Source organism: Chroogloeocystis siderophila 5.2 s.c.1, assembly GCF_001904655.1.
Lineage (GTDB): Bacteria > Cyanobacteriota > Cyanobacteriia > Cyanobacteriales > Chroococcidiopsidaceae > Chroogloeocystis > Chroogloeocystis siderophila.
In genome coordinates this window covers 1-57671 of the sequence record NZ_MRCC01000001.1, presented here as the reverse complement: position 1 = coordinate 57671, position 57671 = coordinate 1, and the positions used below count along the sequence as shown (strand labels likewise).

Sequence of the window (57671 nt, the reverse complement as noted above, 5' to 3'; positions counted from 1 at the left end):
AAACCGCCCTGAAATTGATAATAATCATCCGAATCAAGTAAATCGTGTTCGCGGTTGTCTTGATTGTGTAAAACGATTTGCATTTGTTGTAAACGCTGTGCAAAAGCTTCAGGAACGGCACATCCTTCAGCCGAACGCGAGTAAGCATAGCTACTCCAATTAATATAAGCAAGCGCTAAATCTTCATCATCATGCCAGTTTTGTGCTTCAATTAAACCTTGGAGTCCTGCACCATATGCGCCAGGTTTCGAGCCAAAAATGCGATAACGCGATCGCACCTCAGCTTGTTCTAAAGTTAACCCTGCTGCTTGCCATAGTTGTGTTTCTTGAGCAACTTGCGCAGCTAAAGGATTTTGTTCAAGCGGTTCATCGAGTGCAGCGACAGCAGCGACAGCAGTATCAAACAAATCAATTAAATTCGCAAAAGCATCGCGGAAAAAGCCCGAAATTCGCAAAGTTACATCCACGCGCGGACGTCCTAACACCGATAGCGGTAAAACTTCCAAATCGACCACCCGCCGCGAGACACCATCCCATACAGGTTGCACTCCGAGTAATGCTAATGCTTCGGCAATATCATCACCACCAGTCCGCATTGTCGAAGTTCCCCAAATTGATAAACCCAAAGTTTTTGGATACTCGCCATTATCTTGCGTATAACGTTCAATCAACGCCTCCGCAGCTTTGCGCCCAATATCCCAAGCCGTTTCTGTAGGAATCGCACGAATATCCACTGAGTAAAAATTGCGACCTGTTGGCAACACCTCAGGACGACCGCGAGTCGGCGCACCAGCAGCACCACTCGGAACATACCGCCCATCCAAACCACGTAATAGATGCGTAATCTCTTGTTGTGTTTGTTGCAAAGAAGGTAAGAGGTGATCGCGTATCCAGTTGAGGATAGGGGTCAGGGGTTCAGGGGTGAGGGGGTGTTCTACATTTGATAGTATTTGTTCGATTAAGGTAGTGGCGTGGTGTTCTAAGACTTCAACAGCATCGCCAATTGTGTAACAGCGCTGTTGCGTTTTTGTTAAAAGTATCTCAATTTCGTTGGCAGAGAGCTTTTGGCTAAAATCTGCGGTAAGAGGATCGAAATCTAATCCCCAGTCTTGAGCAATCGCTTGCGTGAGTCCACAGTGATCGCTACTTGGCATACGGGCGATCGCCACAATCAAATCCCTGAGTTGTCTACCTTGCGGACACTGACCAAAGATATGTAAACCATCGCGAATTTGCGCTTCTTTCAGTTCACATAGATATGCATCAACATTGCTAATTGTCAATTGTTCGTTACCATCTGTTACACCCAGATCGAGGTGGAGATTTTCTTGGAGAATTAGATGGAGAATGCGATCGCGAATCAGCGTTAACCGCGTTGGATCTAAACTTTGCGCTTCATAATACTCATCAACCAACCCCTCCAATTGCTGTAAAGGTCCATACAATTGCGCGCGAGTCAACGGCGGCGTCAAATGGTCTAAAATCACAGCTTGAGCGCGACGCTTCGCCTGCGAACCCTCACCAGGATCATTGACAATAAACGGATACAAATGCGGTAAAGCCCCCAAAGCCACCTCTGGGTAACACTCCTCCGACAAAGCTACACTCTTCCCTGGTAGCCACTCCAAATTGCCATGCTTCCCCACATGAACCACTGCATCAGCACCAAAACATTCTCGCACCCAATAATAAAACGCCAAATAATCATGCGTAGGCTCCAAATCAGGAGCATGATAATTCAAAGCAGGGTCAACATCATACCCACGCCCTGGCTGAATTCCCACAAACACATTCCCCAACTCAATTCCAGGAACCGCAAAACGCCTTTCCTCTGCTTTCCTGTATCTCTTCCCCTCTGCGCCCTCTGCGTCTCTGTGGTTCGTATCCTCCCACCTCTCAGAAATCGCCCGTTGCACCCCCAAAGGCAAACGCCTAAAATACGCACAATACTCCTCCCAACTCACCTGCTGCAACACCCGACGCAATCTCCCTTCGGGATCATTCGTCACTCCACTCGTCAAGCGCTGCATCAACTCATCACTACTCTGCGGTAAATTTTCCACCCGATACCCAGCCGCTTGCAAAGCCTGCAAAAGTTCTACACAACTCGCTGGAGTATCCAACCCCACGCCATTTGCCAATCGTCCATCACGATTCGGGTAATTTGCCAAAATTAGCGCAATTTTTCTTTCGTGTGGTGATAACAAACGCAAACGTACCCAACTCGCGGCTAAATCCGCAACAAAAGCAATGCGATCGCACCGTGGTTCATAAACAACAACATCCGTTTCTAAGTCAGAATTCCAAGTTTGCACCGCTTTAAACGAAACTGCACGCGTAATAATTCGCCCATCCACCTCTGGTAGCGCCACATTCATCGCCATATCACGCGGTGAAAGCCCTTGAAATTGCGATTCCCAAACATCTACAGGGCTACTACTCAAAATCGCTTGCAATACAGGAACATCCAATTTTTCCCAAAAATCTAATTGCAGCGTTGCTTCCAATCGCGCTAGCGAGAAACTCGTCGTATTCAGTAATAGTTGAATTTGTGGTTCATCTTTTGGTTGAAAATAAGATGCTAGCTCGTCTTGTACATCGCGATCACGCAACGAAGACACAAAAATCGGCACTGGTTCTAAATTTCTTTCCTGTAACGCTTGACAAAAAGCATCAATTACACTTATGTTACCAGCCAAATAATGCGCGCGATAAAACAAAATCCCGACTTTAGGCTTTTCCCCTGATCCCCAACCTCTAACCTCTGAACTCTGATAAAAACCTACACGCGGTACAACTTGTGGCTGTGGTGGATGATAGCTTGTTTCTAAACACGTATCACAGACAAACTGTAAGCCATTGACGATATTTTCTACGCCGCCTTCGCTGAAGTAGCGCCAAATTTGGATAACAGCGGTTAAAGAAACGGTGGAATGCTCGATTAAATGCGGATCGAGAACATCATCGCCAGGAATAACAATCAGTGATGCACCTGTACGCTGTACGGTTTCCTGCACCACTTCTAAGCCGTAAGACCAGTAAGATCTCCCTCCTAGCAAGCGTAATATAATAACTTGAGCCTTTTCTAATATCTCCTCCGCATAGGTATCAATCGTGAGTTGTTGCTGTAGTTGTAATAAATTAGCAACACGCAGTGCAGGAAACCCCACTGGTAATTTAGAAATTCCGGCTGCTATGGTTTGAATATCAGTATCTGCCGCAGTCAGAAACACGATTGGAGCAGGAGATTGTTCTAGAAAAATTACGCCTTCTGATTGAGGATTCCAGCCTCCTGGTGTGCCATTAATACGATGCATAATGTTGTTTTATAAAATGCATAATATAGATTTATTAGTTGCAATAGGGGGAAAAGCGGCAGTGAAAAGCTATTTAGCCAAGATTCAATAAACATCAGAGCATGTTCCATCCTGAAGATTTGAGCTTTCGTGGCACTTTGCCCTTAGCAATTTTTGAGCAACTAAAGCAGTTGTTGCATCAAATGGCTCAAGTCGCGGAAACGGAAGCTGTGGTGCTGACACAAGACATCCTTTTATCAATTCCTGTTCCTCAGAAGAAGCAACAATTTATCGTCATCATATCTCAAGGATTTAGTGCGCTGCTGTTGGGATTTCCAGAGGAACCTGAACAATCAAACATTCAGAATTCAATCAAAATGCCAGATCCTGATGACGCCGCATACTTTTCACTACCTGCCGAATTTTTATCATTTGACGTGCAAGAGCCGCTCATCGATGTCAATTTAACGTTTGACCGCGATGCGATCGCTAATTTTCTGCAACAACTCAGCTACAATCTTCAGCACGACTTTCAAGCGTCCCAAACACTAGCGCAGTACTGTCAAAGCGTACAACCAAATGATACCAGGCTGCAAAGTTACTTTACACTTTTATTGTTATCTATCTTCAATAAAGAGAAAGCGGCTGCGCCACAAGCCGAATATCCTTCTGTATCTGTCTGTCAACCTGTAGAAGATGCACTTAAAGAGCAAATTGCGCACGAACGCTTATTGAACCAACTCACAAGTCAAATTCGTCAAAGTTTAGATTTATCAGTCATCCTTTCCACGGCAGTGAGTCACGTCCGTGATTTTCTGCAATTGGATCGCTTGATGATTTATCAGTTTGCACAAGATAGCGATCACGAATGGATTGCGACATCATCACAAGGGCTTCCTGCTAGCAATACTTGGCAAAAACATTCGGGGTGTGTTGTTTATGAAGCCCGTGCCGCCGAATCAATTCCATCAATGTTAAATTACCGCGAAGCAGGATGTTTTATTCCAACTTCGCAATGTTGGGAGAAGTATCGCAAAGGCTTTACACTCGCTGTTGATGATATTGAAAAAACTTATGTCCTTTCGCAGTGTCTTCTAGAGTTTTTGCGCGCGAGTCAAGTACGTGCAAAGCTAGCAGCACCTATTGTCTTGCAAGAAAAGCTGTGGGGGTTGCTGATCGCCCATCAATGTCATGATCGCCACTGGCGTGACAGTGAAAAAAAACTACTGCAAAGAATCGCCGAACAACTAGCGATCGCGATTAACCAAGCCGAACTAATGCAATCTTTAACACGCGAAAAACAATTGCTCGAACAACGAGTTTCACAACGTACGCAAGCCCTGCAAGATGCTTTAATCGCCGCGCAAGCCGCAAACCGTGCCAAAAGCGAATTCTTGGCGACGATGAGTCACGAATTGCGATCGCCACTGACAACTATTATTGGGTTATCTGCGACACTGTTACGTTGGTCTTTTGGTCAATTAACCGAGCGTCAGCGCCAATATCTAGACACTATTCACAACAGCGGCGAACATTTATTAGCGTTGATCAACGATATTTTGACATTATCCGAAGTGGAAGCGGGTAAGACACTATTAGAGAAAAGCGAGTTTTCTTTAAGCGCGATCGCCGAAGCGAGTATGCAATCTTTTAGAAGTATCGCAGCACGGCAAGCGGTCGATCTTTGTTTAGATTTAAGAATTGACACGTCGCGCGATCGCATCATCGCAGACTTTAAACGCGTGCAACAAATTCTCTGGAATCTTCTTAGCAATGCGGTAAAATTTACTCCAGCCGGCGGACGAGTGATTTTACGTGCTTGGCTAGAGCACAACATCGCTGTCTTGCAAGTTGAAGATACAGGAATTGGCATTCCAACAGATCAGCTACCACTACTATTTGAGAAATTCCAACAGCTAGATACGCCATACCGCCGTCAGTACGAAGGAACAGGGCTAGGTCTAGCCCTCACTAAACATCTAGTAGAACTTCACCAAGGACGTATCGAAGTCGAATCAGTTGTCGGTCATGGTTCAATTTTTACAGTTTGGTTGCCAAGAGTCGAGGAGTGATGGGCAAGGCAGTACCTTGCCTGTCCTTATTATTTGATAATCAATATTTCTATGGCTGATAATAATAGTGTAATTGCAAAATTTAAGCAAGGTTTAATTGTTTCGTGTCAAGCGCCAGTTGACTCGCCATTACACGAGCCGACAGTGATTGCAGCAATCGCACAAGCAGCGGAAAATCAAGGAGCCGTAGGCGTTAGAATTGATACCCCTGCACACGTTAGTGCAGTCAGACAGCGCTGTACAGTACCCATTATTGGGCTGTGGAAACAACAAATTCCCAGCTATGACGTGTATATTACACCGCAGTTTCACCATGCAGCGGCGATCGCGCAAGCCGGAGCCGATATTATCGCCATTGATGCAACTCAACGCCAACGCCCCGAAGGAGAAACGCTGACTTCTTTAATTCAACAAATTCATCACCAACTCGGCAAACCAGTGATGGCAGATGTCGATACAATTGAAGCAGCGATCACGGCGGTTGCTGCGGGTGCAGATATTGTTGGAACGACGCTCTACGGCTACACGCAAGAAACTGCGCACCTATCTCCACCTGGTTTGGAACTGTTAACGCAAATGGTAAAAAAACTTGTAGTTCCAGTAATTTGTGAAGGCGGTATTTCATCGCCCCAAATGGCACGTCAAGCACTCGATCTCGGAGCCTACGCCGTTGTTGTCGGTACAGCGATTACCGGAATTGATTATTTGGTAAAAGCATATCGGTCGGCGATTAGTTAGGGGCTAGTGGCTAGTAATGAGTTTTGAGTTTATAGAATTTTCTTAACTCCTCTGCTTCCTCTGTACCTCTGCACCCCTGCTCTTATTTCATCCTTTGCGTTTCAAAATCACCATGTTTTCCCCAATCACTGGGCTACGTGCGAGTAAATTGCCTTGGGGATCGATAACTTCTAAATAGATAAAATCGAGTTCCTTGGCTCGCTCAAACATTTGCGCAGTTAATTTATTTTGTTGTGATGGTTCTAGGTTGTACCAATCAGTTTTTAACGTCACCGTGAGACTATTCGCCGGAAAATTGGCTTGCAATGATTCAATAATCTCGTCACCATAGCGATCGCTCACTTGGGCAACTTGCTTTTCAATTGCTGCAATCAAACTCTGTTCGGGCGTAGGTTCTACAACGGGTAGCATCGGTTCTATCATTGGCTCAGAAGTACTTTCTGGAAGTACGGGCGAAAAAATTTCTGTAACTGGTTGCGGTGATTCTGGTGCAACTAATTCTGATGGTGCAGGAATTTTAGGTTCTTCTGGTGGTGATTCCGCACTTGGCTGCGGCGATTCTGGTGCAGTTAATTGTGGTATTGTCGGCTCAAGTTCTTCTGGTGTTGATTCCGCAATTGGTTGGGGTGATGCTGGTTCTTCTTGAACAAGAATCGATGGTACCTCCGCAACCTCAGGCGGCGGTGATTTGGGTGATAAGAGAAAAGCTGTTGTCCCTACTACAACTACGACAACTCCTGCAATGATACTTGTCAGGGCTGTATCTGATATTGAAGTATTTGCGGGTAAAAAATTGCGAATCGTAGTTAAAACTTGACTCCATCCGCGGTGCAGTTGCTCCCCAACTGGCGTAGTCGGTGCGGTTGGTTCGGCTTCAAGTTTTGTTACCAATTTTTCTAAAACATTAATTGCCCCCCGCAGAATCTTCACACTCTGTTTCTTGACAAATCCTGAATTAGTCTTAGGTTGGGGCGTTTGGGTGTTTTGTTGCGGTTGCGAATCGGGTGGTTGTGACATTAATCCATACTCAGGCAGTAGATTACACATCAATTAAGTCGCACTATGACGTTGCTGCCTACTCAGCCTTAATCTATCATTGTGAGGTTTCGATTCCCCAACGGTGTGAATTATGCCCCTCAAACGTCGTCAGTTTGTCTTTCTCAGTGGTATTGGTGGTTTTAGTATAGCGCTGTTGAATAAAATTCAAAGCCACAGCAGCGATCGCAACCCTAATCTCAATTTAGTTTCTCAAGCTCAAGCGATCGCCTCCGAACCAATTTTACGATTTATTTCACTAGCCGACACAGGAACCGGTGCAAAAGGTCAATACGCAGTTGCGCAAGCAATGACACAATACCACAAACAAAATATTTTCGATTTAGCTATTTTAGCCGGAGACAATATTTACAACGACGGCGAAATCGAAAAAATAGGTGCAGTTTTTGAACGTCCTTATGAATCTTTATTAAAACAAGGTGTTAAGTTTCGTGCTTGTTTAGGAAATCACGATATTCGCACAGCGAATGGCGATCCGCAAGTCAAGTATCCAGGGTTTAATATGCAAGGGCGCTATTACACTTTTCGGCGCGATGCAGTGCAATTCTTTGCTTTAGATACTAACAACAATGCTGATTGGAAATTACAACTACCTTGGCTCGAAACCGAACTCAATCGCAGCGATGCACCGTGGAAAATTGTGTTTGGACATCACCAAATTTATTCTTCTGGTCATTATGGCGAAAATCAAAAGTTAATCAAAGACTTAACTCCGCTCTTTCAAAAATACAACGTGCAATTATATATCAATGGACACGATCATAATTACGAACGCACGCGTGCGCTTAATGGTACAACTTATTTAACTTGTGGTGCAGGTGCTGGAGTTCGCCCAGTAGGACGTTCAGAATGGACAGAACATTCCGCTGAAAAACTCAGCTTTGCAGCGTACGAAGTGTATCGCGATCGCATCGAAATTTCTGCCATTGATACTAAAAACAAAGTTTTTGATCGCGGTGTAGTTCAATTATAAACAGAGGAGCATTTTCGCTACATTCTGGGAATTATAAAGTATGAGAACTTTGGTGACTAGTTGAGGGTAAAAGTGTCGCAAGGCGCGAAAGCAGCTATATTTGGTAATGTCTTAGAAAAAACTGTAGAAGGAACTCTATTAGGTCATGAGTATATTCTTGTTGGCGATAATTCGCCAAAAAAGCAGCGATTAAGAATACTATCGAGTTACATAGCTTCATCTAAGCGATACACTAGGCAAGTCTATATAGGACAAGGAATTTATGGTACAGACATTTATACAGATTTTTTTATAATGGGTACTCCTAAAATTCCTTCTGGATTAATTATTGAATGTAAATGGCAACAAACTAATGGTTCGGTTGATGAAAAACTACCTTATGTAAACTTAAATATTCAAACTTGCTATCCAGCGCCAACCATTGTATTAATTGATGGTGGAGGCATGAAGCCTGGAGCTATCGCTTGGTTAAAAGCACAAGTGGGTATAAATCAAAATCTACTTGCCGTTCATACTTTATCAAGCTTTGTTGCATGGGCTAATAAAAATATCTGTTAGATAGTAATTAATACTTCTGAAATTTTTCCTCGCTTGGCGGCGTTCGAGTTAATTGCCCTAGAAGCCTTGATTTCATAAATTTTGAAATCTCTGTAGAGTTCTCTAATAAAAGGACAATCAGAATTAGATTGCATTATTTTTACTCCTCTTTGAGCTAACTGTACACATACATCTTTTAATCTAATTTGATCGTCTTTATGAAAAGCATCGCGACTGTATGCAGTAAAGTTACTAGTTTCACTTAGAGGATAATAAGGAGGATCGAAGTACACAAAATCTTCATTGCTATTAGCATAATTTAAGATTGTCTCAAATGATCTTACTTCTATTTGAGCTATTTGTAAGGCATTTGCCACAGCACGTAATAATTCAGGATGACAAATCTGCGGATTTTTGTATTTTCCCATCGGTACATTAAATTCACCTTTAGAATTTTCACGGTACAAGCCATTAAAGCAAGTTTTATTTAAATAAATTAACCGTGCGGCTCGCTCTATAAAATTATCTGTAGTATAAGAGCGCATATAATAGTAATATTCACGACTATGGTTTTTCTGATGTTGTTTTAACAAAGAGATAACAACTTCAACATCATTTTTGATACACAAGTAGGCATTAACTAGCTCAGGATTAATATCCGAAAGAAAGGCAGAATTTAATGAATGATTATTATATAAGTAAAAGAAAACTGCACCGCCTCCTAAAAAAGGTTCATAGTAGTTGATAATCTTGTTTGGAAATGAAGAGAGATATTGCTGAATTAACTTGGTTTTACCACCCGCCCACTTGAGAAAAGGTTTTGGATAAATAGTTTCTTGAATTAACATTAATAAAAACGTAACTTGAATAAAGTTTTAAAGTCAAATATAGATTTTTCTATCAAATTAATATTATAATGGAAACAAGAAAAATATAACCTCTCTCTTTCTCTAACCTCTGCAAACTCTGTGACTCAGTGGGAGACTGCGGCAAGCTGCTGCGCGTCTATGTTTTAAAATAATATTTCATAACCAAATACGACTGTTATATAATATTAGGCAAATAAGAAACCTCTCAAAAATACTTTGATAACACAAGATGTTTGATGGATTTTGGCAAAACATCTCGCGCTACCCCCGCTATTTTATTAGTATTGTCCTAGGGATATTTTTAAACGCATTTGCACCGCTAGCACCGTTATTTAAGCGCCCAGTAAGCGCGATCGCACTTATTAGTGTATTCATTGGGTTGATCGTTTTTGTCACATTTACGCTGCGTGCCATGCTAGGGATAGATCCCATTTAAGCGCGCGCGAGGAAGAATAAGTAAAGACAACATTTAGAGTGAGGAAGTAGAAACTAAATGGCTACTAGTCGTCGCGTTTCTCGCGTTGCCGAATTAATCAAGCGCGAAGTCAGCCAAATGCTACTCCACGACATCAAAGATGATCGCGTGGGTGCAGGAATGGTGAGTGTAACAGATGTTGATGTTTCAGGCGATTTACAACACGCCAAAGTCTTTGTCAGTATCTACGGTACCGATGAAGCACGCGCCGAAACAATGGCTGGCTTAAAATCCGCAACTGGATACGTTCGTAGTGAATTAGGGCAAAGAGTTCGCTTACGGCGAACCCCAGAAATTGTTTTCCAAGAAGATCGTTCAATTGAGCGCGGTAACAGAGTTATATCGCTGATTAACCAACTCAATCAAAATCGTCAAATTGATGACGCAGTCGCAATCGAAGAAGTTGATGAATTTGATGATGAATAAACGCTAACTGTTAATGGCTTTTAAAATAAGCTAAAGCATACACATTAGCAGTATTTACCGTAATGCGATCACTTCCTGATATTAATAGCCTTTCGCTCGCTGAACAAGTCGCCCAAATGGTTGTTGTTCGCGCATCTGGCTATTTGTTCGATCACCAAATTCAGTATCCGCAGTGGGAACCGCCCGCAGTCAAGTTGCAGCATTGGCTAGAAATTGGAGTTGGTGGCGTTATCTTATTAGGAGGTAGTGCCGGAGAAATCGCGCTGCGATCGCAACAACTGCAAACTTGGGCAAAATTTCCTTTACTAATCGCCGCAGATATTGAAGAAGGTGTAGGACAACGTTTTTCAGGTGCAACGGAGTTTCCGCCGCCAATGGCGCTGAGTGCGATCGCCCAACGAGATCTCGCACGTGCAATACAATACGCATCGCAAATGGGTGCTGTCACCGCACAAGAAGCGTTAGCAACCGGCATTAATTGGGTATTAGCGCCAGTCGTGGATGTAAATAACAATCCAGCAAACCCAGTAATTAATGTTCGCGCGTTTGGAGAAACTCCAGAAATTGTCAGTCATTTATCGACAGCTTTTATTCAAGGGGCTAAAAAATTCCCCGTACTCACCGCCGCCAAGCATTTTCCAGGACACGGCGACACCGCCACAGATTCGCATCTCGATTTACCCATATTGCCACATTCGCCTGAAAGATTAGCAAAAATTGAATTACCACCATTTCAAGCTGCGATCGCCGCTGGCGTTGATGCAGTGATGAGCGCACATCTGTTGATTCCCGCTTGGGATAGCGAATACCCCGCGACACTCTCGCAAAAAATCTTAACGCAACAATTGCGCAAACAGCTAGGATTTGACGGATTGATTGTCACTGATGCGTTAATTATGGGCGCGATCGCTAACCGCTACGGAACCGAAGAAGCCGCCGTTTTAGCCGTAGAAGCCGGCGCAGATATTTTATTAATGCCTCTCAAACCCGAAGCCGCAATTCAAGCCGTATGCGAAGCAGTTGCACGCGATCGCATTTCGGAAGATCGAATTCGTGCTTCTTTAGAACGGATTTGGCACGCTAAGCAACAAGTTGAGTATGCCACACCCCGATTGTTCGAATTAGCACAACCTTCAGCAGTAGCCGCAGTGAGCGCGATTGTGCGCGAAACGCAGGTTGTCTCTGGTTCTACGCCAATCCGTACCGACTCCACTTCAGACAATTTACGTAACTTAATTGTTGTTGATAATCTACTTAACTCTCATTTTTTAAGTGAAATTAGTCCAGCGATCGCGCTGCCACAACGGTTTGGTTATACGACAGAACTTGTCGATTGTCACACTTCAATTCCCGATATTGATATCCGTCAAGCTACCTTATTACAGTTATTTATTCGAGGAAATCCCTTCCGAGGTAGCGCCGGTTTAACGCAAGTAGCCCAGGATTTGTTTAAGAGATTATTACAATTAGGGAATTTGCAAGCCTTAATCGTCTACGGTAGTCCGTACATAGTTGAAGAGTTTATGCCAGGCTTACCCACAACCGTACCTTGTTTGTTTTCTTATGGGCAAATGCCTGCGGCTCAATTAACAATTATGAATACTTTATTCAAAGTATAAAGCTTTCTATCTTTCGATAGAAATTTTTGATCGCGCTTCCTCACCTATAAATAGAATAGCCAGAATGAATATTAGGTCATTACTTGTCAATAGCAGTGTCAATCAAACTGATCTATTGTTTTACTTCAATAACTTTATAGGTGAAATTGTCACGTTTTCTTGACTCCAGCAATATTTATTAATATTATAGTAGAGAGGAAAGGACGAAAATAAAAAAAGTTCAGTATAGCAAACTACAAATAGCAAAATTACAATAAAAATAATTAGCTAGTCTGACTGAATGCTTTGAATATTATATTCCCAACTATTTCTGGGTCAAAAATTATGAGTGTGAATACATTGCCACCTGTTCGGTACTCGTTAGACGTGATTCAAGACGAGGTGCGTCGTCTGGTGCAAAAAGGAGTGATCAGCCGTCAACAACCAATCTACACATTGTGTCAATTCATTCCGCCCCGCGAATGGGTTTGTCTGGAAGGAGAACTAGAAAAATGCGATTTCCTGCTACGCGATCGGATTGGCGACCTTTTAGGTCACGAGGAATGGGAGAACGATTAAGTTGTCTGTTCTTTGGCTAAAAGAGCCAATTTGATGTGGCGATCGCTAACCTACAAGCGAAGTTATAAACAAATTCATTTAGCACATAAGCCATTTACATCCTATTACCAAGTTCTACCCCACCTGACAATCACTGAGACTTGTTATAGCTATTCATCAGTTGATAGATTGTTTTGCTTCAGGCAAAGCAATTTTTTATTTGACAAATTTTAGTAGAACTAGCGATCGCAACCGTTAGGCTTTAACTAACCTGTTCCAAATAGAGGTTGAGGTCTTCGCTAACGCGAGTCAGTTCAGCTTCAGTCGTGAGACGAATATGCGCATCTCGCAGCGTAATCAACACTTTAGCGGCAAAAGGTGTCGCCCAGATATTAGGATTACAAAAAATCTCTAGAAAGACTTCACCCGTATAACGATACTCCAAAGACTGTTGCGGAGTCGCTTTAGCACCAGGAGTCATTTTAGTACTAACAGCTTTGAGACTTTGCATCAATTGTGCGATCGCACTTTGTAACTCGCGCGCAGCTTCTGGAGAGAAACTAAAAGAGACTGAACCCTCAACCAAGTTCAAAGTCAACTTAGAGGACATAAGCGTAAATTATCGAAACGTGCTACTTTATGTTACCTGTTATGCTGCATTTCCTCGGATGATCTGTGCGTAGATCAAGCAGTTTTCTAGCCGAAATGAAATGAGAAAAATTATATGGTTAAAGATCGCCGTGCAACGGTGCAAAAGGTGTTACTCATTACGCTGATACTTAATCTATTCGTAATGACATTAAAAGCTGTCGTGGGTTGGTGGAGTGGTTCCCTAAGCTTACAGGCTGATGCATTACATAGCGTGACAGATGGCGCTAATAATATCTTAGGACTAATTGCCAGTCGTTTTTCGTCACCTCAACCTGATCGCGACCACCCTTACGGACATCTCAAATTTGAAGCTGTAGGTGCGTTAGGAATTGCTGCGTTTTTAGGTATTGCTTGCTTTGAAATTCTTCAGAGTGCGATTGAGCGAATTCTCAATGAAGGTGATCCTGTAAGCATATCCTCATCAGAATTATGGTTACTGCTAATTGTACTCGGTGTTAATATATTTGTTGCCTTCTACGAACGTACCGTCGGTCAACGCGTAGGTAGTCCAATTTTAATCGCTGATGCCAAACATACAATGAGCGATGTTTGGGTAACAATTACTGTACTTGTTGGGTTAGTTAGCATATGGCAGGGAAACATTTTAAACTTACCACAACTGCAATGGTTGGATGTCATTTTAGCTTTTCCGGTAGCATTACTCGTCTTTAAAAGCGGTTGGTCAGTACTCAAAGAAAATCTACCTTGGCTTGTTGATGAAATGGCGATCGCACCTGAAGCAATTTATAAACTTGTCATGCAAGTTCCTGGTGTTATTAACTGTCACGATATTGCTTCAAGAGGTGTTGTCGGGCGACAAGTTTTTATTGAAATGCATTTAATCGTTGATGCAACAGACGTAGCAACAGCGCATAAAATAACTGAAGAAGTCGAAGCAAAGCTAATAGAAAAATTTAGCCCTGTACGCATTTCTATTCATATTGAACCGCCAGACTATGAGAGCGATCGCATTAGCTACGAAGCTAAATTATAAGCTTGGCGAATAAATTCGCCGCTAGACAAACAAAGTTTACCCTCGTGAATTACGCGTAAGACATATCTTACCTTCTCAAATCTCTATTTAAGTGTGCTTGTCATACTTTCGGAGACTATGTATTATGATTCATGTTTAAGAATGAACTCACACCTAGTACTTAAGAGTTGACCACACCTAACTGTTGCATTAAAACCATCATGTCAGCGTGTCCCCAATGTTCTACAACCTTACCATTGACAACGCGATCAATATGAACAACTGAAAATGTCACTTGCTTTCCTGTCGGGGGAACATTCATAATTTCTGCTAAATGAGTTCCACAGAATATTCCCCGCGTAACGACTTTATCATCTTCAGCGATCGCATCTTCAAACGTGTGACGACCATCTGGAAAAGCCTGACGCATTTTTAGCGCATACTCAAAGAAAGCATCAGCCCCTTTGAGTTCGTGACTTCCCATCACACAACCAGTAATATCTGAAGCAATTAACGCTTTACCTGTTTCGATATCTCCGCGATCAAAAGCTTCGTAAGCTTGCAGGACAATCAATTTATTTTGTTTTAACGACATCGTAGGTTCTTTTTGAAGTATCTTGTTGCAAATTTACTTTGCAAACCTCATGACTCGCATTGACCTGAGTTAAGAAGTTCTTTTCTGTTAAATTCTCCGTTTTAATCGACTGAGCGATTCTGGCTCAATACCGAGATATGATGCTAGATAATATTGAGGAATACGCTGCAATTCAGATTCTGATTGAATTAGGTCAAGATAACGCTGTTCTGGCGAATCTCTAAAAAGAGAAAGCAATTTATCGCGCAGCATAAACGCGAGATTCTCTGCATGAAGTCTCAAAAATCTTTGACCATCTAGTAATTCCTCAAAAGCATTAAATACTTGATGGTTGACAATCAAAACTTCAGAATCCTCAATCGCCTGACACGAGAAACACGCAGGCTTTTGCTTGCGGAAACTTTCATAATCGCCTACTGATCAGTGTTCAGGGTGAAAAAAAAGAGTATATTCTTTTCCTTCTTTTATAAAAAAAGGTTCTTAGACAACCTTTGAGGGTGAAGCCGACAAATTCACATATATCATTTTCCTGAAAGAGAAATTCTCCCTTATAAATTGTTTTTACTTTTAGTAGCGGCTCAATATGCATGACATCAATTTTAAAGTCAGGCGAAAGCTGTTGAATAAATTTATAAAATGGTTCGTACATTGAGCCTACACTACCTGGACAAAGCGAGAGATTCTTGATGGAATCCTCTATCAACTCAAGAATGGTTGCAATTGGCAAGACTTACCCAAAGACTTTCCTCCATCTCAACGGTCTATTGGCACTTGCATTCATTGGAGAGCAGCGGGAGTGTTCGAGCAACTGATGAGTGTTTTACATGGACAAGTGCGGCAACAAGTTAAAAAAAGCCCAAGTGGACAACCTTGCTCATCATTGACTCCCAAGCGGTGAAAAACACTTGTAATGCGGGTGTAAACTCGAAAGGATACTGTTTTTACAAAGCGACCAATGGGATTAAAAGGCATCTCACCATTGATATTCTTGGGTTTCCCTTCTTTACCCATTGCACAAGAGCCAATGTCTCGGATGATGCAGGATTACTTGAGATGTTGACGCTCAACATCAACTACTTCAAGTCAAAACCCGTTAATATTCCCAAGCTCACCATCCTGCTAGACCACGGCTATCACGTTGACTATTTGATTGAGCAGTTGGAGCAAGTTTATCCCCAGATTATGACGAAAATCAGGTTTGAACGAGCGACGAAACCCTCGAAACAACAGAAGGCAGCACAAGGGAAATCTGGATTTGTCCCAACTGTAGCTAGGTGGGTGATAGAACGGTCAAATGCTTGGATGGAGCGATGCAAAATCCTCGTCAAAAACTTTGAGAGAACCTTATCGAATGCAACTGCCAAGCTCAATCTTTGTTTCATCAGGCTCATGCTTAAGAGACTTGCAGCTTCCTCCTAGATCTCAAATGGGTTCTATAGTAATCGCATAGTAACGAGATAATCCAGCAATAACGCTAGCAGGAGTACCTTGCTTTACCTCACGCACAAAATACATTGCAACGTCGTAAGCATTACCATTCCAATCACGAGTTTGAAACACAAAATAGCGATCGCCTCCGTCATAACGAAACCCATATGACCACATTTGCGGAGAGGATCGATCCTCATCTTCAAGATACTCGCGCAGGCTCACGATCGCCACTCCATCTTGCCGCAAACACTGGTAGAAACCTTGAAGTGCAACTCGGATCTCATCTTCTCCAGGAAGGTGTGGCAAGGAGTTATCGGCGCTTAACACGACATCAAATCCAGAACCATGCGTTTGGGCGCACTGTCGCATATCTGCGACTTTAAACGTAATTTCAAGTCCGCGTGACACCGCTCTTTTGTGCTCGACTAATCGCTGCTGCTGATAAATTAGATGCTGTTACATTATGTCCTAAAGCTGCGAGTCCTAATGCTTGCGTTCCAATACCGCAGAAAACATCAAGTCAAGAATTGATAGTGGTGCTGAACCTATCAAATTGCAAATGACACTGTTTAGCGCAGAACCCTGCTGTTTGATAGCTTCATTGCAGTCAGGGTATACAAGATGATAAAGGCTGGCAATGTCGTCGTACATAACTAATAATGAGCAGAGAATCTGGACACTGCTACATCACAGTATGCACTATTCTCATTCAATGTTACTCAATCGAGAGGCTAGACAAGGCGATCGCTAAAGATGCGGTACTGCTTGATAAAAGATAGCTACAGAACGATCCTCTTCTTGTGAGCAGCAAAAGCGGGCGTGGCTGTATTTATTTTACTGATGGTAGAAAAGCAAAAGGTTTAGTAGGTTGGAATTTTGCTGCTACATTGCCAGCATAAACAGCACCATCTGTGAGCGTCAGTTTCATCGTTGCTGCTCCTTTTGTAAAATTGAGATCAGACATATTTACCCAGAACACGTTGGGAGTGCGAGTTGATTCAAAGAAATACCGCTTGTTTTTGTGGTCTGCAACCGTACGCCAGAGCGTTGAGGAAATATTGGGTTCTCCAGGGGTGGAAATTCCCCTAGGAACAGATACATTACGAATTACTGAAAAAACGCTAGCAGTTGCCTCATTAATGTCAGATGTTTGGGGAATTGCTTTAATATAAAATGAAGCACGTACAAAGCGATCAGCTGCACGATTCGTTCCTGGTAACATTGTCAGTCCCCCGATTTGCTCCCAGTAATCATTGAGAGCAAGCTGCTGTTCGTAAATAGGAGAGTTGGTCATTACCTGATAATTCCGGTTGTGATGAATCTGAAGTTTTCCATCCACATATTCAAAAATGGCTGAGTCGCCTGTAGCATCGGAGATAGACAAGTGCAATTGTCCAGGTTTTCCGTCTGGAGTCATTGTCGTAACAACATAAAAGGGTTCCTGACGCATCGCTTGCACGGCTTCCGTAACAGTGGCGTAGTTATCGAGGAAGTACTGCGCCCATAGGGAAATCGATAGTGGTTTACGTGGGTCATTTTTAGTCGGTGTAACATACTCTGACTCAACAAGATAAAGTAGGTTAGCAACTAAGCCTCTCTCGTTCATGCCGTCTGCTGTACCAGCATCAAAACCTGATGCGATGACGCTACCATACTTAGAAGTCCATGCAATTGAGTTCGGACCAGCAATACCATTGCGCTCTACACCTCGTGGGAAAACCCAAAGGTTAGTTGGCATTTCACTTTTCCAATCCATACTGCGTGCAGTGAAAACCGTATTGTCTGCTCCAAGATAAACAACACGAGTGCAGGCGATCACAGCGGGTATATGCTGCATTTGCCCCAGTGTTAATGCAAACATTGTACTAACTACAGATTGAAGAATTATAGTTGGTCGCATCATCAATAGAATCTCTCTTAAATACGTCTATTTTTTGGCAAAATAAGCTCTTACTGACTATGGTTTAGCGGCAAGGTCTTAATTCATAGGAAAGAATTGGAATTCTAGACTCTGCCTATTTGCAAACTAGTTCTAACATCTATGTATGTAGGCACAATTAAGTGTCACACCTATCTAATTGGGTAACGGGTTATCGGAAACGCGGTAACTCCAAAGCAAGTTGCCTTTTCAGCCAACTACCAATTATTAGCTACCAAGTTTGATGTTACGTTTATTTGTCCCATTTACTTAGCTGGCTAGAGTGCCTATTTACTTAATGTATTTATTATCAGAATTTAGGTAATTAAACTACACAATTTTATTATTTTTTTCGCTTTTGCAGCTTACAATTAATCTCTATAGAAAAACAAATAGCTATTTTTCCGTTATGACTATTTTGCTAGTAATTCTACCATTTTTGAATCAGGTTTTATTGAGTTCAAATGTTCGTAAGGCATTTATCTGTCATGTAAAATCAGAACAATCTCAGTACTTCTTAAACAGTGTTGAGATTGATTAAGGCAAAAACCTTTTTAAGAGGGTCGTTTCTCAGCTTGATAACTTAATAAACTACTCCCACTCGATTGTTCCTGGGGGCTTGGAAGTAATGTCGTAAACGACGCGATTCACGCCGCGAACTTCGTTAACAATGCGGTTAGAAATCGTCTCTAGTAAGTCGTAAGGAACTCGCGCCCAATCCGCAGTCATCCCATCTTCGCTGGAAACCAAACGTAAAACAATCGGATACGCATAAGTACGCTGATCGCCCATGACGCCAACACTACGAATTGGTAGTAATACTGCGAACGCTTGCCATAACTGATTGTAAATACCATTGCGGTTAATTTCTTGACGCACAATTAAATCGGCATCGCGTAAAATTTCCAAGCGCTCTTCTGTCACTTCGCCTAAAATCCGAATTGCTAAACCTGGACCTGGAAACGGCTGTCGTTGAACAATTTCGTCGGGTAAACCGATTGAACGCCCAACTTTACGCACTTCATCTTTAAATAATTTGCGTAGTGGTTCAACCAGCTTAAAGCGTAAGTCTTTGGGTAAGCCACCGACGTTGTGGTGACTCTTAATTTTCACAGCGACACGTTCCCCAGTTTTCGGGTCAACATTTGTATCTGCCGATTCGATGACATCAGGATACAAAGTTCCTTGTGCTAAATAATCAAAAGGTCCTAAGCGCTTGGAAGCATCTTCAAAGGCTTTGATAAATTCGTGTCCGATGCGGCGGCGTTTTTCTTCAGGATCGGTGACACCGGCGATCGCTGCCAAAAAGCGATCGCGCGCCTTAACATACTCTACTGGTATGTGAAACTGTTCTTGAAATAACTTGACTAACCGTTCTGGCTCTAGCTTACGCATAAAGCCTTGGTCAATAAAGACACATGTCAACTGATCGCCAATTGCTTTATGAAGTAAAAAAGCTAACGTCGAAGAATCGACACCACCAGAAAGCGCAAGTAAGACCCGCTTATCGCCTACTTTGGCACGAATTTCGCGAATTGCTTCATCAACAAAAGCTTCCGTTGTCCACGTTGGTTCGCAGTCGCAAATGTGATAGACAAAATTCCGAATCAACGCCATTCCACCCAACGAATGCACAACTTCTGGATGAAACTGTACGCCGTAAAGCTTTTTCTCGTGGTGCGCGATCGCTGCACACGAAGTATTTTCTGTGTGCGCTAAAACCTCAAACCCTTCTGGTAATGCGGTACACGAGTCTCCGTGACTCATCCACATGATCGTGCCATCTTCGACGTTTGTCAGTAAATCAGTCGGATCGTCAATCAAAAGTGAGGCTTTACCATACTCGCCGCGTTCAGCACGAACGACACTGCCACCGAGTTGATTAACCATCAACTGCATTCCGTAACAAACACCCAGAATCGGAATACCCAACTCCCAAATTTGGGAATCGCATTGCGGAGCGCCGACGTCGTAGACTGAATTAGGTCCTCCTGAAAGGATAATTCCCTTGGGGTTGAGTTGCTGTAGTTGTTCAGCAGTCGTGCGATAGGAAACCACCTCTGAATAAACTTGCGTTTCCCGAATACGGCGGGCGATGAGTTCAGAGTATTGAGAGCCGAAGTCCAAGATGACGATCATTTGGCGATCCAGCTGCTTTAAAGTCGTTTGAGGCGGTGTTTGTGTCTGGATAGTCACAGATGGAGTTCCGATGGAGAAGGTTTGCAGCGGCAAAGGTTAAAATTTTCTATCTTGGTAGTACGTACTATTAAACACCTACCAGGCGATAGATCCCTAAAAAGCTATTTATTGGTACCTAATATATATTTTTCTTAAGTTAACACAAATGGGCGAGCAAAGTGGAACCTATTTCACTTTTGACGATGATTTGGCGATCGCGGTCAAATAATACTGAACCAACCTGAAGTTGACGCGTGCTGTGTTTAAAAATATATTCTTGAGCGCGGCGATCAATGCTGTGGGCGATCGCAGTGTATACAGTATTTACCCAGTTGCTGCCTTCTTGTGCGTCTACTTCTCGCAAATACTTCAGTGCAGCTTCTGTTGTAGAACTTGTAAATAAAGTTTGTAGCACTTGTGTCGGTAAACCTCCGTTGGCTGCATACGCCGTTAAAATCTCGCGCCGTCCATCGGCAAGGTGGTGATGTGTGTGAAAAATCCCCCCTGCAAGTTTTATTAGCTTACCGTGATAACCAAAGAGTAAAATTGCTTTTATTTGTTGTACCGCAGCTTCCACAAGTAAAGGTCCAAGCCAATTTGCAGTTTTCACTAATCGGTCAGAATCAATTCCCATTTGTGTTGCTAAATCCAAGCCATTTTCCCCAATACAGAACACCAAACAATCAAAATGACTTTTAGCCTGTAATTCCTCGCGGAAGGCTTCGAGTTGCCCAGGAGCGCTTAATGGCTGGGCAATTCCACTCGTTCCTAATAAAGATAGTCCTTCGACAACCCCGAATGCAGCATTCGACGTCCGCTCGGCTAGTTGTCTTCCTTCAGGGAGAATAATCGTCACGGTGATTTTTTCGCCTGGTTGTAATAACTGCGTTAAATTCTCTTGGATCAATTGCTGAGCATAGCTATAAATCGCCGCTTCTTTTGTCGCCCTCAGCTTACCGATTCCTTCACCGCCTTGAATGACGATCGCTTGCTCTTGGTTCTCACGCAGTTCTACCAATGCCCAAATCGGCGTATTTCGAGTTAAATCAAGGTTATCACCCGGGTCGCTACGCGTAATCGCCAACGCACCGTGCGCAATTCCTGAAACTTGTTCAATCGGAATTTCTACGGTTTCTGCGGGATGAATGAGATTGACGTCAACGGATGTCATATCTTGCTTGTTGTGTAGCCAATGCAAAGCTGCGATCGCAGCCGCACAAGCAAACACCGGCAACGTGTATCCAGAACGAATTTCACCAGAATTCATAAACAATCACAACTGGCAGTGAGTAAGTAGAACTTTATTCTTAATTACCCTAACCTCTTCCTTGCTTCCAAAGATTTGTAATTGTAACCAACGACAGAGAGAATATTATCTTTATTTTTTGTTTCAATAGATTGAGAAACGTATCTTGCTACACTGCCTTCGTTGTGTAGTTGACTAAGCCAAAGCTGCTCTCAAACTTGGATAATGCCTAGTGGAAACCATCTCTCCTCCCACCATAGAAATTAGAGAACACCATCACGCGATAGCGGTATTACCCAGCGAACTACCGCCCAAAATTTCGCTGCAAGAAATTCGGACAAGCCTTAGAGCATCAACGCTTGATGGAATCTTTGCAGCAATATTCTCTAGCATTACCAGTGGCGTCTTGCTCACCAATTTTCTTTTACAATTGGGGGCAAGTTCTGTAGAGATTGGGATGCTCTCGTCGATTCCCATGGTAGTCAATTTACTACAGCCTTTAGGAGCTTACTTTGCCGACAGAACCACAAGTCGCCATAACTATTGCTTATGTATTTTCGGCGTATCTCGGCTACTATGGTTAATTTTAGTTGTCGGCATTGGTTGGGTATGTTGGTCGGGAGCCAATCTACATCAACTTGTTAGCTGGACGTTAGGCATGGTGCTAGTAACGCATATCCTGAATGCCTTGGGCGGTTCGTCGTGGGTAAGCTGGATGGCAGCGCTAGTTCCCCATCGCCTGCGCGGACGTTACTTTGGCTTTCGTAATAGTGCCAGCAGCCTGACAACGTTACTTAGCGTACCCATCTTTGGTTTTGCAGTTTCTGCATGGCCTCACAGCAGTATTCAAGGTTATGGCGTCGTGCTGTTTTTAGGTATCGTGGCTGGATTAATTAGCCTGGGATGCCAGTTTTTTATGGCAGATGTCAATCCGCTACAACCGAGAGATGCTGCTTCGTATCGCGCTAAAGCAAAGACTGCTGAGACTTTAAACGTTGTTGATGAAAGTTCGCGTTTACAAGTAAGTATTTTTCAAGATGCTAATTTTTTAAAGTTTTTACTTTACTTTGGCTTGTGGACGTTTGCAGTTAACTTGAGCGCGCCGTTTTTTAATTTGTATTTGTTGGATAATTTGCATCTTAATTTAAGCTGGGTAACAACCTACACGAGTTTGACGGCAGGGGCAAACCTTGTGATGTTGGTACTGTGGGGCAAAATGGCAGATCGCATCGGCAATCGTCCTTTGCTGATTCTTGTCGGTATCTTAGCCGCAATTACACCTATATTTTGGTTGGGGGCTGGTAGTGATTCGCTGTCGCGCTGGATTTGGTTGCCCTTGATTCACATCTTCAGTGGTGGAACTTGGGCAGCAATTGATTTATGTAGCAATAATATTCAGATGGAAGTTGCTCCCGTCGAACATCCATCAAAATACTTTGCGATTGCAGCAGCAATATCTGGCGTTTGTGGCGCTTTTGGCACAACTACAGGCGGCTTTCTCGCCCAACTGTCGATAATTGGTGGTTTACCTGGCTTATTTGCGCTTTCGGTGCTCGTCCGGTTAATGGCACTCTTGCCACTTGTTTTTGTCCGCGAACCACGCAGTCAATCAGTTCTCAAGATTCTGCGCAACTTGCTTCCCTTTCAACCACAACTCGCACCTGTTCCTGTTGGAGAAATTGGCGATCATTCAGAATAAGAATTAGGAGTCAGGCGAATAAGATCTGAGCAAGCTAAAGGAAAGAGGGTAGGCGGGTAGACAGGAAAAATAGCATTTTCGTCTCTCCCACACTCTCATACGCCCAGACTTCCACTCTACAACGCTCCCACACTCCTACTCTTCCACTGTCAACTAGCCACTAATCATTATGAATGCAGTAGACTACCTCCGGATCAGCTTAATCGACCGCTGTAACTTCCGGTGTCAGTACTGTATGCCGGAAGGTGCTGAGTTAGATTATATTTTGCGGCAACAGCTATTAACTGATGCAGAATTACTCAGCTTAATTGAAGAAGTCTTTATTCCCGTTGGCTTTACGCGGTTTCGGTTAACGGGCGGAGAACCGTTACTGCGTCCTGGGGTCATTGAAATTGTCCGCGCGATCGCTGCTTTTCCTCAAACTCAAGACCTAGCGATGACAACTAATGGTTTTTTGCTCGCGGGAATGGCACAAGCGCTTTACGATGCCGGACTGCGGCGGATTAATATTAGTCTAGATTCGCTCGAGCCTGACACTTTTGACCAAATTATTGGCAATCGCAGTCGTTCACGCTGGCAACAAGTTTGGCAAGGTATTCAAAGTGCGTATCAAGTTGGTTTTGATCCTTTAAAACTTAATGTAGTAGTCATTCCTGGTGTGAATGACCACGAAGTTCTCGACCTTGCTGCCTTAACGATTGACCGTCAATGGCACGTCCGCTTTATTGAATTTATGCCAATTGGCAATTCGCAACTTTTTGGCGATCGCGGCTGGATTGCTTCCGAAGAACTCCGCCAACGCATTCGCGATTCGTTCGGCTTGACAGAATCGCAAGTGCGTGGTAACGGACCTGCGGATGTCTTTCAGATTCCTGGGGCTAAAGGGACGTTGGGATTTATTAGTCAGATGTCCGAATGTTTTTGCGATCGCTGCAACCGGATGCGGCTTTCTGCCGATGGCTGGTTACGTCCGTGCCTACTCAATGAAGGTCATCAAATCGACCTCAAAACGCCCTTACGCGCTGGTGCTGATATGGCACAGTTACGCAAAGAATTACGTCAACTGCTCGCAATTAAACCTGAAATCAACTTTAAACAGCGCGAATCAGGAATAACTGGTGCATACAGCCGCACAATGTCACAAATTGGAGGTTAATTCAATTTCAGATTTTGGATTGACTGCGATTATTGAAAACCTAGCGGTTGAAACCGCAGTTATCAAACAAAACTTACCTTCGTAGGTTTGTAAAAAGATTCTTTAATCTGCGAAGGTGGACTTAGCCTGTTAAGCCGCAACTTTACTCGCTAGGCTAATAATCCAAAATCCAAAATCCAAAATCGTTATGCTTGTCGTGAGTAGTACTCAACAACCAACAACTCGTTAACTTGTAGCGCCACCCACTCGCGCTCAACCAAACTATTCACTCTACCTTCGAGCTTGTTTTTATCAAACTCTAGATGGCTAGGAAGGTTAGCAAGGCCTGGATATTGTAGATTATTTTCTACTAATTTACGTGAAGCTTCGCGGTCTCTGACTTTAATCTCGTCGCCAGGACGACACTGATAACTTGCAATATCGACAACTCGACCGTTAACTGTGATATGACCGTGATTCACTAATTGCCGTGCAGCAGGAATCGTCGGCGCCATTCCCATACGGAAAACCGTGTTATCCAGCCGCATTTCTAATAGTTGCAATAGAACTTGTCCTGTTGAGCCAGTCACGCGTCTAGCACGGCGGACGTAACGTAACAACTGCTTTTCGGTCAAACCGTAGTTAAAACGTAGCTTCTGCTTCTCTTCTAGACGAACAGCATATTCAGAACGCTTCTTACGGTTTTGTCCGTGCTGTCCTGGTGGATATGAACGACGAGCGCTTTTACGAGTTAATCCTGGTAACTCTCCTAAGCGGCGAACAACTCTTAATCTTGGTCCTCTGTATCGGGACATAAGTTCCTCTTTACTACCTTGTCAAACTTCTCCCAAATTGACCATTATAAATCTGTAATAATCAGATTGGCAAAATTAAGCGTCAATAAAACTCCATCAAAGGCTCATCTGGGCTTTAATATAGCGGAAAATAAAATTTTATCGCTTTGAAATACTAATTCAAGTGAAGGTGATATGGCAATAGAAAAAAAGCGTATTCGTGTCGCTGCTACTCCTTTAGCTGTTGCAGCACTCGTCATGTCTACTGTTCCTAGCGCTACGGCAACAATTACAACTTCTTACCGCAATAGCTTTCGTGTTTGTACTGCCCGTCTTTTGAGTGTTGGTATTACCGATGTTGCCGCAGCTAACGCTTGTGCCGCAGCACTCAATCCGCGATCGCTATCGAGTTGTGTTTTAAGCATTGATCAGCGCACAGAAATTGCCGCAACCGATGCACTGGCAACGTGTAGACAAGTACGCCGTCAAGATGATTTAGCCGCTTGTGTCGTCGGAATCAGCCAAACGAGTGAACAACAACCGGCGAATGTTTTAGATTACTGCGGTCGTAGCTTATTGCCAGTACGCTTTGCTGAATGCGTTGTTGGTTTGCGCAGCGAAATTAATTTTACGCCTGTTCAAGCGATGGATAGCTGTATCGATGCTAGCGATCCGATAGGAAATCTTTCTCCTACGTTTATCCCAGAAGGGCAAACACCTGCAATTCAAACAACTCCCGAACCCGTCAGCCCAGTACCACCAGAGGCTCAACCTTCTCCACCACCGACGACGCCAGTGACTCCGTGAGTTAGACCAGGAGAACAGAGGTGCAAGGGAAAATATTTTTTCTGCTAGTTATAGCCCTAGCCAGAAGAGTTAGGACAACATAAAAGCTCGTAGTGATTTCCCTAACCCCTGACCTCTGATCTCTGACCCCTACTATAAACTGACAAGCTCTACCTCAGGAATGAGCATAAGTTGTAGTGCGACAGTGATAATAAATACCAAAAAGCCTTTAGCTGTGCGATTTGCGCTCTTGGTTATGGCAAGGACTTGAAGGAGGATATTATTACTACACAACTTTCACTCAGCGTTATCCCTGATAGTTGGCACGAGCCAGCAATTGCAGAAATTTTATCGCGGGTTGTCGAGATCGCTGATTTTGCATTTGCTAACGCTGCGACGGTAGATTGTAGTGGAGCCTTTCCCGCAAAGGAATTTGAACTCATTGCGCAAGCAAAACTCTTGAGCGCACCATTACCTCGCGAATTAGGCGGGTTAGGTTTAGGGATACAAGCAGGTAAAACGCTACCTTTATTGCTGTTACTTAAACAATTAGGTCGCGGTAATTTATCTGTTGGACGCGTTTATGAAGGTCATGTTAATGCGCTACAACTGATTAACACGTTTGGCACTCCCGAACAAATTGAGGCTTTTGCGGAAGCCGCACGCGATCGCCATAAAATGTTTGGTGTCTGGAATGCTGAAGCTGCTGATGGTGTCAAAGTGATTCCGTTAGCCAATGGCAAGTATCGGCTAGAAGGCTCGAAAACTTTTGCTTCGGGTTGTGGTTTTGTCGAACGTCCATTTGTGAATGGGGCGCTACCTGATGGTAGTTGGCAAATGTGTATTGTGCCGATGGATGAAGTCAAAACTATTGTCGATCCTAACTGGTGGCAACCTTCAGGAATGCGTGCATCGGCGAGTTACAAAGTAGATTTTACAGGTGTGGAACTTGCCCCACTTTACGTGATCGGCAATCCTGGCGATTATTTCCGTCAACCCTGGCTAACAGGCGGCGTGGTTCGCTTTGCGGCGGTGCAACTTGGTGGTGCAGAAGCGTTGTTTAATTTAACGCGGGAATATTTACAGTCACTTAATCGGACGCACGATCCTTACCAAGAAGAACGTTTAGGAAAAATGGCGATCGCTATCGAAAGTGGGCATCTTTGGCTGCGCGGTGCAGCAACTTTAGTCGATGAGTACGCGCCAGTATTTGGTGGTTATGCGGCTGAAGTCCATCCCCAAGCCAGCAAAATTGTTGCCTATGCCAATATGGTACGCACCGCGATCGAACAAATTTGTATGGATGTGATGCAGTTATGTGAACGCTGTGTTGGTACTCGCGGCTTACTCCCACCAAATCCAATAGAACGCGTTATTCGTGACTTGACGTTGTACCTACGCCAACCCGCATTTGATGCGGCGATCGCGAATGTCGGGCAATACGCGTTAGGAAGTGACCAACCTGCAAGTTCGCTGTGGATGCTATGACTCAGATTGTGTCGCAAGCGTTATTAGCTCCAGAGCAAATACCACTCTATCCCGCAAGTGCGATCGCTGATTTTGGTTCGACGCTGATTGTTGCGCCACATCCTGATGATGAATCGCTTGGATGTGGTGGGGCGATCGCTTTATTACAGCAGCTTGGCGTTTCTGTAGAGGTCCTTATTATCAGTGATGGTACTCGATCGCATCCTAACTCGCGTCGCTACCCTGCACCCGCCTTAAGAGACTTACGTGAAAGTGAAACTCGCGCTGCACTCGCGGTGCTTGGTGATAAAGTCGCAGTGACATTTTTCTGCCTTCAAGATGGTGCTGTTCCTAATAGAAATAGCGCTGATTTTAATTTTGCGGTGACTCGCCTGCGAGACTACCTATCCAGCCGTGATGTACAAACAATCTTTCTACCTTGGCGATTTGATCCGCACCCCGATCACCGTGCGACTTGGGAACTCCTCACAACCGCAATTGACACGGCAAATTTATCACTGCGGCAAATTGAATATCTGATTTGGGATTGGGATCCTTTACAGCGCAAAAATAGCAATTTACCCCCAAATATTAAGCCGTGGCGGTTAGATATCGGTACAGTCGTCGATTTAAAACAACAGGCGATCACGGCATATCGTTCGCAAACAACTGATTTAATTGACGATGACCCAGAGGGTTTTCGTTTAACACCAGAAATGCTGGCAAACTTTGCCCATCCTTGGGAACTTTACTTGGAGCAAACCTAATGAATCAACCAAAGCCACCTATGAAGTCGCTGCAACCTCAATATTTTAACGATCTCTATACTGCTGATGAAGATCCTTGGCAGTTTGAGACGAGTGAATATGAGGCGAATAAATACGCAAATACTCTAGCCGCGCTACCAAAACAACGCTACCGCTCTGCGCTCGAAATTGGTTGTTCGATTGGTGTTCTGACTTCGCGTTTAGCCGAACGTTGCGATTCACTGTTTTCTATTGATGCATCGGAAGTTGCTTTGAATCGCGCCATAAAGCGCTGTCAGCATCAACCTCATGTTAAGTTTCAACTGATGCAAGTGCCACTTGATTACCCGCAAGGAACTTTTGATTTAACTTTAGTTTCCGAAGTTGGTTATTACTTATCGCGGGATGATTTAAGAAAAGCGCAAAAATTGATTCTAGAGCATCTAGAATCAGGAGGGCATTTGCTGCTTGTCCACTGGACGCTATATGCCGAAGATTACCCATTGTGGGGCGATGAAGTTCACGATTCGTTTATGGAACTAACCGATTCGCACTTGCGGCATTTGCACGGACAGCGGGAAGATCAATATCGGCTTGACTTGTTCGAGCGGGTTTAGATGAATTGGAGTTTTGCGTAAGTGACTTAAACGCGATCGCAGATCAGCGATTGCTTGAGAAATTTCTTGGTGAGAGTCTCGTTCTAACTCAATAGCTTGTTTTTCTTTGACGCGTTCTAGCAATAAACCAAACGTAGGCGACTGATGCAATTCTGCGGTTAGCCAAGCTAGCGAAACTCCCCATTCGTGTGCGCACTGTGCCATTTCATAATCACTGAGTTGGTGAAAACGCGATCGCATCCACAGCGATCGTAACTTCCGACGTGCTTGCAGTTTTTGTTCGCTTCGTGCTACAGATTCAACAATAAACGGCTGATGTTTGTGTCCCATCGCCGTCCATTCGCGTAACTGATTTGCTAAGCCATTTTTGGCGCGTCCGGTTTGTCGTGCTGAAGTGATGACTTTCACCGCTGGACTATGACGAAATCTTGCATCAACGCGTAATAATGCCTGATAGAAAGCAACATCTTCGGGTGTTCGTACCGCAGGTATCCCACCTACACGAGCATACATTTGGGCTGTTACGGCTACACTTGCACCATAATGCTGATAATGCCGAGGCCAGGATTCGCACGGTTCAGGATCGAGATAAGTTTCGAGTTCGGTTAAGAGATAGCGATAGCCTACTTCACGCAAGTAACATAACCGTGCATAAGGATCTAATCGACTGCGTTCGGCACAATCTGTAATAATTCTCCCGCCAACAGCATCCGCACCGCGAGTGATTTCCTCTAATGTAGCAGCGATCCAAGTCGGGGCTACGCGAGTATCGCCATCGGTTGAAGCAATCACGCCGCGATCGCGTCCAATACTCATCAAGCGACGATACGCTTCATTCATCAAAAGACGCCGCACTTTACCGATATACGCTTCCGGTTTGGGCAAGGTGATTTCTACGACGTGGAGTGCTAATGATGCGTGTTGCTGAGCAAATTTTCGCGCGATCGCTACCGAATCATCACAACAGTTGTTCGCTAGTAGAATAATTTCGTAGCGGCTGTGATGCAGTGGTTTGCCGTGTAAATTGATTTGATGTGCTAAGGCATTGAGGGTCGCAACTAAGTGTTCAGCTTCATCTCGCACTGGCACAACAACGCATACTTCGCATTCTATAGCAGGAGGCTCGACGACTAAAGGCTCAACAGATGCTTCCTCTAACACTGCATCCGCATGGGCTGCTGTTTGCTTCCCAAAACGCTCAATCCCCTGCATATTAATTTATTCCTATACCTACAGCAATTGCCTCAGTGTATCGATTTCTACTTTATTTTTAATCTACTTTTAAGCTGATTTTGTTATATTAACAACGTCAATCTTAGGTATTTTCTACTACAACCAATCAACACAATTTCACTCAGTTAATTTAAAGTTTGAGCACCAAAAATGAAATGATAAGAATAACCGCTAAAGCTATAAATCAAATTACACTTTGGTAAACCACATATTGCCAGCAATAGCAAGCATCAGCTAATTTCATTTATACTTTGACAGTGAAAGTCTTTGGTGTTTTTTCTGTAACTAGATAATTTTTTTGATAGTACTAAAAAATTAAGTTAAGTAGATGTAAGCGATTTGATGTCACCTATTCCTAGCACAGAAAATCAAAAAACGAGGTGATGGGGAGTTTCAATTATCAATTTCCAATGACCAATTACCAATTCAAAACTCAAATAAAACTGCTGGTACTCGATATCGATGGTACAATCGCCGGAGAATCAAACACAATTCGCCCTGCGGTACGTCATGCGATCGCTGCGGCAAAAGCTAAAGGTGTTGAAGTCGCACTAGCGACAGGTCGAATGTATTGCTCTGCCTTACGCTTTCATGAAGATATTAACTCAACAATGCCATTGTTAGCGTACCAGGGCGCTTGGATTCAAGATCCGCATACGCAAAAAATGCATCGTCATTTACCCGTTGCCAAAGCAACTGCGCATCAGCTGTTAGATTACTTTGAGCAACCGCAACTGCGATCACTACTATCGGTTCACTTTTATATCCGCGATCGCCTATATGTGCGCGAACTCACCCCAGAAACTCAACTCTACTCAGAACGTTCGGGAATTGAACCAATTGCTGTTGGTGATTTGCGTCAAGTTCTCATCGACGAACCCACAAAAGTGTTAGCCCTCAGCGATGATATTGCTTTGATTGATCGTCTTTTAGGCAGTTTGCGCCAGCGATACACGCCAGCGGAACTGTACATGACAAAATCAGTTGCGACTTTTTTTGAAGCAACTAATCCATTAGTCAATAAAGCGGCGGCCGTGCGTTACTTAGCCGAAGAATGCTTAGGTATTCAAGCGGCAAACGTGATGACAGTTGGCGATAATTTTAATGATGTGGAAATGCTGGAATATGCAGGGATTGGCGTTGCCATGGGTAATGCACCGTCAGCAGTTAAAGATATTGCGCAATGGGTAGCGCCAACTGTTGAAGAAGATGGCGTAGCAGCAGCAATTGAAGAATTTATTTTGCGAGATAAGGCAATTTAATCGTTGCCAGTTAATTAAAAGCTTTGAAAGGCATACGTTATTTTGTAACAATCCTTACAAACTCAGAAAGGGTACCGACGACTGGCCGTGTTTCGTCTCGGTACCCTGACTGGTTCGCTCCTCACACACTTGCAATATTATATGAACTCTGTTTATTTGTCACTGCCTTACACAAAATTTTCTATCTAAAGGCAGAAGTTACAAATATTATAAACGGCTTTTATCCTATAGTTCGGTTGGTGCATAAATTCCCAACTTGTCGTTTAGGAGTACAGCTAAAAGACGTTGAGTCAATAGCGTTAAGCCCAATCGTGCTTGCGCTAGATGTAGATGATCGCGTCTAACTTCACCCCAAATCCGACAGTAGGCATAAAAAGTTTGCCAAGCTTGACATAAATCAACTGCTATTTTTTCCCAGTGCGGTTTAAAGTTAGGACTGGGACAGTATAAGTTATCAAATGACACTAATAACTGCTTAATTAAAGCCTGCTCAGCTGCATGGTGACAAATAAGTTGTTGTTGAGAATCTAGAAAAAAAATTGGTGTAAGCGCGGGTGGAAGTATCTCTTCACGCACAGCTAGCTTTAATACTGAGTAACAACGAGCATGAGTATATTGAAGTGTAAAGGAAGAGGGGATATTATTTTCTTTTTGTAGGCAATATGTTTCCCTCTTTGGAGGATGTGTTATTGAGTACTGTAGCCAAGCTGCGATCGCGCAATCTGTTAATTCTAAATAAATTAGCCCTGGCGATACTATACGCGTAGCGATCAATGTTGAGCCAGTATTTTCTGTTGCTAATTTTTGCCGTATGTCATCCGCAATTGCTTTAGTGTTAATGAAGTCAATCAATCTCATCGCAATTTGGATCGCCGGTAGCTTTTGTATTGCACTCAGATGCAAAGCGATCGCCCATACATAAGTAAATCCACAGTCTTTTTTTTGGCACCAAGAAACATTCAGTTGCGGCTGTAGTGCCAGTCTGTAATTTAGTAAGTATAAATTGAGTGCTACTTGCAGGTGCGGCAATAACACTTGTTTAATTACACGATAGTCAGCGGATGACAAAGAAGTTCACTCTAAAATTTGTTATAAACGGTCATCGTTAAAACAACTCAAAATATGTCACTGATTATTGCTTGTACAGATCTACAGCGTAGCGCGGTTATGGCTTCATACTTAGTGAGTTACAATCGCTACCAAAATTTTACTGAGAACATTAAGTGATTTTTATTACATATTTATTGTGACGAAGATCACTGACAGAATAATTTGTAAGGATAAGTATTCCAGGCAAGATGTCGTCCTTTTGGAAGTGACATTGCTTGTATCGAGAATGTTTCACTTTTACCAAACTTTAGGTTGCTTTAAGATTGAAATACGCGATCACTAAAATCAAAAACTGCAAAATTTAGTAAATAATAAGTAACATCTAATACTAGGATTGCTTTGCAAGACCTATAAAACAAATGTAGAGTTAAGCTAACTAGTAGCCGATAATTACACTGGTCTGTTAAGTGATCTTTGTCGCATTAACATACCCGTAACGGCTGCATCTTGTTGTAACGTTTTCGGCTAAAAGCCAAATGCTTCGACTTATGCATTCTCCATCTATGCAGTCCCCAACATTTTCAGAAACACCAAGACCATTTTTGACTTGGCAACGAATTCTCGATTGGGCGCAAGAACACTACCGAGTTCGTTCATTCAACAAAGATGAGCGAATTCCTGCACGGCCAGGGCTACTGTATTTAGTACAACGTGGTGCAATTAGACTTGTCGGTACTGCCCAAGTCAGCGCTACAGCCAGCCAGTTAACTTCTCGCCGAGTTAACCGAACTCCAGAGGAAGCTTTTTTAGGCTTTGTTGGTGCTGGACAGCCCTTTGAAATTGTTGCTCAATCACCGTTTACACTCCAAGCCTATGCTCATGTTGACCAAACTTCCGTAGTGTGGATGTACTGGCACGATCTAGATAATTGGCCGCATTTTCGACGCGAAGTTCTCGATGCTTTTCGTTATCAGCACCAACGAAAATTATTGTGGCTGAGTGCGTTAGGACAACGACGGACAATTGATCGTTTATTAGGATTTCTGACACTCTTGGTTGAGGAGTATGGCGAACCGTCTTTTAGTCCAGAAGATCCGGAAGTGCTGCGTGGCTATTGCTTACCATTTCCACTGACACACGCCCAAATAGGCAGTGCAATTGGTTCGACACGAGTCACTGTTACTCGGTTGATGGGTAAATTACGTCAACGCAACTTGTTGATTACTCAGGGTGATAATTTAATTTGTTTGCCAGCCGAGTCAGTGAATATTGCCAAACGGTAAAATTATCGTGCGCGACTCAATGCGCTTAACACGCACAATGTCAGCGAATTCTAACAAAACCCGTTTGCTCGATCAGTTCTTGCCCTTGTCCTGTCAGGAGAAAATTAGCATAAGCATTTCCAGCTTGCTCGTCGGTTTGACCGTTTTGTTTGACGACGACAAACAAGTTACGTGTAATCGGATAGTCACCCGTTTGAAAAGCTTCAAGATTGAGGCGATTACGTAATCTTGGGCATTGAGATAAAGGAACAAAAGGTACTTGATAAGGCGGAACAAATTCACCTGATGCGCGCCCTATCGGTAGGGATTTGACGGTACATTGCGGGACAACTTCTGGTGCTGAGGCATAGTAAATACCACCAGGAGTTACCGCTAATCTGCGCAGCGCTTGAGTTGTGTCGGCAACAAATTCTACATTAGACCCGAATGATTGATTCGCAAGGATATCTTGCACAAAAAACTCAACTGTGCCACCATCACTCATTTGGCGCGAAAGCGGTACTATTGATAGATTTGGACCACCGAGTTGATTCCAATTGGCAATTTTGCCAGTGTAAATTGCGCGAACTTGTTCGATCGTCAGTCCAGAAAGATTTAAATTCTGGTTAACAGCGATCGCCAATCCATCAATCGCAACGGCTACTTGGCTCAAACCAAAGCCTCGTTGTTGCGCGCGGGCAATTTCTTGATCCACTAACGGTCTAGAAGACTGTGCAAAAGCAATTCTCCCATCAATCAACATCCGAATTCCGCTTGCTGAGCCTGGTGTTTCGCCCGTAGGATCGACATAGCGTAAGCGAAACTCTGGTCGCGCCGCTTGAATTGCTGAGTCAACTGCTAAGCGAATTGGTGCCCAAGTCGTACTACCACCATAGTTAAATAGTCCATTAGGCACATTTTGAACTGTGGCAAAATTACTGCTAGATTCACTTGAAAGCAGCGGTGGTGCATTGGCATCAGTAGCGGTATCTTTTGATTGCGGCTGAGTGAGTATTCCTAGATTGATACCACGATTGGCAAGCAACCATAATCCACCGCCGACAATTCCTACTGTGATTAAAAAAGTTAATACAAGAACGGCAGTTTCATTCTTTTGAGACATAGGATTTGATAAGTAGCTGGGTGCATAGCGTAGAGTAATGACTGGTCATTGGTAGCTGGTGATTAGAAGATTACCTATTACCAATTACCTCACATTTTTAGCTTTTTCTAGCGAATACTGACAAATCCTGCTTGCCTAATTAATTCTTGTCCTTGATTGGTGAGGAGTAAGTTAGCGTAAGCTTCACCTCCTGGTTGATCGATTTGCTCATTTTGTTTGACAACTACAAACAACCTTAGAGAACGCGCTTTGCGCAGACCTACGGTTCAGGAGTCAGAGTTAAGATTTCGTTAAGGCTAGGTTTTTGAGTTGCTATCATGTCTTAACGTTGTTGACCATTGCTCTTCGAGCTTGCTCTGCCACAATTGACTTAAAAGATTGAAGCAAGTAGTTTGTATACCAGCCTAAATAAAGCTGTCAGCGCGATCGCGGCTGCACCTGCGACTAAAGCTAAGAACAAAATATTGTGTATTGTTAATCCACTCTGTAAAGCTGGAACAAATAAAATGATCGCCAATAGAATACCGACAAGAATTAATATATCTTTAGCATCAAGCCAACGTCGAGTTTGGGCAATAATCAGCATTCCTAAAATTAATCCAGCTACCCCCAGTGCGATCGCCGACGATTGCACCAGGCTGTAAAGTGCGATTGCGAGCAATCCTCCAGCAAAGCCACTTAGTCCCGCACCTGCTAAGAGTTCCAACAGTGAAAATGCTGCTGGTTGATGAAAGTAGGGTACGGTAGCTGGAGTTGGAGGTGACGTTACTGGCGGTGGTGCGGTTGTCGCAGCAGCGATCGCGGTTAATACTTCTTGGGCAGAGTGAAAGCGTTGGTTAGGTGTGATTGACAGCATTCGATCGAGAATGTCTGCGATCGCAGGGGCAATATCGGCGTGTGTTCTCCAGTGCCAGCGATTATTGTAAACATCAAACAATTCAACCGTTTTTTTACCCGTGAGTAAAACCAGCGCAGTAACGGCTAAAGCATACAAATCTGTTGATGGATAAACATCCCCGCCAGACATTTGTTCAGGTGGCGCGTATCCCTGCGAATAGATTCCTGTCGAGCCTTTTGTTTGCGTAGCTGCGGTTGTGACTTGTTTGACTGCACCAAAATCGAGCAAATAGAGCCGCCCGTTGCGATGGCGCATAATATTAGAAGGTTTGATATCGCGATGAATCGAACCGTGTTCGTGAACAAATTGCAGTACAGGCAGAATTGCTTGCAATACTTCTACGACTTCATTGGGTGAAAACTTGCCTTTTTCTTCTAATTCCTCCTCTAAATTTTTGCCATCAATGTATTCCTGTACCAAGTAGAAAAACTTGTCTTGTCCACCAGGCTGCAAACTCTGTACTGTTAATTCAAAAAAGGCATACAGGTCAGGAATTTGGTCGTTTTGACTGCCGAGTTCCTCTAAAACTGCGGCTTCCCGTTCAAATAATTGCTGTGCAATTTGTAGTTGAGTTGGCGTTAAATAGCCAGCAGGTTGAAATTGCTTAACAACACAGCGACGCATTCCTGGAGTATAGCGATCGCGTGCCAAAAAAGCTGCACCGAAGCCCCCTTTTCCGAGCAGACGAAGCGGCAAATAGCGCCCCACCAAAATCAACGGCATCCCACAGGCAGTGCAGTATTTTTGTTGAATTGTTTTTAACGTGGCGCTGTCGTCTAAATCCGCAAAATGATTTTGGGGGCGGGGGCAACTGGAACGAGTGCAGTAGACTTTCATCAATGGGGGGTCAGGGGCTAGGCATAGTTTTCACTCCAAATTCCCATCACACAATTAACCACCAGCGGGGTGGGGTGTGACTTCTTCTTCATCAAAAGTTTCTGGTACAATTGGTCGTTGCGATTTCAACACATCTTTGTTCCAACCTGGTTTAGCAAATTGCGGTAAGATTTCGTTGATAAAGGCTTCTGCGGCTTTTGAGCGGTAACGATTTGGGTTAACAATGACCGATAAAGTCCGCTTGACAACCACACCTTCAATATTGGCACAGTGTAATCCTCCCATTTGCAATTCTTTAGTGATCGCTGTGATGGAAACGAAAGCAGCACCTAACCCTGATTGCACGGCATTTTTGATCGCTTCGATTGAATTGAGTTCCATTTCGATTTTGAGACGACGCGTATCAATATCGCAGCGCGTCAAAACTTGATCGATAACTTTACGAATTGTTGATTGCGAGTCGAGCGCAATGAACTGTAACTTGTAAAGATCGTCTTTATAAATTGTGTCTAGCTTCGCAAACGGGTGCGATACAGGCAATATCAGTGCTAGTTCATCTTCCGCATAGGGAATAATTTCTAGCGAATCTTGCAATTCAGATGGGACTTCACCACCAATAATCGCAAGATCGACTTGCCCATTCGCGACACTCCAAGCTGTACGGCGTGTTGAGTGAACGTGTAATTGCACGGCCACATCAGGATATTGTTGTCGAAATAAACCGATCATCCGTGGTAAAAGATACGTTCCGGTCGTTTGCGAGGCACCAACGATCAGCGTACCGCCTTGGAGATTTTGCAGGTCTTCAATGGCGCGACAGGTTTCCTGGCAAAGTGTGAGAATTTTCTCACCATAGCTCAGCAGAAGATAACCGGCTTCGGTTAGTTGTGCTCGGCGTCCTCCTCTGTCGAATAAAGGAACATCCAACTGTCGCTCTAAGTTTTGTACTTGGAGACTGACAGCAGGTTGTGAGACATATAGACTATCAGCAGCACGCTTGAAGCTCCCTTCGGCGGCGATCGCTTTGAGAATGCGTAACTGATCTAAAGTAAAAGGAAGGTCAGACATACGGCTAAACCCACGAAGATGAAAGGAGACTTCAGGCAACCAATTCGGCTTAACGGTCACACCTAAATGGTTCATAGCCTGCTTATTTAGGAGACTTAATCTAGAACTTGACACTATCACAACTCATTTCATTCTGATTAAATCGCTCCTGTTGAATACTTTGTGCTATTGGCTGTACTAGACGCTAGTTTTCTTCTAACAATTTTATTTACATAGTTTTCTCTTGGTCTGCTTAGCGACGCGATCGCCCCAGTTATTTAGCTGCGTTGCCACTTTGGGTAAAAAAACGCCTTAGTGCGCAACTTTATTGTGTCGTCTTTGCTTTGGTAAGTTTGCCATTGCTAGTCGTCTTCATCATTTACGCTCTTGATTACACTATGAAAGTTGGCACTTGTGACAATTTCAGGGAGTTTTCAGGGTAGGATCAGTCGTTTGGGTGTTGTCAGTTTTGTATTTCTTATATTCAGCTACGTTCAATCTACTAGAAATTGCCTCCATTCAGAAACCCCAAGTTCGTCTTTATGAAACTGGCATGATTTGCGGCACGGCGCCTACCTTGTGGTTGGCAGTTTTAAACGCGTCCTGCATCGTTGATTTGGCGTTTGGCGTGGCGATCGCATCTTCATAAATCGTTACGAAAGAGCTTTTGCTCGCGTTATTTATTATTCATTGTCTAGCGATTCGCCGAGGCAAACAAACGCTGAAACACCAAGAATTACTCTGTGCTGCTTTTCTAGGTGTTGCTGTTTTTGTAATTTTACTGTGGTGATCTTACCCACTTTTATGCAAGTACCTATTAAAGGAAATTGGTGATGTATACTCCCAAAAGGATAGATATTGCTTACTATAAGCGATCGCCAAACGTGCATTTATTTAGAATGTTCATTAACTTTGCCCGAATTTGTCAAAACCGCTACAACAATTGATCCCACCCTTTTGGCTATAAAGTATGAATCAAAAATTTCAGTCTACCAATTGATCCCAAATTGATGTAGCATGGTTCAAAATAGCTACTAAAAATGAGCGGCAACGCATGATTTCAAGATAAATGTTGTCAAAGTTTTAATATATTATTTCAATGACCAGGGTCAGGTAGCTAATTTAATAACAAAACTCGATAGATGTACTTAGAGGAAGCATGGTGTTGTCGGTTAGTGAGCGAACATTTACTCAAGAAGTTTTAGAATCTCCTATCCCTGTTCTTGTGCATTTTTGGGCACCTTGGTGTGGTCTATGCCGCAGCATTGAACCTCTGTTGTTACAATTCCAAGATCAATATCAACATCAAGTCAAAGTTGTTGGCGTTAATGCTGATGAAAACTTTAAACTTGCTAATTCGTTTCGGCTAACGACACTGCCAACATTGATTTTGCTCGACAAGGGAAGCCTCAAGCACCGCTGGGATAGTTTCCACGGATACGCCGAACTACGTGCAGAACTAGAAAGAATTCAACTTCAATACAGCGAAAATCAAGAAAATAAGCTTTGTTCGATTGCGCGCGCTAGCACATCTTTAAGCGCTGAGTGGGAATGTCGCTTAGCTTAAGCAAAGATATACAGACACAGGCACAAAGGAAACTGAAAGACTAGGAATGATGAGCCACAAACAAAAAGATTCTATTCAAAACTTGTGACCAACCACTAATCACTGTTTGAATCACAAGTTGCATGGCTCAAAACCAACAACTATTTTTAGGAATCCCACTGATATTTCAGTCATGTGGGCTATTTTATGGTAAAACCCTTGTGTCACAATTGTTAACAGTTTGGTCAAAATAGAAAAGAATTATAAAAGTAGGCGTCAGTGATGGAAGCAATCTATCAGTATGCCTGGCTCGTTCCGGTGTTACCTTTGGTCGGGGCAATGCTGGTCGGTCTTGGGTTAATCTCGTTCAATCAGGTGACGAACCGCGCGCGACACTTAAATGCGGTATTTGTCGTCTCCTTGTTAGGTGCAGCAATGTTTCTCTCGATAGCATTGCTTGTCAGTCAATTCCAAGGACACGCGCCTTACGTCCGCACGTTAGAATGGGCAGCCGCAGGAAACTTTCACCTGACAATGGGCTACACCATTGACCACCTTACCGCTCTGATGTTGGTAATCGTCACCACAGTAGCTTTTTTGGTGATGGTATACACCGATGGCTACATGGCTCATGACCCTGGGTATGTACGCTTTTATGCATATCTGAGCCTGTTTAGCTCATCGATGTTAGGTTTGGTTGTTAGCCCAAACATCGTCCAAATCTATATTTTCTGGGAACTTGTAGGGATGTGCTCGTACCTACTCGTTGGCTTCTGGTATGATCGCCCAGCCGCAGCAGATGCGTGCCAAAAGGCATTTGTTACCAACCGCGTTGGCGACTTTGGCTTACTACTAGGAATTCTAGGCTTGTACTGGGCAACCGGCAGTTTCGAGTTTGACGCAATCGGCGATCGCTTGCAAACATTAGTGGAAACAGGATCGCTTAGTAGTATCCTTGCTGCCCTCTTTGCAATTCTAGTCTTCTTAGGTCCTGTTGCTAAATCGGCTCAATTTCCCCTGCACGTCTGGCTACCAGATGCAATGGAAGGTCCGACTCCAATTTCGGCATTAATCCACGCCGCGACGATGGTTGCTGCTGGAGTGTTTTTGATTGCGCGGATGTACCCCGTCTTTGAAGGCATACCCGCAGCAATGAATGTCATTGCTTTTACAGGCGCGTTTACTGCGTTTTTAGGGGCAACGATCGCCATCACGCAAAATGACATAAAAAAAGGCTTAGCCTACTCCACTATTTCTCAGCTGGGATATATGGTGATGGCAATGGGCGTCGGCGCGTATAGTGCAGGGTTATTCCACCTGATGACGCACGCCTATTTTAAAGCGATGTTGTTTTTGGGTTCGGGTTCTGTGATTCACGGGATGGAAGCCGTCGTTGGACACGACCCAGCTTTAGCGCAAGATATGCGAATGATGGGGGGATTGCGGAAATTTATGCCAATTACCGCCGTAACCTTTTTGATTGGCACGTTGGCAATTAGCGGTATTCCACCCTTCGCAGGTTTCTGGTCTAAAGATGAAATTTTGGGTTCTGCCTTTGCCGCCAATCCCTTTTTGTGGTTTGTTGGTTGGTTAACAGCGGGAATCACTGCCTTTTATATGTTTCGGATGTACTTTTCCACGTTTGAAGGTAAATTCCGTGGCAATCAAACCGAAATTCGCCAAAAGCTGAAATCTGCCGCAGCAAATACGTTAATGAGTCCTTCGCCGCTTGCACCTAACTTTGGTCCTGGGGCAATGAATACACGAGAACTCGCAACTTTATCCGATTCCCACGATCATGGACATAGCGAACATCCCCATGAGTCACCTTGGACGATGACGCTACCGCTCGTTGCCCTCGCGATTCCTTCAATCTTTATCGGTTTGGTAGGTACTCCTTATGCTAACTACTTTGAGGAATTCATCTATCCTCCGAGTGAAACGCTAGCTGAAGTGATCGAAAAAGTCGCCGAGTTCGATCAAACCGAATTTTTCATCATGGCAGGTAGTTCAGTCGGTATTTCCTTGATTGGCATTACCTTAGCGTCGTTGATGTACTTGTTCGGTAAGATCGACCCCGCCGCGATCGCCTCATCAATCAAGCCACTTTATGAACTTTCCCTCAACAAGTGGTACTTTGATGACATTTACTATCAAATCTTTGTCTTAGGTAGCCGCCGCCTCGCGCGACAAGTGATGGAAGTTGACTATCGCGTTGTTGATGGTGCGGTTAACTTGACAGGCTTCTTCACACTCATTAGTGGTGAAGGCTTGAAATACCTAGAAAATGGTCGCGCTCAATTCTATGCCCTGATTGTATTTGGGGCTGTGTTAGGCTTAGTGATTGTTTTTGGTGTGACTTGACGTAGGGGCGAGGAGTCAACAGGCAAGGGGCGAGGAGAAATGTTAACCCCAAGTTCCCTACTCCCTATTCCCTACTTACTCCCTAATTAACTATGAACATCGCTAATTTTCCCTGGCTGACGACAATAATTTTGTTGCCGATCGCCGCGTCACTGTTAATTCCCTTTTTACCTGATAAAGATGGTAAAACAGTACGCTGGTACTCCCTCGTCGTGGGATTGATTGATTTTGCACTGATTGTTTGGGCGTTTTATTCTCAGTATGATTTGGCTAATCCCAATTTACAGCTAGTGGAAAGTTACTCCTGGGTACCGCAGCTAGATTTAAATTGGTCGGTGGGCGTAGATGGCTTATCAATGCCTTTAGTGATTTTAACTGGGTTTATCACAACGCTCGCAATGTTAGCAGCTTGGCCTGTAACGCTCAAGCCGCGGTTGTTTTACTTTTTGATGCTGGCAATGTACGGCGGTCAGATTGCTGTGTTTGCTGTCCAGGATATGCTACTGTTTTTCCTGGTCTGGGAACTCGAACTTATCCCTGTATACCTATTGCTGGCAATTTGGGGCGGTAAAAAGAGGCAGTACGCCGCCACAAAGTTCATTTTGTACACAGCAGGTGGTTCGCTATTTATCTTAGTTGCAGCCCTGACAATGGCGTTCTATGGCGATACCGTGACGTTTGATATGCGGGCGATCGCCGCCAAAGATTACGCCTTAAATTTTCAATTATGGGTGTATGCGGCTTTGTTAATTGCCTACGCGGTAAAACTTCCTATTTTCCCGTTACATACCTGGTTACCAGATGCGCACGGGGAAGCAACTGCCCCAGTGCATATGTTACTGGCAGGAATTCTCCTCAAAATGGGCGGCTATGCCTTAATTCGGATGAATGCGGGAATGCTACCCGATGCGCATGCTTATTTTGCACCAGTATTGGTCATTTTAGGAGTCGTCAACATCATCTACGCGGCGTTAACATCTTTTGCGCAGCGTAACCTCAAGCGAAAAATTGCTTACTCTTCAATTTCGCACATGGGTTTTGTTGTGATCGGTATTGCGTCATTCACCGATTTGGGCTTGAATGGTGCAATGCTGCAAATGATCTCGCATGGCATGATTGGCGCAAGTTTATTCTTCTTGGTAGGCGCAACTTACGACCGCACCCATACCCTGATGTTGGATGAAATGGGTGGCGTCGGACAAAAAATGCAAAAGATGTTCGCCATGTGGACAACGTGTTCAATGGCTTCCTTAGCTTTACCTGGAATGAGTGGTTTTGTCGCTGAATTGATGGTCTTCGTTGGCTTTTCTAATAGCGATGCCTACAGCCCCACGTTTAAAATCATCGTTGTCTTTCTTATGGCAGTTGGTGTCATTTTAACGCCAATTTACCTGCTATCAATGCTCCGCGAGATCTTCTACGGACCAGAAAATAAGGAATTAGTTTCGCACGAAGTCCTTGTTGATGCAGAACCCCGTGAAGTCTTCATCATTGCTTGTTTGTTAGTACCAATTATCGGTATTGGTCTATACCCCAAGATCTTGACACAAGTCTACGATGCAACAACAATACAACTTACCGAAAGGTTACGAGATTCTGTACCGACGTTAGCAACTCAAAAAGCTTCAACTTTGTCCTTCCGCGCGCCAGCGATCGGAAATTAAGTAACAAGCATAGTTCTAAAGTCTGAAATACAATCTACAAGGCAGGTTATCAAAACCTGCTTTTTTTATGCATAAAAACCCTGTTCACCTTCGTGGACAAACAACAAATAAATGTGTAGCTGCGGTTTCAACCGCTGAGTTCTTGTCGGTTTGTCTCTATTAAACCTATGCCCAAGTGTGATATATGAGTTTTTAAGGCGATGAAATCCAATATTTAATTCATAAATTGCTCAAGCTTCGGTAGCCTAGCTCATATAAATCTTATCAACAAATACCCGTAAATTCTCTGAGCGCTAAAAAAAACTTTCTACTGGTTTTCTCGGATTACAGCTAACCCACCTGTGGAATACGATTGAGCGGATAATCATAGTCTTTTAATAAATTCATCCGCCTTTCAATATACAAAAAAGTATCCGCAGGGGTAAAACGATGATTGTAGATAGAGATAAATCGCTAAACCAGCATAACCAACTAGCAACGCAGTGTAGTTTAGCCGATTCACAATCTCATACAAACCCCTGTCATTCTCACTTTATAGCTACTACACAGACCAGCGTTAATTGTAACGATATAACCATAGAAAAATGCATCCTTGAACTTGAAAAAGCTAACAAGCAATTGCAAGCCGAAAATATCGATTTGCGACGCGCTGAGAAAGAAGTCCTTTTTTTACAAAGGATGACACAAGCAATTAGTGAAGCTATAGATTTTCATTCAGCATTAGGAATTGCTTTACGCAAGGTGTGCGAATTCACAGGTTGGAAATTTGGTGAAGCATGGATTCCTAAAACAAATATTAACGTTTTAGAATACAGCCCTGCTTGGTATGGTGTTAGCCCAGAATTAGAAAAATTTAGAACATTAAGTGAAAAATTTGCTTTTTCCCTAGGAGTTGGTATCCCAGGGCGTGTTTGGGAATCAAAGCATCCTGAGTGGATTCAAGATGTCTCTAGTACATCAGCGGAAATTTGTCAGCGCCATCAAGTTGTCAAAGAAGTTGGATTTAAAGCGGGAGTTGGTATTCCCATTATTAATCGCAACGAAGTTTTGGCTGTCCTTGTTTTTTTTATGTTTGAAGCTTACGAAGAGGATCGGCGATTAGTTGAAATAATTTCAACCGTCGCTATTCAATTAGGTTCTTTGATTCAACATAAACAAGCAGAAGAAGCATTACGTTCTAGTGTGGCGACAAACCGCGCATTAATCAATGCACTACCAGATCTCCTGCTACGAATCAACAAAGAAGGTTACTTCGTTAACTTCAAAGCTGCAAAAAATGAAAGTTTGATAATACCTGACAACAATTTTGTAGGAAAACATTTGTGTGAAGTTCTTTCTTCAGAAATTGCTTTACCCGCGATGGCTTGTATTGAACAAGCATTAGCAACTGGAGAAATTCAAATCTTTGAATCGCAAGCTTATGTAGACAACCTATTACGCTACTACGAATTTAGAATTGTTGTAAGTGCAGAAAATGAGGTCATGGCAATTGTTCGTGACATAACTGAAACTAAGCTTTTTTTAGAGTTACTGCAACAACAAGAACGCCAGCTAAAGGCAATTTTAAATAATATTCCTGGTAGCGCTTGGCTCAAAGACAGTGAAAGTAGATATATTGCTGTTAACGAACCTTTACTAAGATTATTTAACAAAAAGTTAGAAGACGTTATCGGTAGAACAGATTATGATTTGTTTCCTGCTGATTTGGCTCAAAAATGTATCGATGACGATCGCGAAGTTTTAGCAACAGGTCAAAGAAAATATTTTGAAGAATTTTCGCTTGCTTCAGACGGTAGTGAAGTTTGGTTTGAAACAATCAAAACACCAATTTATAACGAAAATAATGAAATTATCGGCACAACAGGAATTGCTTACGATATCACAGAGCGTAAACGAATTGAGCGCGATACATTTAACGCCTTAAAAAAAGAAAGAGAACTTAGTGAACTCAAATCACGCTTTGTGACCATGACATCACACGAGTTTCGTACTCCATTAGCAACGATTTTATCTTCAGCCGAATTACTTGAATATTATAGTCATAAATGGAGTGATGAGAAAAAGCTTAATCATCTCTATAAAATTCAATCTGCTGTTAATCATATGACGAGTTTGTTGAATGATGTTTTATTAATTGGTAAAGCCGAAGCCGGTAAACTAGAGTTTAATCCTCAGCCGTTTGATCTCATTATTTTCTGTTCTAGTTTAGTAGAAGAACTACAAATTAGTACGACAAAACATCAAATCATTTTTCAAGCTCAAGAGCAAAGGCTTTTATTACGCTTAGATGAGAAATTGTTGAGACATATCTTAACGAATCTATTATCAAATGCTATTAAATATTCTCCCCAAGGTGGTGTTATTCATTTTGATTTAATTCCTCGAACAGATGAAGTAATTTTTGTGATTCAAGATGAAGGAATTGGAATTCCAAAATCAGAACAAGAGCAGTTATTTAATTCTTTTCATCGAGCGAGTAATGTAGGTATCATTTCAGGGACTGGGTTAGGATTAGCTATTGTTAAAAAATCTGTCGATTTACATCGAGGTAAAATCGTTGTAGATAGTGAAGTGAATGTTGGAACAACTTTTACAGTAACAATACCATTAAATAATTAAGGATAAGTTCAATGAAAAAGATTTTAGTTATTGAAGATGAACCGGATGTTAGAGCTAATATTATTGAGTTACTTGAAGCAGAAGAGTTTCATGTTGTTGCTGCGGAAAATGGCTTTTTTGGTGCATTGTGGGCACAAGAATATTTACCTGATTTAATTATTTGTGATGTAAGAATGCCCGAATTGAATGGTTATGACGTGCTAACAGCATTACGTCAAGATGCCGCAACGGCAACAATTCCCTTTATTTTTTTAACAGCAAATGCGGATCGTTCTGATATGCGGCGAGGGATGGAATTAGGCGCAGATGATTATTTAACTAAGCCGTTTTCACGGACAGAATTATTAAATGCGATCGCCTCTCGATTTGCAAAACAAGAAGTAGTGATGCAGCAGTATAATAATGAGCGCGAACGCGCTGATTCTTTGAAACAAAAAGTTCAAGAGTTAGAAAATTATGCTAGTGCTAAAGCTAGTATTGTGCCAAAATTGAATATAGCAATGTCTATAGTTAAGAATTTGCCTCCAGGTTTGCAACGTGATCGCTGTTTAGAAATTTTGCGACAAGTTTGTAACGAAGAGATCAAAACTCTGAATAATACACCTGCTTTACAAAAACTTTTACCTGCTGAAAGCATTACTTTCCTCCGGCAATTTAATTTGGTGTTCAAGCAATAAAAATTTGTTAATCTAGAACAACACGAATCAATAGTTTTGCTTCAGGTTATCGGCACTTCATAGTTTAATGAAGTGCCTTTTGTATATATAGCAATGAGGTATTTATTAATAACTACGTTGTCTAACAACATGAACAAGGCAGAAGTATACTCGCTAGAGAAATTTTCCGAATTGCCATAAATAGCGAGAATTTAACTGCTCCTATTATAGTTGGCAAGGCGAGTATCAAAAAAAATATTCTTCGTACACAAATTGTCTGTTTTCTGCCTTTGTATTCGCTAAATTTGCTCCACTGTACCTTTTAAACCCCGATTGTTGAGTAACTGCAAAACTTCGTTAGCATTCACGCGATCGCCAAAGGCTCCCACCTGCATAAAGACTCTACCATTCGAGAACGTCCGAAAAGCTCCAGGAACAAGTGATCGCACCATATCTTGCTTACTCTTACTTTCCGCTTCGACGATGACTCGATAGCGCAAACCCAAAGCCGATTCGCGCGTTGGGGGAAGTGGTGGAGTACCAGGCGCTGGTGTGGTTGTCGGTAAGTTTATTTTCGGTAGGTTACGCGCGTTTCCGAGTGGAATATTACCACTAGGTACAGGAAGTAAATCAGCTTCGGTAATTTGTGCAGATTGCAGCACAGGAACATTAATTGCCCCAGGATTAGGGTTTGATGGTGGTGGTACGATAGTTGCAGAAGTTGTCGGCGGTGGTACAGGAATGACAATTGCCGTATCTGAACCTGTTGCGGGAGGTGATGGAAGAGATCTGGCGCGAGAATTGTTGGTATTTGCTGGTGGTACAGGAATCGCGATCGCTTCGGGCGCTACACTCCGCGTCATCGTATTCGCAGGCGTTGTCGATCTGACGGGTGCCGTTGTTGGTGGTTTTACTGCTATATTTGCGGGTACTGCTTGCGGTATTGCAGCTAATACCTTACCGGATAAATCAAGATTGCCAACTGTACGCGCGTCAGCAGCTAAAGTATTACCAAACGCCGGAATCGTCTGACGCGCTGCCTTAGTGTTAATGTCGTAACGTCCATTTTGGCGAAAGATATTGCCCCCTGGTTGTGCAGAAGTGCCTAAATCAGGTAAGCTGGCGGCGATCGCTACGACACCATCTTCGATATTACCTTCAATTGTATTACTTCTGAGGATTGGTTGTGCTTGCGCTTGTATCACCACACCCGCACGGTTTTGCGTGATGCGATTGCCAATTAACAGTGGTGCAGCTTTTTGCGAAACATTGATGCCAAATCCTGTTTTTTCAAAGATATTTTCGCGAACTTCGGGTCGAGAAATTCCGTAGATGGTAATTCCGTTTGCCCCGTTTTGCAGAAAATAATTGTTGCGAATTAATGGTTTACTATCCCCCGTTACAGAAATCCCATCGTGGGTACTGCCAGTAAATGTATTATCAGTAATCCTGGGACTACTCGACTCGATCCACAAACCGTAACCGCGTGGATTAGAATTAGTCACCGTGACACCCGTCAGCGTCGCTTGGTTGGCTCCCAAAATTGTCACATTTTGCCGCGCAAAAGTCGGACTGAGGAAAACGCCACCGCCTTGAATAACAATGTCACTTCCACGCGTTTGCGGATCGCCTTGAATTGCTACACCCGATTTTAGCTGGAGTGGGAACGTTTCCCCAGTTTCAGCACTATATGTCCCTTTTGCCAGCATAATTACGCTATTTACAGAAGCGACTTTTAATGCTTGGGTAATCGTTTTAAATGGGGCGCGATCGCTACCGTTGGCTTGCGCAGCATTTTCTACATTGGGGTTAACAAATAATACTTTCGCTGAGGCTATCTGATTGGCGCGCGCATCTTTTAGATATAGCGGTGGCGCTTCTGAAGTCAAACCAGTATCGCTCAAACCAAGCACAATACTTGATAGTCCAAGTGCGATCGCATACAAGCTGGGATGCGAAATTTTCGTTATGCTCAAAATAAAAGAAGCAAGGTCAAAATAGGTATCAGGGCGGGTTAAATTCACGGCACTCCTCCGCATCACTTTGGGAACATCAAAGCCAAGGGTGATGACAACGGCAATCTCGACGTTGATCTATGCTGCTTCTTATACAGCCTCCGTCGCAGAAAATCAATGGCATTAAACACTTTTTTTTGCAAATCAGTTAAATCATACTCAAGTTGCTGAAATATGAATGCTGGCTGGTACGATGAAAACAATAATGGGTTTGTTCCAATGGTCGAATCACATAACCAAAGAGGACAAGTACAACCAGCCGTTTGCCGCATCTTGGACGCTAATCTAGACCGCGCCCGTGAAGGACTGCGCATCATCGAAGAATGGTGTCGCTTTGGTTTAAATAATGCCCAGTTTAGCGGAGAATGCAAACAACTACGGCAAGAACTCGCAACTTGGCACAGCCCAGAATTACGCGCAGCGCGAGATACTCTTGGCGATCCTGGTACGCAACTGACACATCCACAAGAACAACAACGTGCTGACCTCAAATCACTCCTCCAAGCAAATTTCTGTCGTGTGGAAGAAGCTTTACGCGTTCTAGAAGAATACGGTAAACTTTATCACCCGCAGATGGGCAGTGTATTTAAGCAAATGCGATATCGCGTTTACACGCTCGAAAGTCGCTTACTTGGTTACGAACGTCAACAGCGATTGTTGCGATCGCAGTTATATCTTGTAACTTCTCCCACAAAAGATTTGTTGTCGGTGGTAGAAGCGGCGTTGGCGGGGGGACTGACTCTCGTACAATACAGAGATAAAAATGCTAGCGATGGCGAACGGTTGTCGTACGCTCAGCAATTGTGTCAGCTTTGTCACCAGTACGGTGCATTATTTCTCGTCAATGATCGCGTAGACATTGCGTTAGCGGTAGACGCGGATGGCGTGCATCTTGGACAGCAAGATATGCCGATCAACGCTGCACGACAGCTGTTAGGACCGCATAAAATCATTGGTAGCTCAACGACAAACCCAGAAGAAATGCAACGCGCGATTCAAGGCGGTGCTGATTATATCGGTGTGGGACCAGTTTATGAAACACCCACTAAAGTCGGTAAGCCAGCCGCCGGATTAGAATACGTGCGCTACGCCGCCCAACATAGCCCGATTCCGTGGTTTGCGATCGGTGGCATCGACGTGAATAACATTAATGATGTCATCTTGGCAGGTGCGGAACGCGTCGCAGTTGTGCGGGCGCTGATGGAAGCGGAACAACCTACCCTAGTCACGCAATATTTCTTATCGCAATTTACTCGCGTCCACATCCAAAGCAAATCAGAATTGTCTCAATCTTATGTCCGAGCAAATCACCCTGGAAGTTAATGGCGAAACGCGTCAGTGCGCAGCGCTTTCTCAAATTCCAGATGTCCTACACCAACTCGGCTACAATCCGCGTTTAGTTGCAGTCGAATACAACGGCGAAATCCTCCACCGTCAGTATTGGTCAGAAACTTATGTAAAACAAGGCGATCGCCTAGAAGTCGTCACAATTGTTGGTGGCGGGTAGACAATAGAGAAGTGAGTGGCTAGTGATGAGTGGTGAGTTATCTCAAACACTATTCTTCCCCTGCTTCCAAAAGGTACGGTATTCATATCCGGTAATCCACCCTCAGGTTACTGCTATAGGTAGAGCAGAAACGATAAATTAAGGATGTAGCTTGTATAGATAGATATCGCGAAAGAGAACACTCTGTTCTACTTTGCTGATGATGTCTCAGGCTATCGGCGGGTGTTATTGAATAAACATAAAATATCCTCATAGGATATAGCAAAGCCGATATTGTCTTTTAGGCACATACTATGCTCAAGAAACTGCTCTCAGCCATGAAACCGCTCGTGAAACCCCTATTTCTCTTTGGGCTTGTTGCAGCCTTAGCATTGGGTCACTCTGATGCAGCCTTGGCGGCGCGTAGTGGAGGTCGCATCGGCGGCGGTTCATTTAATCGACCAGCGCCCAGCCGTCCTTATACTCCTCCTGGTGGTGGCGGAGGATACTATGCTCCTTACCCTGGTGGTGGATTTGGTTTCCCCTTTGTCTTCCCCTTCTTTGGAATCGGCGGTTTTGGTAGTCTATTTTCTATTTTGATATTCTTTGCGATCGCAAACTTCGTTCTCCAATCTTTCCGTCGTGTTGGTAGCGGAGATTCAGCAGGCTACGATACTGGATATAGCAGCAATCCCAATGTCTCGATTATCGAATTACAAGTCGGATTGCTAGCGCAAGCACGCGGATTGCAAGAAGACCTAAACCGCATTGCAGAAACTGCTGATACAAATTCTCCCGAAGGTCGGGCAGCAGTTTTACAAGAAGCAAGCTTGGCATTACTACGCCATCCAGAATACTGGGCGTATGCGGGTAGCAAAAATGGTCAAGCACGTTTAAACGCAGCCGAAGCTGAATTCAACCGTTTATCGCTTGCTGAACGCAGTAAGTTTTCTGAAGAAACACTGACTAACGTTAACAATCAACTTAGAGGTACGAACCCAAGAGGAGTTCTACCAGGTTCAGACCTTGATAATCCTACTCGTCTGATTACCGAAGGTCCTGGAGAATATATTGTTGTAACGCTGTTAGCAGCAACATTAGGAAACTTCCAGATTCCACAAATCAACAGCGCAGAGGATCTACGTCAAGCACTACGCGTCATTGGTGCGATTCCTAGCGATCGCCTGCTGGCAATTGAAGTGCTGTGGACTCCTCAAGTAGCGGGTGATACCTTAAGTTCTGACGACCTATTAGCAAAATATGCTGATCTGAAGATGGTCTAGATTTTGTTACGACAATGATTGACTAAATACACTGGGGACTCTATGAGTCCCTTTTTTAGTTGTATTAGACATCTGGCATAGATGCGAGTGCAAATCAATTCGCCGCTCAATAAACAAAGCCCGCCTGCGTAAGCTGACTGATAAGTCAAGCGTGGCTGAGTTGCTGAATAGAGTATGATTTGCCCCCTTAGCCCACACTAGTTCAACGCCATTTACTTCAACCGAGGGAAACAAAGTTGAAGTCTCCCACGTGTGGGGAGCCACTGCGCCCTTGGAGGTGTCCTCATTGAGTGCAAGTGGCGTGGATTTAGGGAGCCTAGACACGCTGAAGTCAATTTAGAGACTCGACATGACTTCTTCAGCTGCTGCTAATGTTCTGTCAATATCTTCTTCGGTATGCGCTACAGACGTAAATCCTGCCTCAAACTGAGATGGTGCTAAGTAAATTCCATGTTCGAGCATTCCTCGGTGGAAACGGCTGAATTTGTCTAAATCCGAGTGTTTCGCATCTTCGTAATTGTGAACTGGCCCAGCAGTGAAGAATAAGCCGAACATACCGCTAATTTGACCGCCACAGGCTGCGTGACCTGTTTTCTTAGCAATTTCTAATAAGCCATCGCTCAGTTTTTTGGTAATTTTGTCCAAATACTGATATGTGCCAGGTTTCTGCAAAAGTTCGAGGGTTTTGATTCCCGCAGTCATTGCTAGAGGATTACCCGATAACGTCCCAGCTTGATAGACAGGTCCATCTGGTGCAATCATCGACATAATCTCTTGGCGACCGCCGTAGGCTCCTACAGGTAAACCACCACCGATAATTTTACCCAGAGTCGTTAAATCAGGCGTCACATTAAACCTTTCCTGTGCGCCACCGTAGGCGATCCGAAATCCGGTCATCACTTCATCAAAGACGAGTAATGCGCCATACTCGTGGGTCAGTTCGCGCAAACCTTCAAGAAACCCTGCATCTGGAGTAATAAAACCAGCATTACCAACAACCGGCTCTAAAATAACGCCAGCAATTTCGTCAGGGGTTTCCGCAAATAAGGCTTTAACAGCTTCTAAGTCATTGTAAGGTGCGGTTAAAGTATTGCTAGTCGTTGACTTGGGAACTCCTGGAGAATCGGGTAAACCTAAAGTGGCAACTCCAGAGCCAGCTTTGACCAAAAACATATCAGCATGACCGTGGTAGCAGCCTTCAAACTTAATCACTTTGTCGCGTCCGGTAAAAGCTCGCATTAAGCGCAGTACCGCCATACAAGCTTCAGTACCTGAGTTAACAAATCTGACCATTTCAATGCTGGGAACCGCATCAATCACCATTTCGGCGAGGACGTTTTCTAGTACACAGGGCGCGCCGAAACTTGTGCCTTTTTCCAACGCTTCATGCAGCGCTGCGATCACCTCTGGATGCGCATGACCGCAAATCGCAGGTCCCCAAGTGCCTACATAGTCAATGTATTGGTTGCCATCAACATCCCAAATATAAGCCCCTTTAACGTGGTCAAAGACAATTGGCTGTCCTCCGACGGATTTAAAGGCTCGTACTGGAGAACTGACACCACCAGGCATCAAATTTTGTGCAGCTGCAAAAATTTCTTCTGATTTTGTTGTTTTAATCGTGGTCTTAACCAAGATTCTCTCCTTAATGAGATGTCTAAACGTCTATCTTTGGACGGTGGTACGTATTATTTGAAAGTCCTATCGTATCAAGTATTCCCGTCCGGAACTCCGGAAAATAAAACTATGTTATATAAAACAAATCAAGATTTACCTTTAGAAATCCGTGCGAGTTTTTCTGAAAGTACCCAGGATTTGTACCGCGCTGCCTACAATTGTGCAATTCATTGGTATGGCGATACAGCTAAAGCACATAAAGTTGCATTAAGTGCTGTCAGAATGCACTCGGCAAGAACTACGAGTGTACTTGTGTAATCTTGGGTTAGCTATGCTACTGACTCTAGCTAACGCGATCGCAAATCACCTTCTCACTTCATCACCCAACTGATCCCTACATTAAATGATATCTTGAACGGGTAGGTGTTGCCTGGCAAAATAATTTTTATGTCTGTGGATCGAGAGATAATCAATCAAGCTATCCCTATTGAAAAAATTCGCTACGATGACCGAGGTTTAGTTCCCGCGATTGTTCAAGATTATTTGGATGGCACAATCTTGATGATGGCTTGGATGAATCGCGAATCGTTGCAAAAAACGCTGGAAACTAAAGAAACCTGGTTTTGGAGTCGTTCACGTGCCGAGTTATGGCACAAAGGCGCGACTTCAGGACATATTCAGAAAGTGCGATCGCTACGCTATGACTGTGATAGCGATGCCTTACTCATTAGTGTTGAACAAATCGGTGATGTGGCGTGTCACACCGGCGAACGCAGTTGTTTCCACCGCGTTGATGGGCAGGTTGTACCTCCTCCCGCGGACACTCTCTCACAGCTTTTTGCGGTCATTTGCGATCGCCGCGATTATCCTACAGAAGATTCTTACACTTGCAAGCTCTTGAATAGCGGAGATAACAAAATCTTGAAAAAGCTAGGTGAGGAAACTGCTGAAGTTGTGATGGCTTGTAAAGATGATGACAGTAGCGCGATCGCTTCTGAAGTCGCTGACTTGCTTTATCACACGCTTGTCGCCTTAGCACATCACAAAGTTGAACTCAAAGACGTTTATCGCAAACTGCAAGAACGCCGTCGTTAATTTCATTGTCGGGGTGTAAGTTATCTTGACTGTGTGATATAATTTGTTTATCTCATGATGGAAATATAAGCTTTTTCAAAAAATTAAAATAGATTTTTATTATAAAGCAAATCATATCAGAAATTTTGACTGTTGTCTAGATAGACTGCTAAAACAATTTTCTCTTAGAGCCTTTATATACGAGTTGGTTGAGGTAGTGCAGAATTGCGATTGTCAGGAAAACACTAGCAGCCAAACCGAGCCAATAACTGTAGACAAAAACACGCGATTGATCTAAAGCCCAGCCGCCCAAAGGGGGACCGATGAAATAGCCAACAGCCCAGCAGAGGGAACTTATTGAAAAGTAAACTCCGCGTTGAGATTCAGGCGCGAGTTCTGTCACTAAAGCAGCGGCAGAGGGAGTATAAGAAATGATCGCTAGACCAAAGATACCCATTGCAGCGATCGCCCAGAAGAGTTGATTTACAGGAGTGATGCCAGTAAACCAAACACAGCTAAAAGCCACTGCCCAAATCAAAGCAGAAACAATGAGCGCATGAGGATGGGTAAAGCGTTTTAAAACACGCGCGATGGGTAATTGGAACAAAATAGCAACTGCCATGTGCCAAGCGAATAAAGCACTGAGGGTTGATTCGGTGAATCCTTGAGTTAAAGAATTAGAAGATACAAAATTTCGTAAATACAGCGGTAACGTGCTGTGGAGTTGCGACGTATAAGTCGTGAAAATAATATTTACCAGAACGTAAACCAAAAGACGGCGATCACTAAGTGCAATAGCCCAATTACTTTTTGCGGATAAATCAGATGCATTCGCTAGAGGTTGGTAAGTTTCTTTGATAGCTAAGTAAATGACGACAAAGAACACCATAAACGAAGTTGCATCGATCAAAAATAGCGCGCGGTATGCCCCAGTTGTACTCACTAGCGCACCACCAAAGACAATTCCCGTCCCTAATCCAAGATTGTCTGCGAGTCGCGTTAAGGCATAAGCTTCGCGGCGATTTGCAGGTGTTGTTAAATCAGCAACAACCGCTTCGGTTGCAGGCCAATACAATCCTTGTCCAAGACCCGAAAGTAAGTTACCAAGAATTAAAATTGGGAAAGTGACCGTACTTGCCAAGACCAAAGACGCGATCGCTGCAACTGCTGCAGAAAGCAGTAAAGTATAGCGACGTCCCCACTTTGGCGAATCAGACAACGATCCACCTAAAATTCGTCCAAAAATCCCTGAAATCGAAGCACTACCTAAGGCAAAACCTACCGCAGTTGCCGAAAAGCCTACCCGATTTACAAAAAAAATCGGGGCGTAGAATAGTGTAAACCCTGTACCAACTTCGGATAAAAAACGACCAAAACCCAGAATCCAGACTTGTGGATTGAGTTGTGGCAACCACGAGGATAACTGTCGCTGGAAAAACTTCATTGCAATTAATAAAAGGAGCAATCAATAGCAATTCTCCTTTCGTTTACAGTTATGGAGCATCTCCAAAAGTAAAGATATCTATAGCAGCCCTGCTATATTGTCATAAGCTAATCGCGATGTACCTTTATTTTTAAAAAAGTAGAAGCTGTGTTACCATTTTTATTCGTGACCGACTTAGATAACACGCTTGTAGGCGATGACCAAGCGTTAGCAACACTTAATCATAAACTGAGTCAGCACCGCCAGGAATACGGCACAAAAATTGTCTATGCTACAGGGCGATCGCCAGAACTATATCGCCTATTGGCAACGGAAAAATCCCTGCTCAAACCTGATGCGTTGATTTGTTCGGTGGGAACCGAAATCTATCTTGACGGTAGTGACACTGCTGATTCTGGATGGAGTGCAAAAATTGCGCAAGGTTGGAATCGCGATTTAATTGTGGCGACAAGCGCGCATTTTGCCGACTTGGTTGCGCAACCTGATTCGGAACAGCGTCCGTTTAAAGTGAGTTTTTTCTTAACAAAGAAAGCTGCGGGTGAGGTTATTCCGCAGTTAGAGTTGTTGTTGCAACACCAAGGGTTAGATGTCAAGCTCATCTACAGCACTGGTCAAGATTTAGATATTTTGCCGCGCAATAGTGATAAAGGACTCGCTGTGCAATTTCTGCGTCAACAATGGGAAATCGCACCAGAACAAACTGTTGTATGTGGCGACTCTGGCAATGATATTGCTTTGTTTTCCAGCGGACAAGAACGCGGAGTAGTTGTGGGAAATGCGAGTACAGAACTTTTAGAATGGCATTCTGCTAACCCTAGCGATCGCCTTTATCTCGCGCAAGCTGCGTGTGCAGGTGGTATCTTAGAAGGCTTACATTATTTTGGGTTTTTGGGATGATTAGTTATCTCAAAGGTATCGTTGCCAGTGTCGATAAAAGTAATAGCAATCGTGTCATTCTGACTTTGGATGTCAATCAAGTAGGCTACGATTTACAAATTCCGGCGCGCTTTGCGCAAGAATTACCCGCAATTGGGGAAACAGTACAAGTTTTTACGCATCTGCAAATACGCGAAGAACAGCCGTTGCTTTATGGTTTTAGTTCAGCCGCGCAGCGTGACTTATTTCGCCAGTTGATGAGTGTGAGTGGAATTGGCGCTCAACTAGCGATCGCGTTATTAGATACGCTAGATTTACCCGACTTAGTGCAAGCAATTGTTAGTGGAAACACACAGTTACTGATTCAAGCCCCAGGCGTTGGTGGGAGAACAGCAGAACGCATCTCCTTAGAGTTGAAAAAGAAACTTGCTGATTGGCGCACAACTGCTGGAATTGTTGCTGTCATATCGGGTGGTCCACCACCAGCAATTCTCGAAGACGTGCAAATGACGCTACTCGCACTAGGATACACGGCAAGTGAAGTGTCGCAAGCAATTACTACGGTTAGTGAAAGTGCGATTTTGCAGCAAAACGCCAATGCGGAAGAGTGGATTCGTCAGGCGATCGCGCATTTAAGCTCGTAGATTGTCAGCCTTTCGATAGACAGTTTCTTGTACAGGGGAATTTGTTCATCTAGCCGCGAATTCATTCGCCAGGCTTATCACTCATCAATAGACCTCTTGCACGAATTAATGTAAGCATGAAAAAATACAGGTCAAAAAGCTACGAACAGATAAAAGACCTGCCACCACCAGCATTTAGGAGTTGCTGAAATTTAATGATTTAAGCGGGAAGAGGAATGGTTTTGAATCTCAACAAGTAGTGTAGTAGCAGACGAACTGAGAGTTCAAGCATCTCAACCGACTTAGAGTAACAAAATGTTTTGCGGTAAACGTGCAAGGTAATGTCGTAGCCGACTATTCTCATTCTCAACCCGTGTCATGTAAGTTTTACTAACCAGATGGTTACTAGGGTCAACGAAACGCGGGTAAACCTTGTAGCCGTCAGTGACGTACCAGAAACTTGCCCAGTTCTGAACTTGCTGCCACAATATCTCACCTGAGCTAAGCTGGCAGCAACTTCTCGAATCCAATGCATCACGGTAGTATGGTGAATTTCTGTTACCCGTTCGATGGCTCTCAACCGCATCCCGTTCAAGTACATCTTCAGACACAGTTGCTTCACTGCATCTGGGTACTTTCAATCCTTGTAAGATTCTAAAAACTACCGACCACAGGTCTCGCTTCGATAACACTGTGCTCCTCAACGACGACCGTTTTTCTGCACAGTTGTGCTGTTGCAATTTGGACAATTCATAGTTCCATTTTACAACATTTATCATTCGCTATTCAGCAACGCCGCTATAGACGTTGCTGAAAGTTTAATGAAGAATGTTGTAAAATGAAAGAATGAAATGTCCA

General features: G+C 43.5%; 50 protein-coding genes and 2 pseudogenes (1 of these 52 running past the window's edge). 31 read left to right on the top strand and 21 right to left on the bottom strand.

The annotated features are described in order from the left end of the window. On the bottom strand, positions 1-3317 hold the 5' portion of the coding sequence (cobN, locus tag NIES1031_RS00260) for a cobaltochelatase subunit CobN (protein WP_073547576.1). 460 nt of this gene lie to the left of the window's left edge; the window shows 3317 of its 3777 coding nt (coding positions 1-3317); the start codon lies at positions 3315-3317; its stop codon lies beyond the left edge, outside the window. Positions 3318-3418: 101 nt separating this feature from the next. On the opposite strand from cobN, the gene NIES1031_RS00255 reads away from it, so the two are divergent. Together NIES1031_RS00255 and NIES1031_RS00250 are read left to right on the top strand one after the other, a co-directional pair. Beyond that, positions 3419-5368, top strand: a complete 1950-nt coding sequence (locus NIES1031_RS00255) for a GAF domain-containing sensor histidine kinase (RefSeq protein ID WP_073547575.1) — start codon at positions 3419-3421, stop codon at positions 5366-5368. A 51-nt stretch (positions 5369-5419) separates the two neighbouring features. Next, a complete protein-coding gene (locus tag NIES1031_RS00250) occupies positions 5420-6106 on the top strand; it encodes an N-acetylmannosamine-6-phosphate 2-epimerase (RefSeq protein ID WP_073547574.1) in 687 nt (228 codons plus the stop codon). Between the two features lie 87 nt (positions 6107-6193). Here the strand turns inward: NIES1031_RS00250 and NIES1031_RS00245 are convergent, their stop codons facing one another. Continuing rightward, a complete protein-coding gene (locus NIES1031_RS00245) occupies positions 6194-7153 on the bottom strand; it encodes a hypothetical protein (protein WP_218596609.1) in 960 nt (319 codons plus the stop codon). A gap of 82 nt (positions 7154-7235) precedes the next feature. On the opposite strand from NIES1031_RS00245, the gene NIES1031_RS00240 reads away from it, so the two are divergent. Both NIES1031_RS00240 and NIES1031_RS00235 read left to right on the top strand, forming a co-directional pair. Further along, positions 7236-8135 carry a metallophosphoesterase gene (locus NIES1031_RS00240; protein WP_073547573.1) on the top strand — a complete coding sequence of 300 codons (900 nt, stop codon included), beginning with the start codon at positions 7236-7238 and terminating at the stop codon, positions 8133-8135. Between the two features lie 72 nt (positions 8136-8207). Next, positions 8208-8693 carry a PD-(D/E)XK nuclease superfamily protein gene (locus NIES1031_RS00235; protein ID WP_073547572.1) on the top strand — a complete coding sequence of 162 codons (486 nt, stop codon included), beginning with the start codon at positions 8208-8210 and terminating at the stop codon, positions 8691-8693. Here the strand turns inward: NIES1031_RS00235 and NIES1031_RS00230 are convergent. Next, positions 8690-9520 (bottom strand): DNA adenine methylase, encoded by an 831-nt coding sequence (locus tag NIES1031_RS00230; protein WP_073547571.1) that lies wholly within the window; start codon positions 9518-9520, stop codon positions 8690-8692. The genes NIES1031_RS00235 and NIES1031_RS00230 overlap by 4 nt on opposite strands. 250 nt (positions 9521-9770) lie before the next feature. Here NIES1031_RS00230 and NIES1031_RS00225 point away from each other — a divergent pair, with 250 nt between their 5' ends. The 4 genes from NIES1031_RS00225 to NIES1031_RS00210 all read left to right on the top strand — a co-directional run bounded on the left by NIES1031_RS00225 (position 9771) and on the right by NIES1031_RS00210 (position 12619). Then, positions 9771-9977, top strand: a complete 207-nt coding sequence (locus NIES1031_RS00225; protein ID WP_073547570.1) for a DUF751 family protein — start codon at positions 9771-9773, stop codon at positions 9975-9977. Between the two features lie 57 nt (positions 9978-10034). Beyond that, positions 10035-10442: a 30S ribosome-binding factor RbfA gene (gene rbfA / locus NIES1031_RS00220; protein WP_073547569.1), complete on the top strand. Its 408-nt coding sequence runs from the start codon at positions 10035-10037 to the stop codon at positions 10440-10442. A gap of 62 nt (positions 10443-10504) precedes the next feature. Beyond that, a complete protein-coding gene (locus tag NIES1031_RS00215; protein ID WP_073547568.1) occupies positions 10505-12061 on the top strand; it encodes a glycoside hydrolase family 3 protein in 1557 nt (518 codons plus the stop codon). Between the two features lie 324 nt (positions 12062-12385). Beyond that, positions 12386-12619 (top strand): DUF4327 family protein, encoded by a 234-nt coding sequence (locus NIES1031_RS00210; protein ID WP_073547567.1) that lies wholly within the window; start codon positions 12386-12388, stop codon positions 12617-12619. 241 nt (positions 12620-12860) lie between these two features. Here the strand turns inward: NIES1031_RS00210 and NIES1031_RS00205 are convergent, their stop codons facing one another. After that, on the bottom strand, positions 12861-13208 hold the full coding sequence (locus tag NIES1031_RS00205) for a hypothetical protein (RefSeq protein WP_073547566.1): 348 nt from the start codon (positions 13206-13208) through the stop codon (positions 12861-12863). 114 nt (positions 13209-13322) lie between these two features. On the opposite strand from NIES1031_RS00205, the gene cdf31 reads away from it, so the two are divergent. Beyond that, on the top strand, positions 13323-14243 hold the full coding sequence (cdf31, locus tag NIES1031_RS00200; protein ID WP_073547565.1) for a CDF family zinc efflux transporter Cdf31: 921 nt from the start codon (positions 13323-13325) through the stop codon (positions 14241-14243). A gap of 160 nt (positions 14244-14403) precedes the next feature. Here the strand turns inward: cdf31 and NIES1031_RS00195 are convergent, their stop codons facing one another. Together NIES1031_RS00195 and NIES1031_RS24625 are read right to left on the bottom strand one after the other, a co-directional pair. Next, complete coding sequence (locus tag NIES1031_RS00195) at positions 14404-14817, bottom strand: ester cyclase (RefSeq protein WP_073547564.1); 414 nt, start codon at positions 14815-14817, stop codon at positions 14404-14406. A gap of 87 nt (positions 14818-14904) precedes the next feature. Further along, the gene (locus tag NIES1031_RS24625; RefSeq protein ID WP_218596608.1) at positions 14905-15159 is read right to left on the bottom strand and encodes a cyclic nucleotide-binding domain-containing protein; all 255 of its coding nucleotides are present in this window, start codon (positions 15157-15159) and stop codon (positions 14905-14907) included. Between the two features lie 337 nt (positions 15160-15496). Between NIES1031_RS24625 and NIES1031_RS26260 the strand changes: the two genes are divergently transcribed. Together NIES1031_RS26260 and NIES1031_RS00180 are read left to right on the top strand one after the other, a co-directional pair. Further along, a complete protein-coding gene (locus NIES1031_RS26260) occupies positions 15497-15715 on the top strand; it encodes a transposase (RefSeq protein ID WP_143167681.1) in 219 nt (72 codons plus the stop codon). Further along, positions 15688-16236 (top strand): IS5/IS1182 family transposase, encoded by a 549-nt coding sequence (locus tag NIES1031_RS00180; RefSeq protein ID WP_073547563.1) that lies wholly within the window; start codon positions 15688-15690, stop codon positions 16234-16236. The genes NIES1031_RS26260 and NIES1031_RS00180 overlap by 28 nt, the downstream gene beginning before the upstream one ends. Positions 16237-16239: 3 nt before the next feature. Here the strand turns inward: NIES1031_RS00180 and NIES1031_RS24620 are convergent, their stop codons facing one another. The 4 genes from NIES1031_RS24620 to cbiD all read right to left on the bottom strand — a co-directional run bounded on the left by NIES1031_RS24620 (position 16240) and on the right by cbiD (position 21611). Next, positions 16240-16656 carry a class I SAM-dependent methyltransferase gene (locus NIES1031_RS24620; RefSeq protein WP_073547562.1) on the bottom strand — a complete coding sequence of 139 codons (417 nt, stop codon included), beginning with the start codon at positions 16654-16656 and terminating at the stop codon, positions 16240-16242. Positions 16657-17077: 421 nt separating this feature from the next. Beyond that, positions 17078-18109 carry a linear amide C-N hydrolase gene (locus tag NIES1031_RS00170; RefSeq protein WP_236738658.1) on the bottom strand — a complete coding sequence of 344 codons (1032 nt, stop codon included), beginning with the start codon at positions 18107-18109 and terminating at the stop codon, positions 17078-17080. A 648-nt stretch (positions 18110-18757) separates the two neighbouring features. Continuing rightward, the gene (gene guaA / locus NIES1031_RS00165) at positions 18758-20305 is read right to left on the bottom strand and encodes a glutamine-hydrolyzing GMP synthase (RefSeq protein ID WP_218596624.1); all 1548 of its coding nucleotides are present in this window, start codon (positions 20303-20305) and stop codon (positions 18758-18760) included. 196 nt (positions 20306-20501) lie between these two features. After that, positions 20502-21611: a cobalt-precorrin-5B (C(1))-methyltransferase CbiD gene (gene cbiD / locus NIES1031_RS00160; protein ID WP_073547560.1), complete on the bottom strand. Its 1110-nt coding sequence runs from the start codon at positions 21609-21611 to the stop codon at positions 20502-20504. Between the two features lie 211 nt (positions 21612-21822). On the opposite strand from cbiD, the gene NIES1031_RS00155 reads away from it, so the two are divergent. Together NIES1031_RS00155 and moaA are read left to right on the top strand one after the other, a co-directional pair. Further along, the gene (locus NIES1031_RS00155; protein ID WP_073547559.1) at positions 21823-23289 is read left to right on the top strand and encodes an MFS transporter; all 1467 of its coding nucleotides are present in this window, start codon (positions 21823-21825) and stop codon (positions 23287-23289) included. Between the two features lie 169 nt (positions 23290-23458). Then, entirely contained in the window at positions 23459-24445 is a 987-nt protein-coding gene (gene moaA, locus NIES1031_RS00150) for a GTP 3',8-cyclase MoaA (RefSeq protein ID WP_073547558.1), read from the top strand. 185 nt (positions 24446-24630) lie between these two features. Here moaA and rpsD read toward each other — a convergent pair whose 3' ends face one another. Beyond that, on the bottom strand, positions 24631-25239 hold the full coding sequence (gene rpsD, locus NIES1031_RS00145; protein ID WP_015187211.1) for a 30S ribosomal protein S4: 609 nt from the start codon (positions 25237-25239) through the stop codon (positions 24631-24633). 174 nt (positions 25240-25413) lie between these two features. Here rpsD and NIES1031_RS00140 point away from each other — a divergent pair, with 174 nt between their 5' ends. The 4 genes from NIES1031_RS00140 to NIES1031_RS00125 all read left to right on the top strand — a co-directional run bounded on the left by NIES1031_RS00140 (position 25414) and on the right by NIES1031_RS00125 (position 28834). Further along, positions 25414-26025 carry a hypothetical protein gene (locus NIES1031_RS00140; protein WP_073547557.1) on the top strand — a complete coding sequence of 204 codons (612 nt, stop codon included), beginning with the start codon at positions 25414-25416 and terminating at the stop codon, positions 26023-26025. Between the two features lie 246 nt (positions 26026-26271). Beyond that, positions 26272-27492 (top strand): acyl-CoA dehydrogenase family protein, encoded by a 1221-nt coding sequence (locus tag NIES1031_RS00135; RefSeq protein ID WP_084544212.1) that lies wholly within the window; start codon positions 26272-26274, stop codon positions 27490-27492. After that, a complete protein-coding gene (locus NIES1031_RS00130) occupies positions 27489-28238 on the top strand; it encodes a PIG-L deacetylase family protein (RefSeq protein ID WP_073547556.1) in 750 nt (249 codons plus the stop codon). The genes NIES1031_RS00135 and NIES1031_RS00130 overlap by 4 nt, the downstream gene beginning before the upstream one ends. Continuing rightward, positions 28238-28834 (top strand): class I SAM-dependent DNA methyltransferase, encoded by a 597-nt coding sequence (locus tag NIES1031_RS00125; RefSeq protein WP_073547555.1) that lies wholly within the window; start codon positions 28238-28240, stop codon positions 28832-28834. Before NIES1031_RS00130 ends, NIES1031_RS00125 begins: the two co-directional genes overlap by 1 nt. On the opposite strand, the gene NIES1031_RS00120 is transcribed toward NIES1031_RS00125, so the two are convergent. After that, entirely contained in the window at positions 28757-30046 is a 1290-nt protein-coding gene (locus NIES1031_RS00120) for a glycosyltransferase (RefSeq protein WP_073547554.1), read from the bottom strand. The two genes, NIES1031_RS00125 and NIES1031_RS00120, sit on opposite strands and share 78 nt — an antisense overlap. Before the next feature lie 431 nt (positions 30047-30477). Here NIES1031_RS00120 and NIES1031_RS00115 point away from each other — a divergent pair, with 431 nt between their 5' ends. Next, positions 30478-31329, top strand: coding sequence for a Cof-type HAD-IIB family hydrolase (locus NIES1031_RS00115; RefSeq protein ID WP_236738657.1), 852 nt, complete (start codon positions 30478-30480; stop codon positions 31327-31329). Positions 31330-31554: 225 nt separating this feature from the next. Here the strand turns inward: NIES1031_RS00115 and NIES1031_RS00110 are convergent, their stop codons facing one another. Beyond that, complete coding sequence (locus tag NIES1031_RS00110) at positions 31555-32397, bottom strand: DALR anticodon-binding domain-containing protein (protein WP_143167670.1); 843 nt, start codon at positions 32395-32397, stop codon at positions 31555-31557. Between the two features lie 545 nt (positions 32398-32942). Here NIES1031_RS00110 and NIES1031_RS00105 point away from each other — a divergent pair. Further along, positions 32943-33662: a Crp/Fnr family transcriptional regulator gene (locus NIES1031_RS00105; RefSeq protein ID WP_015187219.1), complete on the top strand. Its 720-nt coding sequence runs from the start codon at positions 32943-32945 to the stop codon at positions 33660-33662. A gap of 40 nt (positions 33663-33702) precedes the next feature. Here NIES1031_RS00105 and NIES1031_RS00100 read toward each other — a convergent pair whose 3' ends face one another. From NIES1031_RS00100 to NIES1031_RS00090, 4 genes are all read right to left on the bottom strand, one after another. Then, positions 33703-34764, bottom strand: coding sequence for a substrate-binding domain-containing protein (locus NIES1031_RS00100; protein ID WP_073547551.1), 1062 nt, complete (start codon positions 34762-34764; stop codon positions 33703-33705). Between the two features lie 107 nt (positions 34765-34871). Next, complete coding sequence (locus tag NIES1031_RS23545) at positions 34872-34997, bottom strand: hypothetical protein (RefSeq protein WP_407919475.1); 126 nt, start codon at positions 34995-34997, stop codon at positions 34872-34874. Positions 34998-35134: 137 nt separating this feature from the next. Next, a complete protein-coding gene (locus tag NIES1031_RS00095) occupies positions 35135-36499 on the bottom strand; it encodes a serine/threonine-protein kinase (RefSeq protein ID WP_073547550.1) in 1365 nt (454 codons plus the stop codon). Positions 36500-36553: 54 nt separating this feature from the next. Next, the gene (locus NIES1031_RS00090) at positions 36554-37567 is read right to left on the bottom strand and encodes a LysR family transcriptional regulator (RefSeq protein ID WP_073547549.1); all 1014 of its coding nucleotides are present in this window, start codon (positions 37565-37567) and stop codon (positions 36554-36556) included. 1138 nt (positions 37568-38705) lie between these two features. Here NIES1031_RS00090 and NIES1031_RS00080 point away from each other — a divergent pair. The 5 genes and pseudogenes from NIES1031_RS00080 to NIES1031_RS00060 all read left to right on the top strand — a co-directional run. Next, positions 38706-39017, top strand: a pseudogene (locus NIES1031_RS00080) (thioredoxin family protein); the annotation flags it as partial. 357 nt (positions 39018-39374) lie between these two features. Further along, positions 39375-41456 carry an NAD(P)H-quinone oxidoreductase subunit 5 gene (locus NIES1031_RS00075; RefSeq protein WP_073547547.1) on the top strand — a complete coding sequence of 694 codons (2082 nt, stop codon included), beginning with the start codon at positions 39375-39377 and terminating at the stop codon, positions 41454-41456. 98 nt (positions 41457-41554) lie between these two features. After that, on the top strand, positions 41555-43120 hold the full coding sequence (gene ndhD1 / locus NIES1031_RS00070; protein WP_178378025.1) for a photosynthetic/respiratory NAD(P)H-quinone oxidoreductase subunit D1: 1566 nt from the start codon (positions 41555-41557) through the stop codon (positions 43118-43120). A 678-nt stretch (positions 43121-43798) separates the two neighbouring features. Beyond that, positions 43799-45739: a PAS domain-containing protein gene (locus tag NIES1031_RS00065; RefSeq protein ID WP_218596606.1), complete on the top strand. Its 1941-nt coding sequence runs from the start codon at positions 43799-43801 to the stop codon at positions 45737-45739. An 11-nt stretch (positions 45740-45750) separates the two neighbouring features. Further along, positions 45751-46416 carry a response regulator transcription factor gene (locus NIES1031_RS00060; protein ID WP_073547544.1) on the top strand — a complete coding sequence of 222 codons (666 nt, stop codon included), beginning with the start codon at positions 45751-45753 and terminating at the stop codon, positions 46414-46416. 278 nt (positions 46417-46694) lie between these two features. Here NIES1031_RS00060 and NIES1031_RS00055 read toward each other — a convergent pair whose 3' ends face one another. Next, positions 46695-48419: a DUF1565 domain-containing protein gene (locus tag NIES1031_RS00055; protein WP_073547543.1), complete on the bottom strand. Its 1725-nt coding sequence runs from the start codon at positions 48417-48419 to the stop codon at positions 46695-46697. 210 nt (positions 48420-48629) lie between these two features. On the opposite strand from NIES1031_RS00055, the gene NIES1031_RS00050 reads away from it, so the two are divergent. From NIES1031_RS00050 to NIES1031_RS00040, 3 genes are all read left to right on the top strand, one after another. Next, positions 48630-49733 carry a thiamine phosphate synthase gene (locus NIES1031_RS00050; protein WP_236738679.1) on the top strand — a complete coding sequence of 368 codons (1104 nt, stop codon included), beginning with the start codon at positions 48630-48632 and terminating at the stop codon, positions 49731-49733. Continuing rightward, positions 49705-49917: a sulfur carrier protein ThiS gene (gene thiS / locus NIES1031_RS00045; RefSeq protein WP_073547541.1), complete on the top strand. Its 213-nt coding sequence runs from the start codon at positions 49705-49707 to the stop codon at positions 49915-49917. The genes NIES1031_RS00050 and thiS overlap by 29 nt, the downstream gene beginning before the upstream one ends. 293 nt (positions 49918-50210) lie before the next feature. Continuing rightward, complete coding sequence (locus NIES1031_RS00040; RefSeq protein ID WP_073547540.1) at positions 50211-51179, top strand: DUF1517 domain-containing protein; 969 nt, start codon at positions 50211-50213, stop codon at positions 51177-51179. A gap of 336 nt (positions 51180-51515) precedes the next feature. On the opposite strand, the gene hemL is transcribed toward NIES1031_RS00040, so the two are convergent. Continuing rightward, positions 51516-52814 carry a glutamate-1-semialdehyde 2,1-aminomutase gene (gene hemL, locus NIES1031_RS00035; RefSeq protein WP_073547539.1) on the bottom strand — a complete coding sequence of 433 codons (1299 nt, stop codon included), beginning with the start codon at positions 52812-52814 and terminating at the stop codon, positions 51516-51518. Positions 52815-52925: 111 nt separating this feature from the next. Here hemL and NIES1031_RS00030 point away from each other — a divergent pair, with 111 nt between their 5' ends. Both NIES1031_RS00030 and hisIE read left to right on the top strand, forming a co-directional pair. Continuing rightward, complete coding sequence (locus NIES1031_RS00030) at positions 52926-53114, top strand: ChaB family protein (protein WP_073547538.1); 189 nt, start codon at positions 52926-52928, stop codon at positions 53112-53114. Between the two features lie 129 nt (positions 53115-53243). Beyond that, a complete protein-coding gene (gene hisIE, locus NIES1031_RS00025) occupies positions 53244-53891 on the top strand; it encodes a bifunctional phosphoribosyl-AMP cyclohydrolase/phosphoribosyl-ATP diphosphatase HisIE (protein ID WP_073547537.1) in 648 nt (215 codons plus the stop codon). Positions 53892-54039: 148 nt separating this feature from the next. On the opposite strand, the gene NIES1031_RS00020 is transcribed toward hisIE, so the two are convergent. Further along, the gene (locus NIES1031_RS00020; protein WP_073547536.1) at positions 54040-55314 is read right to left on the bottom strand and encodes an MDR family MFS transporter; all 1275 of its coding nucleotides are present in this window, start codon (positions 55312-55314) and stop codon (positions 54040-54042) included. Between the two features lie 165 nt (positions 55315-55479). Between NIES1031_RS00020 and NIES1031_RS00015 the strand changes: the two genes are divergently transcribed. Next, positions 55480-56211, top strand: coding sequence for a sucrose-phosphate phosphatase (locus NIES1031_RS00015; protein WP_330219927.1), 732 nt, complete (start codon positions 55480-55482; stop codon positions 56209-56211). Continuing rightward, positions 56208-56834, top strand: a complete 627-nt coding sequence (ruvA, locus tag NIES1031_RS00010) for a Holliday junction branch migration protein RuvA (RefSeq protein WP_073547534.1) — start codon at positions 56208-56210, stop codon at positions 56832-56834. The genes NIES1031_RS00015 and ruvA overlap by 4 nt, the downstream gene beginning before the upstream one ends. 199 nt (positions 56835-57033) lie before the next feature. Here the strand turns inward: ruvA and NIES1031_RS00005 are convergent. After that, a pseudogene (locus tag NIES1031_RS00005) lies at positions 57034-57567 on the bottom strand (IS1 family transposase). Between the last annotated feature and the right edge of the window lie 104 nt (positions 57568-57671).

Bases quoted from the DNA above. Each gene is read 5' to 3' on its own strand.
- NIES1031_RS00130 (WP_073547556.1), top strand. From the start codon at position 27,489: ATGACTCAGATTGTGTCGCAAGCGTTATTAGCTCCAGAGCAAATACCA.
- NIES1031_RS00195 (WP_073547564.1), bottom strand. From the start codon at position 14,817: ATGTCGTTAAAACAAAATAAATTGATTGTCCTGCAAGCTTACGAAGCT.
- NIES1031_RS00245 (WP_218596609.1), bottom strand. From the start codon at position 7,153: ATGTGTAATCTACTGCCTGAGTATGGATTAATGTCACAACCACCCGAT.
- hisIE (WP_073547537.1), top strand. From the start codon at position 53,244: ATGTCTGTGGATCGAGAGATAATCAATCAAGCTATCCCTATTGAAAAA.
- moaA (WP_073547558.1), top strand. From the start codon at position 23,459: ATGAATGCAGTAGACTACCTCCGGATCAGCTTAATCGACCGCTGTAAC.
- NIES1031_RS00240 (WP_073547573.1), top strand. From the start codon at position 7,236: ATGCCCCTCAAACGTCGTCAGTTTGTCTTTCTCAGTGGTATTGGTGGT.
- NIES1031_RS00030 (WP_073547538.1), top strand. From the start codon at position 52,926: ATGTTATATAAAACAAATCAAGATTTACCTTTAGAAATCCGTGCGAGT.
- NIES1031_RS00075 (WP_073547547.1), top strand. From the start codon at position 39,375: ATGGAAGCAATCTATCAGTATGCCTGGCTCGTTCCGGTGTTACCTTTG.
- cdf31 (WP_073547565.1), top strand. From the start codon at position 13,323: ATGGTTAAAGATCGCCGTGCAACGGTGCAAAAGGTGTTACTCATTACG.
- NIES1031_RS00140 (WP_073547557.1), top strand. From the start codon at position 25,414: ATGGCAATAGAAAAAAAGCGTATTCGTGTCGCTGCTACTCCTTTAGCT.
- NIES1031_RS00230 (WP_073547571.1), bottom strand. From the start codon at position 9,520: ATGTTAATTCAAGAAACTATTTATCCAAAACCTTTTCTCAAGTGGGCG.
- NIES1031_RS00225 (WP_073547570.1), top strand. From the start codon at position 9,771: ATGTTTGATGGATTTTGGCAAAACATCTCGCGCTACCCCCGCTATTTT.
- NIES1031_RS00060 (WP_073547544.1), top strand. From the start codon at position 45,751: ATGAAAAAGATTTTAGTTATTGAAGATGAACCGGATGTTAGAGCTAAT.
- NIES1031_RS00205 (WP_073547566.1), bottom strand. From the start codon at position 13,208: ATGTCCTCTAAGTTGACTTTGAACTTGGTTGAGGGTTCAGTCTCTTTT.
- NIES1031_RS00020 (WP_073547536.1), bottom strand. From the start codon at position 55,314: ATGAAGTTTTTCCAGCGACAGTTATCCTCGTGGTTGCCACAACTCAAT.
- NIES1031_RS00100 (WP_073547551.1), bottom strand. From the start codon at position 34,764: ATGTCTCAAAAGAATGAAACTGCCGTTCTTGTATTAACTTTTTTAATC.
- NIES1031_RS00215 (WP_073547568.1), top strand. From the start codon at position 10,505: ATGCGATCACTTCCTGATATTAATAGCCTTTCGCTCGCTGAACAAGTC.
- NIES1031_RS00255 (WP_073547575.1), top strand. From the start codon at position 3,419: ATGTTCCATCCTGAAGATTTGAGCTTTCGTGGCACTTTGCCCTTAGCA.
- NIES1031_RS00095 (WP_073547550.1), bottom strand. From the start codon at position 36,499: ATGAAAGTCTACTGCACTCGTTCCAGTTGCCCCCGCCCCCAAAATCAT.
- NIES1031_RS00120 (WP_073547554.1), bottom strand. From the start codon at position 30,046: ATGCAGGGGATTGAGCGTTTTGGGAAGCAAACAGCAGCCCATGCGGAT.
- NIES1031_RS00050 (WP_236738679.1), top strand. From the start codon at position 48,630: ATGGTCGAATCACATAACCAAAGAGGACAAGTACAACCAGCCGTTTGC.
- guaA (WP_218596624.1), bottom strand. From the start codon at position 20,305: ATGATCGTCATCTTGGACTTCGGCTCTCAATACTCTGAACTCATCGCC.
- NIES1031_RS00170 (WP_236738658.1), bottom strand. From the start codon at position 18,109: ATGTTTGCATTAACACTGGGGCAAATGCAGCATATACCCGCTGTGATC.
- thiS (WP_073547541.1), top strand. From the start codon at position 49,705: ATGTCCGAGCAAATCACCCTGGAAGTTAATGGCGAAACGCGTCAGTGC.
- rbfA (WP_073547569.1), top strand. From the start codon at position 10,035: ATGGCTACTAGTCGTCGCGTTTCTCGCGTTGCCGAATTAATCAAGCGC.
- NIES1031_RS00250 (WP_073547574.1), top strand. From the start codon at position 5,420: ATGGCTGATAATAATAGTGTAATTGCAAAATTTAAGCAAGGTTTAATT.
- NIES1031_RS00040 (WP_073547540.1), top strand. From the start codon at position 50,211: ATGCTCAAGAAACTGCTCTCAGCCATGAAACCGCTCGTGAAACCCCTA.
- NIES1031_RS00065 (WP_218596606.1), top strand. From the start codon at position 43,799: ATGACACAAGCAATTAGTGAAGCTATAGATTTTCATTCAGCATTAGGA.
- NIES1031_RS00210 (WP_073547567.1), top strand. From the start codon at position 12,386: ATGAGTGTGAATACATTGCCACCTGTTCGGTACTCGTTAGACGTGATT.
- rpsD (WP_015187211.1), bottom strand. From the start codon at position 25,239: ATGTCCCGATACAGAGGACCAAGATTAAGAGTTGTTCGCCGCTTAGGA.
- NIES1031_RS00105 (WP_015187219.1), top strand. From the start codon at position 32,943: ATGCAGTCCCCAACATTTTCAGAAACACCAAGACCATTTTTGACTTGG.
- NIES1031_RS00115 (WP_236738657.1), top strand. From the start codon at position 30,478: ATGACCAATTACCAATTCAAAACTCAAATAAAACTGCTGGTACTCGAT.
- NIES1031_RS00090 (WP_073547549.1), bottom strand. From the start codon at position 37,567: ATGTCTGACCTTCCTTTTACTTTAGATCAGTTACGCATTCTCAAAGCG.
- ruvA (WP_073547534.1), top strand. From the start codon at position 56,208: ATGATTAGTTATCTCAAAGGTATCGTTGCCAGTGTCGATAAAAGTAAT.
- NIES1031_RS00125 (WP_073547555.1), top strand. From the start codon at position 28,238: ATGAATCAACCAAAGCCACCTATGAAGTCGCTGCAACCTCAATATTTT.
- cbiD (WP_073547560.1), bottom strand. From the start codon at position 21,611: ATGAATTCTGGTGAAATTCGTTCTGGATACACGTTGCCGGTGTTTGCT.